Source organism: Exiguobacterium sp. s91, from assembly GCF_018618915.1.
Taxonomy (GTDB): Bacteria; Bacillota; Bacilli; order Exiguobacteriales; family Exiguobacteriaceae; genus Exiguobacterium_A; species Exiguobacterium_A abrahamii.
Genome location: NZ_JACSMZ010000006.1, coordinates 1 through 54,441 on the forward strand (window position 1 = coordinate 1; position 54,441 = coordinate 54,441).

The following is a 54,441-nucleotide window of genomic DNA, read 5'->3' on the forward strand; positions in this document are numbered from 1 at the left end:
TCCTGAGCCAGGATCAAACTCTCCATGAAGTGTTTGACTTGCTCGTTTTTGTGACCGAAGTCACGATTGACGAAGCTTGCGCTTCATTCATTTTTGTATTCCGTAGAATACGATTTTTGCCTCATCGTTCAGTTTTCAAAGTCCAATATGTCATTTGACGACTTTTAAATCTTACAGTAAAGTAATAAGTGATGTCAATTACTTTTTTGAAGTTTTTTTCGTCTGTGACGCTCGCGTTTGGCGTGTGCCTCAGCGACATGTATTAATATATCAACTCTTGTTTTTTTCGTCAACTGTTTTTCTAAAAAAACTTTAGAAAAAAGATAGACCCGCTTGAACCGGTAAAACACTACCCGTTCGCGGGTCTTTTTCGTTACGCCTGTTTTTGCGATTGTCCTTGAGAAGCTGGCTTTTCTTGCAAGCGATGCAGCATTAGAATCTGATACGCATTACAGATTAAAAGTGTCGCAAGCGCCGCCCATAACATCCGCTTATCTTGTGTTGCCTGCAAAGCAGGTACCCATTCGATCAACGTGATCACTGTCATGAGGAACAATGTCGGAATGAACGCTGTAAAGTTCGTTTCCCGTGCTTTCGTCCGCGCGACTAAGAACGCTATTACAAGCAAGACGACCATCTCACCAATATAAAGGCTCGTCTTATCAAAGCCGTATGCTAATCCGCGTAGATAAACACCATCAAATAGTGCAAATGCGATCAAGACGACCTGGACACGATTCCAAAGCTTTGCGCCGCGGAATAAATCGAGTCCGACGCGATGTAAGATCAAGTACGAGAAGAATCCCATCAAACTGATGGCTGTCCACGTACTACTGTAGGAGAGAGCCGTCACATATCCGCTAATCGATTGATTTCGGATATATCCAGGTTCCGCTACCAAGTTAAACACGAAGCCGGCGAGCGTTCCGATTAGGAGCGTCATCCAAAACAGCTTCAAAAATCCTTTAATCTTCATTCTTATCCCTCTACTTTTTCGATGACACGCGTGGCGAGTTCATTATAGTACGTCTCAAATGGATGTTCATCGCGATAGATCGATGGGGCGAAATCCGCATCGTTCGCATATGGTTGTCCAAGTGGAATCTTAGCTAGAATATCGGTTTTTAACGCTTCTGACAACCTCTCTCCGCCACCACTACCGAAGACATATTCTTTTTCGCCTGTCACTTTACTTTCAAAGTACGCCATGTTCTCGACGATTCCGAGGAGACGATGGTTCGTCTTGATCGCCATTGCTCCTGCTCGTGCTGCAACGAAAGCGGCAGTCGCGTGAGGTGTCGTAACGATGACTTCCTGACAGCTCGGGAGCATCGAATGAATGTCGAGTGCGACATCTCCTGTCCCCGGTGGAAGATCAAGCAACAAGTAATCGAGATCGCCCCATTCGACGTCTGCGAAGAAGTTGTTGAGCATCTTCCCGAGCATTGGTCCCCGCCAGATGACTGGTGCATTATCTTCAACGAAGAAGCCCATTGAGATGACTTTGACACCAAAGCGTTCTGGTGGAACGATTCGGTCGTTCACGACAGTCGGACGTGTTTCGATTCCCATCATGTCTGGAACGCTAAAGCCGTAGATATCGGCATCAATCAACCCGACTTTCTTCCCTGCTCGTGCGAGGGCGACTGCTAAGTTAACGGAAACCGTTGATTTCCCAACGCCCCCTTTACCAGAAGCGATCGCGATGAACGTCGTACCAGATTCTGGTTTGAGAATTGATGGTGTCGTAGCTGCTTGAATCCCGTGATCACCAAGTGCTTCAAAACGAAGTCCCACTGTCTTGAATCCTTTTTCTTTCAGTTCCTTGACGATTTGCTGTTGGAGCACGAGTTGCTCCCCAGAACCAGATTGAGCTAAAGCGATTTTCAGACTGACATAATCACCTTTAATCCGGACGTCACGAATGCCGTTCGTATCTGCAAGCGGGCGGTCAATCGTCGGATCGACGAGCGTTCCGACTACCTCGCGAATTTCTTGTTCATTCAACATAGTGCCTTCCCCCTGAAAACGTTCGATTTAATCCTTATTAGTATAACAAAAATAAGAGAGCGCTTGCACATTTCGACACCGGAAAGGATGACTTTTCCATGTCCAGTGTCGGTTTTCATCATTTCACTCGATCATTCACTCGTTTTAGAACATTCGGTTCCATGTACGAGGACCCACGACACCATCGACATCAAGTCCTTGACGTGTTTGATAGGCACGCACCTTCTGAGCCGTCTCTGCATCAAAGCGCCGAGTCACGGTTGCTTTGACTGCACGTTGGATCCGTTCGATATCCCGCGGATTCATATTGGCTGCACCTTGATACAACGGACGACCTGGATACGGAACGATCGCACGAGAGCGATTCGGCGTTTCTTCAGACACTCCTAGTAATTCAAAGTGTGGATAATCCTTAAAGCTCGTCCAGTCCCCACCCCAAGAAAAGCCACGTCGTTTCATCGCAGCAACAATCTTTTGAAAGCTTTGGTCGTTTCGAAACAGCGCTTGTGTACCGTCTTGGGAATATTGAAAGAGGTCGACGGCAATGCCGCGGTTATGATTGGATTGTCCCCCACGTGCATTCGTTACGATTGGTCCCGGTAGTGTCCGTCCCTGTGCGTACAACCGATTCTGTTCTGCAATGGATCGGTACCCTTGTGCGACGCCTACATAAATCCCTTGCGCATGCATCTCCCGAATGACCTCTTGCGTTCGTTTAGCGACTTCTCGTGACAGTCCCGAAGCATTCAACTTCCGATTCGCTCGCTCAAGTAACCAGCTGATCGATAATGCCATCTATGCTCACTCCCTTTGTCTCCTGTTCCCGAAAACAAAATCCGCTATACTTATGGAATGCAGAATGATTTTAACTCATATCAAAAGGAGCATCCTATGAAAAAACGCATCATTTGGACAATTAGCGTCACCTGTCTCTTACATCTTAGCTTCGTCCTGTATCTGACGCTGCAACCGACTGTCGCTACCAAGACGGAGTTACCGGACAATGCAACCGTCTTAAGTGAAGAAACCTCTTTTACGGGACATGTCGGTCAAGCGACGGCACATACACCTACCCAATTCATACAATCTCTCTTTGTTTGGAGCATCCCGCTGACGATCGTCATCCTCTATCTTCTTGTGACGGTATTGCACCGATTACGCTCCACTCCGTCGTCTTGACTTGAATCGCTGTTCTGACACTTCGTCAGGAGAGCGGTTTTTTAGTGCACAAAAAAACCTCCCACCACAAGGGTGAGAGGGATTCGAAAAGAATTAACGTTTCGAGAATTGTGGTGCACGACGAGCTGCTTTAAGACCGTATTTTTTACGCTCTTTCATACGAGCATCACGAGTCAAGAAGCCTTTCGCTTTGAGTGCGCCGCGGAATTCTGGATCCGCTTGAAGAAGAGCACGTGAGATACCGTGACGGATAGCGCCTGCTTGACCAGTGAAGCCGCCGCCTTTGACCGTTACGATTACATCGTACTTGCCTTCTGTTTCTGTGATTACGAGTGGTTCTTTTGCAGTCATGATCAATGTCTCATAACCGAAGTATTCGCTGATATCGCGACCGTTAACTGTGACTTTACCGTCTCCAGCAACGAGGAAAACGCGCGCTGCCGCGTGTTTCCGGCGACCAGTGCCGTAGTAACGTACATCTGCCATCGTGTAGTTCCTCCTAAATTCGTATTAACCGCGAAGTTCGTAAACTTCTGGTTGTTGTGCTTCGTGCTTGTGTGCAGCTCCAGCGTAGACGTGGAGTTTGTTGAACATTTGACGACCGAGGCTACCTTTTGGAAGCATCCCTTTGATCGCGAGTTCAAGCATGCGCTCAGGTTTGTTAGCAAGCATATCGCGTGCAACAGTCTGCTTTAAGCCGCCTGGATGACCAGAGTGACGGTAGTAGACTTTTTTATCGAGTTTGTTACCAGTTAAAACGATTTTCTCAACGTTGATGAGGATAACGTTATCCCCACAGTCAACGTGTGGTGTGAACGTAGGCTTGTGCTTACCACGGAGAAGTGATGAAACTTCGCTCGCAAGGCGACCGAGTGTTTTACCTTCAGCGTCGATAAGGAGCCATTTGCGTTCTACATCAGTAGCTTTCGCCATGAAAGTTGTGCGCATGTAAAATACCTCCTAAGGAATTAAAAGTTCTGTTTTTGATTTTTCATTTATTCACTAGGTGAATCTATCATAATCTTAGGTGTACGGGGCTAAGATTGTGGTTTCATAATAAATGAAATGCCAATAAACATTGTATGTTTTTTAATAGCCAATGTCAATTGCCTTTTTTCACTCCGGATAGAAAACTTCCCATAGATAGAGTCCATGGGGAGGCGCTGTCACGCCTGCGACGTTCCGGTCCTTTGCCAGCAACATTTTTTTTATGTCCTCTGGTGCAAAACGACCGCGTCCGACGTCAAGTAACGTCCCGACCATAATCCGGATTTGATTATAGAGAAACCCACTGCCCTGGAACCGAAAGACGAGTTCGTCACCGACTGTCATCAACTCTGCCTCGTAAATCGTCCGGACTCGGTTATCCGTTTCCGTCTTCGCGACACAGAACGAACTGAAATCGTGCGTGCCGACGAGATGTGCCATCCCTTGACGGATGAGCTCGAGATCGAGCGGATACGGAATATGAACCGATAGATTCCGACGAAACGCATTTTCTTCGCGGCGGACGAAATAGCGGTATTCCTTCCCTACGACATCGTAACGCGCTTCAAAGGTCGGTTCGACCTCCTCGCAGCTCCGGACACGAATATCCGCTGGTAAGAGCGTATTCAGTGCCTTGACGACGTTCTCCGGTGGAATCGCTAGTTCCGTATCAAAATGAATGACTTGCCCGTAGGCATGCACCCTCGCATCCGTCCGTCCCGACCCGATGATCTTGACGGGATGTTTGTGCATCCGCGCAAGTGTCGTTTCAATTACTTCTTGAATCGTCAATCCGTTTGGTTGCACCTGATACCCGGCGTAGCCGGTTCCGTCATACTGAATCGTACATTTTAAACGACGCATTAACCGATCCCTCGCAATCCTACTAAACTGATCGTTAGGAGGACGAGTAGGATGATCAGACCTGTATCCCGCATCGTCCACTTGGACTCCCGTAAGCGTGTCCGTCCCTCTCCTCCACGGTATCCCCGCGCTTCCATTGCTGTCGCAAGATCCTCTGCCCGCTTAAAGGCGGAGATGAACAACGGAATCAATAACGGAATGATCGCCCGTAAACGTTCCTTGATCGGTCCTGCCGATAAATCAACACCACGTGCTTGCTGTGCCTTCATGATTTTCTCCGTCTCCTCCGCTAAGGTTGGTAAGAACCGTAGCGAGATCGATAACATGAGCGCGATCTCATGCGTTGGAACACGGACGACCTTGAACGGCTTTAACAACAACTCAATCGCATCTGTCAATTCGATCGGTGAGGTCGTCAGCGTGACGAGTGTCGTGATCGAGACAAGATAGAAGAAACGTAATGAGACGATGATCGCGAGTCGCAGTCCTTCTTCATAGATCCGAAGCCAGCCGAACTCAAAGAGGACAGCCCCTTCGCGTGTGAAGAACAGCTGGATGACGAACGTAAAGACGATCAGGAAAAGAATCGGTCGCAGTCCCTTTAGAACATACCGAAGTGGTAACCGACTACTCATGAGTGCTAAGAACGTAAAGATGAGTAAAAAGATGTTCGTTGCTGCATTGTTCGCGAGAAAGACGAGCGGAATGAAGCAGAAAGCAAAGATGATCTTCGCAAGTGCCGACGACCGGTGCAAGTACGACTGACCGGGAATATGTTGTCCGACGATCATTCGCTCACCCCTTTCGTCATCAACCACTCGATCAATTCGGTCTCCGTCCGGATCTCCGGTCGTTGCAATCCACGCCGATCAGCGACTTGCCAGGCAAGCGATAGGACGTGCGGGAGATCGAGATGGAATTGCTCGAGCAATGTCTCTTCTTTAAACAGATCAAGCGGTAGCCCGTCAAACGCCACCTGGGCGTCTTCCATGACGATCACACGCTCAGCATACTCAAGCACCTGATCCATGTCGTGCGTGATCAGGAGCAACGTCATACCGGTCTCTGCATGGAGCCGGGCAAATAGACTCAGCATATGCTTGCGCCCTTGCGGATCGAGTCCTGCCGTCGGCTCATCGACGATCAACACGTCTGGTTGACTAGCGAGTACGCCGGCAATTGCAACACGCCTCATTTGCCCACCAGACAGGTCAAACGGCGAACGACTCCAAAAGACTTCATCGAGTCCGACAGTCCGTAATGCCTCTTTCGCTAATTGCTCAGCCTTCGCGGCGTCATGACCGAAGTTCATCGGACCGAACATGACATCCTTTAAGACCGTCTCTTCGAACAATTGATATTCCGGATATTGAAAAACAAGCCCGACGCGACGTCTTAATGGCTTGAGGTCTTGTTTTTTCTTCGGTTCGACGATGATGTCATCGACTTGTACCTTCCCCGCTGTCGGCTTGAGCAACCCATTGATGTGCTGCACGAGCGTCGATTTCCCGGATCCGGTATGCCCTACAAACGCAACAAGCGCCCCTGACGGAATCTCAAGATTCACATCACGTAGCGCGACTCGTTCGAACGGACTATTGAGTTGATACGTATAATTTAATTCCTGGATTAAGATTGGCATAAACGGTTCACCAATTCTCTTTCATCTAGTATCGTCTCCTCGAGTGAGAGACCTTGCGCCCGTAAACGTTCTTGTACCCGAACAACGAATGGAACATCGAGTCCGATGTCTTCTAAGAACGATGCATGACGAAAGACTTCCTGAGGGGATCCTTCTAATACGATTTTCCCGGCATCCATGACGATGACACGACTAGCCCGTAATACTTCGTCTAATTCGTGTGTAATCGCGATGACCGCCATTGGGTGAGTCGCATGGAGTTCCTGAACGGTCGACATGACCTCTTGTCGTGCTAATGGATCAAGCATCGATGTAGCTTCATCGAGCACGAGAACATCAGGGCGCATCGCAAGCGCCGAAGCGATTGCGACACGCTGCTTCTGTCCGCCGGATAGTTGATGGGGTTCCCGATCAACAAAATCCGTAAGGCCAACGCGCGCTAGACTGTCGTCGATACGACGAACCATTTCCTCGCGTGGCACACCCCAGTTTTCTAGAGCAAATGCCACGTCGTCGCGCACGGTCGTGCCAACGAATTGATTATCTGGATTTTGGAAGACGATGCCGATCGCTCGGCGCATCTCCCACAGTTGCTCCGGATTCGCACTTGAAAAGCGCTCAGCAACCGTAACGGTCCCTGTCTCCGGTAACAACAATCCATTAAACAATTTCGTCAGCGTTGATTTTCCAGAGCCGTTGTGACCAACGATGGCGACCCATTCACCTGAACGAATCGTCAGAGAGACCTCGTGTAAGGCTGCTTGCTCCTGTTCCGGATACCGATAGGTGACCTGTTCCAGTTCAATCAGCTTGTCCATGATCTCTCCTCCTTCATCAAATCAATACTTTCATTTTGTAGCAAAAGGGCAGAAGCGGGATACGCACTGCCCTTTTATGGCGAATCATTTAATGAGGATTAAACGAGTTCGATGATGACCATTTCTGCGCCGTCACCACGACGTGGTCCCATTTTCATGATGCGTGTGTAACCACCTTGACGCTCAGCAAAACGTGGAGCCACATCAGCGAATAATTTTTGGATCGCGTCTTGTGCTTTGCCCTCTGCGTTTTGACCAGCAGCTTCACGGCGAACGAACGATGCAACTTGACGACGAGCGTGGAGATCACCGCGTTTACCTAAAGTGATGAGTTTCTCTACGACTGGACGAAGTTCCTTCGCTTTTTGTTCTGTAGTTTGGATACGCTCATTGATGATGAGATCAGTCGCAAGGTCACGCAAAAGTGCCTTACGTTGTGAGCTTGTACGGCCTAATTTCGAGTATGCCATGGATGGATTCCCTCCTTCGTGCAATTAATAGTATTAGTCTTCTTTGCGCAAGCCTAGTCCGAGTTCGTCGAGTTTCGCTTGAACTTCCTCGAGTGATTTACGTCCGAGGTTACGGACTTTCATCATCTCGTCTTCGCTCTTGTTCGCGAGTTCTTGAACCGTGTTGATACCAGCGCGTTTCAAACAGTTGTACGAACGAACTGAGAGATCGAGTTCTTCGATCGTCATTTCGAGTACTTTTTCTTTTTGATCTTCTTCCTTTTCGACCATGATTTCAGCATGGAGCGCTTCGTCCGTAAGACCAACAAAGATGTTTAAGTGTTCTGTCATGATTTTCGCACCGAGTGACACTGCTTCTTCAGGGCGGATTGAACCGTCCGTCCAAACATCTAGCGTCAACTTATCGAAGCTCGCATCTTGACCGACACGTGTTTTTTCAACTTGATAATTTACACGTTGAATTGGCGTGTAAATCGAGTCGATTGGGATTACACCGATTGGCATATCGTCCCGTTTGTTATCTTCAGCCTGAACATACCCACGACCACGGCGTGCTGTCAGACGCATATGAAGTGATGCACCTTCTGCAAGCGTTGCGATGTGAAGTTCTGGGTTGAGGATTTCGACGTCGCTGTCATGCGTAATGTTCGCAGCAGTGACAACACCAGCGCCTTGAATATCGATCTCAAGCGTTTTCTCTTCTTCCGAGTACACTTTGAGGGCGAGTTTCTTAAGGTTCAAGATGATTTGGGTAACGTCTTCTACAACGCCATCAATCGTCGAGAACTCATGAAGAACGCCATCGATTTGGACTGCAGTGACTGCAGCACCCGGAAGTGAAGACAATAGGATACGACGCAATGAGTTACCAAGCGTTGTACCGAATCCACGCTCAAGCGGCTCAACTACGAATTTACCAAACGTAGCGTTCTCGCTTAACTCGATCGTTTCAATCTTCGGTTTTTCGATTTCGATCATCTGAACCCCTCCTTGAATATCGTCATGTTGGCCATCGCGTTCAATCGCCAACCGCCTTGTGTACGTTTCTACTGCCTTGCTTGGTCAAACGATCAACAAAAGTCTACTCGAATCCCCGCTCTGCAGTACAAGACGGGTTACACGCGACGACGTTTTGGAGGGCGGCAACCGTTGTGTGGTACTGGAGTAACGTCACGGATTGCAGTGACTTCGAGACCGATTGCTTGAAGAGCACGGATAGCTGCTTCACGACCTGCACCAGGACCTTTAACGTTAACTTCTACAGTACGCATACCGTTATCCATTGCTGTTTTAGCAGCTGTTTCAGATGCCATTTGTGCAGCGAAAGGAGTCGATTTACGTGAGCCTTTGAAGCCCATGTTACCTGCAGTTGCCCAAGAGATTGCATTCCCTTGCATATCAGTGATCGTAACGATCGTGTTGTTGAATGTTGAACGGATATGCACGATACCAGATTCAATATTCTTTTTGACTTTACGTTTACTACGAACGTTCTGTTTGCGTTTTGCCATCTTAGTTTACCCTCCCTTACTTCTTCTTGTTCGCTACTGTACGGCGTGGGCCTTTACGAGTACGCGAGTTGTTTTTAGTGTTTTGACCACGAACTGGAAGACCACGACGGTGACGAACACCACGGTAGCAACCGATTTCGATCAAACGTTTGATGTTGAGTGAGATTTCACGACGAAGGTCACCCTCAACTTTGATTTTGTCTAAACCATCACGAAGTTGGTTCAATTGTTCCTCAGTCAAGTCGCGAGTACGAGTATCTTCAGAGATACCAGTTTCTTTCAAGACTTTTTGAGCAGTCGTTTTACCAACACCATAGATGTAAGTGAGTGAGATGACGATGCGTTTCTCACGTGGAATATCTACACCAGCAATACGTGCCATGTGTGCACCTCCTTGTTTAATTACCCTTGTTTTTGTTTATGCTTAGGGTTTTCGCAAATAACCATTACTTTGCCTTTACGGCGGATAACTTTACATTTTTCACAGATCGGTTTAACCGAAGGTCTTACTTTCATTGTGAATACCTCCTCCTGAAAAAATCGGAGTTTTTATTTGAAACGGTATGTGATCCGTCCGCGAGTCAAGTCGTATGGTGACAACTCAACCGTTACTTTATCTCCTGGCAAGATCCGAATGAAGTGCATCCGAATTTTTCCTGAGACGTGCGCGAGGACCGTGTGGCCGTTTTCTAACTCCACCTTAAACATCGCGTTTGGAAGCGGCTCGATAACCGTACCTTCCACTTCGATTACATCTTGTTTCGCCATCAATTATACCCCTTTCTCTATAAAGTTGATTGGGAGCCCAGACGATTTGTAGCGCTAGGGGCTTTCTACAAGAGCCATTGAGAGATCATCGGTCACAAACACGAGTGGATACTGGCTTATAGAAAGGTGACACCAATAACGCGCACAGCTCACTCTGCATCGACCGTTAAGATCTCGTAGCCGTCGTCTGTGATGGCGATGGTGTGCTCAAAGTGGGCGCACATGCTACCGTCCACCGTCACTACCGTCCAATTGTCGGATAGTGTGCGAACATAGCGTTTCCCGACGTTGACCATTGGCTCAATTGCCAGTGTCATGCCGGTTTTCAGGCGCGGCCCTTTCCCCGGTGGTCCATAATGTGGAATTTGCGGATCTTCATGCAAATTTTGTCCCACGCCGTGGCCCACATATTCGCGGACTACAGAAAAATTCGCAGCTTCAACATGTGACTGAATCGCATGCGAAATATCTGTCAGGTGCACGCCAGCTTTGGCGCGCTCCAATCCTTTATACAGAGATTCTTCAGTTACGTCAAGTAACCGCTTCGTCTCTTCAGAGATTGTACCTACCGGATATGTCCAGGCTGAATCTCCGTGATACCCATTGTACTCTGCTCCGATGTCAATCGAGATGATGTCACCGTCCTGAAGTACACGATCTCCCGGAATACCATGGACAAGCTCTTCGTTCACGGAAGCACAGATGCTACCCGTGAAACCATTATACCCTTTAAACGATGGTGTTGCCCCTTGACTTCGAATATAGCGTTCAGCGATCGCGTCGAGTTGCCCCGTCGTGATACCTGGGCGAATGTGAGCTTGAAGCTCCTTATGCGTCCGGGCGACGATTTGTCCTGCTTTACGCATGATGTCGATTTCACGCGGCGCTTTCGTGATGATCATTACTGATCACCAAGGAGTGCCTGAACATCGGAATATACATCGTTGATTGGACGATCACCGTCCAAATTACGAAGATACCCTTTTTCTGCGTAAAAGTCAATCAAAGGTTGCGCTTGAGCGACGTTGACTTCCAAGCGACGACGTACTGTCTCCTCTTGGTCATCTTCACGTTGTACAAGTGCTGATCCGTCGATATCACAGATCCCCTCCACTTTTGGTGGGTTGTAGAGAACATGATACGTTGCTCCGCAAGTTGGGCAAATCCGGCGACCTGTCAAACGAGGGACAAGTTTCTCCGGGTCTACACCGATGTGGATGACGTGATCAATTTGTTTGCCCAGATCTTCAAGTAATGCTTCAAGAGCATCTGCTTGTTTCACTGTGCGTGGGAAACCGTCAAGGAGAAAACCATTTGCACAGTCTTCTTTGGCGAGACGCTCACGTACGATGCCGATTGTGACTTCGTCCGGAACGAGTTCCCCTTTATCCATGTATGATTTCGCTTCTTGTCCGAGTGGCGTTGAATCTTTGATCGCCGCGCGGAACATGTCTCCTGTCGAGATGTGGGGGATCGCATAGTCTTCGATGATTTTCGCAGCCTGCGTTCCTTTACCAGCACCCGGCAAACCCATCAATACTAGATTCATGTCGGTAGCCTCCACTTCTATAGCTCTATAGACACAACAGAAAGGAAAGGGATGGTCCCCTTCCTCCCGCCTTATCGGATAAAGCCTTTGTAGTGTCGTTTAACCAATTGACTTTCAATCTGTTTCATCGTCTCTAGTCCTACACCGATGACGATCAACAAGCTCGTTCCACCAATCTGCACCGAGTTCGGTAAGCCAGCAAACTTAATAAAGAATGTCGGCGTCACCGCGATGACAGCGAGGAAGAGTGAACCGAAGAATGTCAGACGGTATAGAATCTTCGTGATGTACTGCTCCGTTTGCTTACCAGGACGAATACCAGGAATGTATCCGCCTTGTTTTTGAAGGTTCTCTGCCATTTGTTCCGGGTTAACCTGAACGAATGTGTAGAAGTACGAGAACGCGATGATCAGTGCCACATAGATCGACATACCGATTGGACTCGTATAGTCGAAAATGTCACGGATCTTCGTTGCCGTCTCCGGACTTGCAAAGAAACTCGCAATCGTTGGTGGCGTCACCATGAACGACACCGCGAAGATGACTGGAATAACACCGGCAGCGTTCAATTTAATCGGCAAGTGTGCCGATTGACCGCCAACTGGTGTCCGGTTCACCGTACGCTTAGCGTACTGAATCGGAATCTTACGTGCAGCTTGCTGAACATAGATGACTCCGACGATGACCGCAATGATGATTAAAAGCAAGAGTACGATATAAAGCACGTTTACAAACAAAGCATCCCCTGCATTTTGGAGCTTCGTTTCGTAAATCTGGCGGAATGCATTCGGGAAGCCCGCGACGATCCCAGCGAAGATGATCATTGATATCCCGTTACCAATGCCCTTCTCCGTGATGAGTTCACCGATGAACATCAAGAATGCTGTTCCCGCTGTCAATACGAGTGCAATCATAACGTATGTCCAGGTGCCGAACTGTTCGTCGACAAGACCTGGGTAGATACGGTTAAATCCAAGCGCGATTCCAAACGCTTGGACTAAGCCGAGTACGATCGTTCCATAGCGCGTTACCGTTGCTAACTTCTTACGGCCCGCCTCTCCTTGTTTTGCCCATTCGGCAAACTTTGGAACAACGTCCATCTGTAAGAGTTGGACAACGATCGAGGCCGTGATATACGGCATGATTCCCATCGCAAAGAGTGAGAAATTCTGCAAAGCATTCCCGCCGAACGAGTTCAAGAAACCAAGAATACCATTCTGGTCAATCTTGAACACTTCCGTGTTTACCATCGGCACCGGGATATGTGCTCCAATCCGGAACACGATAACCAATGCCAAGGTAAAGAGAATGCGCCGACGAATGTCAGCTACGCGCCACATATTGGAGATCGCTTGAAACATTAGATCACCTCAACCGTACCGCCGGCAGCTTCGATTGCTTGCTTCGCAGCGTCGGAGAACTTATGAGCTTTGACTGTTAGTTTCTTTTCGATCTTACCGTTAGAAAGAATTTTCACGCCGTCTTTCATGCCTTTGACTGCACGAGTCTCGACAAGAAGTTCTGGAGTGACTTCAGTTCCTTCTTCAAAACGGTTGAGTGTGTCAAGGTTAATGACCGCGAACTCTTTACGAGTTGGGTTGTTGAAGCCGCGTTTTGGTAAACGACGGTAAAGTGGGTTTTGTCCACCTTCGAAACCTGGACGAACACCACCGCCTGAACGAGCTTTTTGACCTTTGTGACCACGGCCAGAAGTCTTACCGTTACCAGAAGACATACCGCGACCTACACGGTTGCGTTCTGAACGTGAACCAGCAGCTGGTTTCAATTCATGGAGTTTCATAGTGGGGCACCTCCTCATAAAATTATATCGAACTATTACTCTTGAATTTCTTTTACTGTCACTAAGTGTGACACGTGGTTAATCATCCCACGCATAGCAGCGTTGTCAGGTACGACAACAGTCTGGTGCATCTTACGGAGACCAAGCGTACGAGTAGTAACGCGTTGGTTCTCCGGACGACCGATCATGCTGCGTGTGAGGGTAACTGCGAGTTTCGCCATCTGTTTTCCCTCCCTTTCTTAACCGCGAAGTTCTTCGACGGTTTTACCGCGGAGTTTCGCAACTTCTTCAGCACGTTTGAGTGATGTGAGACCTTCGACAGTCGCACGAACCATGTTGATTGGAGTGCTTGATCCAAGTGATTTTGAAAGAATGTCGTTGATTCCCGCTAATTCGAGAACCGCACGAACTGGACCACCAGCGATGACTCCAGTACCTTCAGAAGCAGGCTTCAAGAAGACGTGACCTGCACCGAATACACCGTTGACTTCGTGTGGAATTGTTGTGTTAACGATTGGAACGTTAACCATGTTTTTCTTAGCATCTTCGATTGCTTTACGGATCGCTTCAGGCACTTCCTGAGCTTTACCCGTACCGAAACCTACGTGACCATTCTTGTCACCAACGACGACGAGGGCAGCAAAACGGAAGCGACGGCCACCTTTTACTACTTTCGCGACGCGGTTTACGGTAACAACGCGTTCTTCGAGTTGATCCATGTTAATTTCTAACTGGCGCATGTAGAGGTTCCCTCCTTTTCTATTAGAATTTGAGACCAGCTTCACGAGCTGCTTCAGCTACAGCTTTGATACGTCCATGATAGAGATATCCTCCACGGTCGAAAACGACTGTTTCGATACCTTTTTCAAGAGCGCGCTCAGCTGCGAGCTTACCAACTGCTGCCGCAGCGTCAGTCGTGTTGCCTTTTTCAAGGTCGAGTGATGATGCAGATGCGAGTGTTGCATGTGTTGCATCGTCAATGACTTGTACGTAAATGTTCTTGTTCGAACGGAATACGTTCATACGTGGACGTGTTGCAGTCCCGATGATTGTACGACGGACACGACCATGACGTTTTTTACGCGTAGCGTTTTTATCTGCCTTTGAGATCATTTATGCCACTCCTTTCCGGTCAATTCGCATTCGCGAATTACTTACCTGTTTTACCTTCTTTACGACGAACGACTTCATCACTGTAACGAATACCTTTACCTTTGTACGGCTCAGGTTGACGGTACGAACGGATCAATGCAGCGACGTGACCAACACGTTCTTTGCTGATTCCGCGAACGATGAGTTGCGTATTCGTAGGAACTTCGACTTCGATGCCTTGTTCCGGAGTGTACTCGATTGGGTGTGAGTAACCGAGGTTGAGTACGATTTTGTTACCTTGCTTTTGTGCACGGTAACCAACACCTTGGATATCGAGTGTCTTAGCGAAACCGTTGCTTACACCTTCGACCATGTTCGCGATAAGCGCACGAGTCGTTCCGTGGATCGTACGGCTTGCTTTCTCGTCGTTCGGACGAGTGACAGTCAATTCATTACCTTCTACGTTGATCGCCATAGCTGGGCTGAACTCGCGTGAGAGTTCCCCTTTAGGACCTTTTACCGTAACCGTGTTGTTTTCAACTGTTACTGTAACGCCTGCTGGGATGACGACTGGCTTTTTACCAATACGTGACATTTAAGACACCTCCGTTCTTTTTATGCGTGTATTACCAGATGTATGCGATCACTTCGCCGCCGACTTTTTGTTGGCGAGCTTCTTTATCAGTCATTACACCTTTAGATGTTGAAACGATAGCGATTCCGAGACCACCGAGTACTTTCGGGATTTCATCAGCTTTCGCGTAAACGCGAAGACCTGGTTTCGAGATACGTTTGAGTCCAGTGATGACGCGCTCGTTGCTTGCGCCGTATTTAAGGAATACGCGGAGCGTACCTTGTTTGCTGTCCTCGAGATATTCAACATCGCGGATGAAACCTTCACGTTTGAGGATTTCAGCGACTTCACGTTTGATTGTAGAAGCTGGCATTTCCAACTTCTCATGGCGAACCATGTTTGCATTACGAATGCGTGTAAGCATATCTGCAATCGGATCTGTCATAACCATGCGATGTACCTCCTTTCACAACTTTAATGAATTACCAGCTTGCTTTTTTAACACCAGGGATTTGACCTTTATGAGCAAGATCACGGAACTTAATACGGCTGATACCGAATTTACCAATGTAACCGTGTGGACGGCCAGTGATACTACAACGGTTGTGTAAACGAACCGCTGAAGAGTTACGTGGGAGTTTGCTCAAGCCGATGTAGTCGCCTTGTGCTTTCAATTCTGCGCGTTTTTCAGCGTAGCGCTCAACGAGTGCTTGACGTTTTACTTCACGTGCGATCATTGATTTCTTAGCCATGTTGTCGACCTCCCTTATTTTTGGAATGGCATGCCGAGTGCAGTGAGAAGCTCACGTGACTCTTCATCCGTGTTAGCAGTAGTTACGATAACGATGTCCATACCACGGACTTTCGATACGCGATCGTAGTCGATCTCTGGGAAGATCAATTGTTCCTTCACGCCTAGCGTGTAGTTACCACGGCCATCGAAAGATTTTTTCGATACGCCACGGAAGTCACGTACACGTGGAAGTGACACGTTGATCAACTTGTCGAGGAATTCGTACATGCGCTCGCCACGAAGTGTAACCTTCGCACCGATTGGCATACCTTCACGAAGTTTGAAACCAGCGATTGATTTCTTAGCTTTCGTGATGAGTGGTTTCTGACCAGTGAGGAGCTGAAGCTCTTCAACTGCCATGTCAAGTGCCTTAGAGTTCGTAACAGCGTCACCAACACCCATGTTGATTACGATTTTATCGACTTTCGGCGCTTGCATTACAGAACTGTAATTGAATTTCTCCATCATTACTTTGACGATTTCGTCTTGGTATTTAGCTTTTAAACGGTTCATCAGAAAGTGGACCTCCTTTCTTTAAATCTTCTTATTTATCTAAAGCTTCGCCCGATTTTTTAGCGATACGTACTTTCTTGCCGTCAACCACAGTGAAACCAACGCGTGTTGGGTTACCTGTCTTAGGGTCGATGAGCATAACGTTCGATACGTGAATCGGTGCTTCTTTCTCGACAATTCCGCCTTGCGGGTTGAGTTGAGAAGGTTTTGAGTGTTTTTTGATCATGTTAACGCCTTCGACGATTACGCGATCTTTTTTAGGCATAGCTGTAAGGACAACGCCTTGTTTGCCTTTGTCTTTACCAGTCATAACCTGAACTTTATCACCTTTTTTGACATGCATCGTTAGAGCACCTCCTTGTAGGAATTCTTTGGAATTAAAGTACTTCCGGTGCCAACGAGACGATCTTCATGAAGTCTTTTTCACGAAGTTCGCGTGCGACTGGTCCGAAGATACGTGTGCCACGTGGGCTTTTGTCATCTTTGATGATGACTGCTGCGTTTTCGTCAAAACGGATGTACGAACCGTCTTTACGACGAACGCCACGTTTAGTACGAACGACTACTGCGCGTACAACTTCACCTTTTTTGACAACGCCACCTGGTGTTGCTTGTTTTACTGTACAAACAATAACGTCACCGATGTTAGCAGTTTTACGACCAGAACCACCGAGGACTTTGATCGTCAAGACTTCACGAGCTCCTGAGTTGTCTGCTACTTTTAAGCGAGATTCTTGTTGAATCATACGATTGTACCTCCCTCCGGATGTTTATTCACCCGAACTAATTAGAGTTTAGATGATTACTGCTTCTTCAATGACTTCTACGAGACGGAAACGTTTGTCCTTAGATAATGGACGTGTTTCTTGAATGCGTACAACATCACCGATTTTAGCTGTGTTGTTTTCATCATGCGCTTTGTACTTTTTAGAGTAGTTTACGCGTTTGCCGTAAAGCTTGTGCTTTACTTTTGTTTCAACTGTAACTACGATCGTTTTGTCCATTTTGTCAGAAACGACGCGTCCAGTTAACACTTTGCGGTTGTTAGTGCGTTCCATTGAGTGTTCCTCCTCTCAGAATCCGAGTGAATTATGCGTTGTTGATGCCGAGTTCGCGTTCACGAAGAACGGTTTTCGCGCGTGCAATCGACTTGCGCACTTCACGGATACGAGCAGGGTTCTCAAGCTGACCAGTCGCGAGTTGGAAACGAAGGTTGAACAACTCTTCTTTCCACGAACCGACTTTACCGTTAAGCTCTTCAGTTGTTTGCTGACGGAGATCAGTTGCTTTCATTCGTATCACCACCATTTTCTTCACGTTTTACGAACTTACATTTTACTGGAAGTTTGTGTGATGCAAGACGGAGAGCTTCGCGTGCGATCTCTTCCGATACTCCTGCGATTTCGAACATTACTTTACCCGGTTTGACGACTGCTACCCAGCCCTCCGGAGCACCTTTACCTGAACCCATTCGGACTTCAAGAGGTTTTTTAGTGTATGGCTTGTGTGGGAAGATCTTGATCCACACTTTACCACCACGTTTCATATAACGAGTCATCGCGATACGCGCTGATTCGATTTGACGGCTAGTGATCCAGCTAGCTTCTTGAGCTTGGATACCGAACTCGCCGAAGTGTACTGTAGTACCACGTTTCGCTTTACCACGCATGTTGCCGCGGTGAACACGACGATATTTTACACGTTTTGGTAACAACATGTTGTGTTGCCTCCTTCCCTAGACGGATGTGGATTATTCTTCGTTTGCTGCTGCTTTTTTCGTAGGAAGCACTTCACCGTGGTGGAGCCATACTTTTACGCCAATTTTGCCGTAAGTTGTATCAGCTTCTGCAGTACCGTAATCGATGTCTGCACGGAGTGTATGAAGTGGAACTGTTCCTTCCGAATACTTCTCAGAACGAGCGATATCAGCGCCACCAAGACGACCAGAAACTTCAGTCTTGATTCCTTTGATACCAGAACGCATTGAGCGTTGGATTGATTGCTTCATAGCACGACGGAACGATACGCGACCTTCAAGTTGGCGAGCGATGTTCTCAGCGACGAGCTTAGCAACTGCATCCGGGTTTTTCACTTCAACGACGTTAACGTGAACGCGTTTGCCTTTTGCAAGGTTAGTGATGTCTTTACGAAGTGTTTCGATTTCAGAACCGCCTTTACCGATAACCATACCAGGCTTAGCAGTGTGAAGTGAGATGTTCAAGCGGTTAGCTGCGCGCTCGATTTCTACTTTAGAGACACTAGCGTCTTTAAGACGTTTTTCGATATATTCACGAACTACGTAGTCTTCATGAAGGAGATCAGCATAGTCTTTATCTGCGAACCAACGTGATTCCCAGTCTTTGATGATACCTACGCGAAGACCAGTTGGGTTAATCTTCTGACCCACGGTAATCCCTCCTTATTTTTCAGATACCACGATGTGAACGTGGCTCGTACGTTTGTTGATGCGGCTTGCGCGACCCATTGCACGTGGGCGGAAACGTTTGAGCGTTGGACCTTCGTTTACGTAAGCCTCAGTGACTACGAGGTTTTCGATGTTCATGTCGAAGTTGTGCTCAGCGTTCGCGATTGCCGATTTCAATACTTTCTCAACGATTGGCGTTGCTGCCTTGTTCGTGTAAGCAAGAATCGAAAGTGCTTCGCCGATTTGCTTCCCGCGGATTAAGTCTACTACGAGACGTGCCTTACGAGGAGCAATGCGAACCATATTAGCCGATGCTTTTGATTGCATAATGAGTACCTCCCCTCAGATTAACGTTTCGTTTTCTTATCGTTTCCAGCATGTCCTTTGTAAGAACGTGTTGGAGCGAATTCACCAAGTTTGTGACCGACCATATCTTCTGTCACGTAAACCGGTACGTGTTTACGACCATCGTAGACAGCGATCGTGTGACCGATGAACTCTGGGAAGATTGTCGAGCGGCGTGACCAAGTTTTGATGACATGTTTGTCACCAGCTTCGTTGGCTTTATCAACCTTAGCGAGCAGATGGTGATCTGCGAATGGACCTTTTTTCAAGCTGCGACCCATAGTTGTACCTCCCTTTGGCATGATTCAGGAACGGTTCCTACGAACCGTCCAGAAATCATGTAATTATTTTTTAGAACGACGGACGATATATTTATCGCTCGCTTTGTTTTTCTTACGAGTTTTGTATCCGAGTGCCGGTTTACCCCAAGGAGTAAGTGGGCCCGAACGACCGATTGGAGCACGTCCTTCACCACCACCGTGTGGGTGATCGACTGGGTTCATGACAGAACCACGAACTGTAGGACGTTTTCCGAGCCAGCGTGAACGACCAGCTTTACCGATATTGACGAGCTCGTGCTCTTCATTACCGACAGCGCCGACTGTTGCACGGCAAGTAGCAAGGATCATACGAGTTTCGCCTGATTGAAGACGAACGATCGCGTATTTACCATCTTTACCGAGAAGCTGAGCAGAAGTACCAGCTGCGCGAACGAGCTGACCACCTTTACCTGGCTTAAGTTCGATGTTGTGGATCAACGTACCGACTGGGATGTTTGAAAGTGGAAGAGCATTACCGACTTTAATGTCAGCTTCTGGTCCAGCCATGACTTGCATGTCTACTTTCAAGCCTTTCGGTGCGAGGATGTAGCGTTTTTCACCATCGATGTAGTGGATCAATGCGATGTTAGCAGAGCGGTTTGGATCGTACTCAATTGTAGCGACACGACCAGCGATGCCATCCTTGTTCCGTTTGAAGTCGATGATACGATATTTACGTTTGTGTCCGCCACCTTGGTGACGTACTGTCAAGCGACCTTGGTTGTTACGTCCGCCCTTTTTCGAAAGCTTTTCAGTTAACGATTTTTCAGGACGTGAAGCCGTAATCTCAGCAAAGTCAAGTGCAGTCATATTACGACGACCGTTAGTGGTCGGTTTAAACTTTTTAATTCCCATCGAGAGTTCCCTCCTTTTCTACAGAGTTCCGATTAACCGAGGTAATCGAGTTCTTTGCTATCTGCAGTAAGCGTGACGACCGCTTTTTTGCGGCGTGCTGTGTAACCAGCGTGACGACCTACGCGTTTTGCTTTTGGTTTTGAGATCAATGTGTTGACTTTGTCAACTTTCACTCCGAAGATCGCTTCAACTGCATCTTTGATTTGAGTCTTAGATGCCTTCACGTCTACTTCGAATGTGTACTTTTTCTCAGCCATTTGGTTTACTGAACGTTCAGTAATGACAGGACGTTTGATAATGTCGTGTGTGTGTGCCATTATGCAAGCACCTCCTCTACTCTCGCAACAGCGTCCTTCGTAATGATGACTTTGTCATGAGCGACAAGATCAAGGACGTTTACACCTGCAGCGTCAACGACTGTGACACCTGGGATGTTGCGTGTTGAAAGAACGACTGACTCGTTGTAATCAGCAGTAACGACGAGAACTTTACGTTCGATTGAAAGAGCAGCGAATACTGCGATCATGTCCTTAGTTTTAGGAGCATCGATTGTCAATCCTTCAAGAACGATGAACTCGTTGTTAGCGACTTTCGAAGAAAGTGCTGAACGAAGTGCGAGACGACGAACCTTTTTAGGAAGTTTGTAAGCGTACGAACGTGGTGTTGGACCGAAGACTGTTCCACCGCCAACCCATTGTGGCGAACGGATCGAACCTTGGCGTGCACGACCAGTACCTTTTTGTTTCCATGGTTTACGGCCGCCACCGCGAACTTCCGAGCGACCTTTTGTATCATGTGTACCTTGGCGACGTGAAGCTTGTTGCATGACGATTGCATCGTATACGACTGCTTCATTTGGCTCGATTCCGAAAACGGCATCTGCGAGCTCGATGTCTCCAACTTGTGTACCTGTTTGGTTAAGCAAAGCTACTTTAGGCATTCGTTATTCCTCCTTTCCTTGCAAACGGATTAGTTGCCTTTAACCGCAGTTTTGATGACAACTTGGCTCTTACGTGCGCCTGGGATAGCACCCTTGACGAGGAGTAAGCCGCGTTCTGCATCAACTTTTACGATTTCAAGGTTTTGAACAGTGATTTGCTCTCCACCCATGCGTCCAGGGAGCAATTTCCCTTTGAATACACGGTTAGGAGCAACAGGACCCATTGAACCTGGGCGACGGTGGTAACGCGAACCGTGAGCCATTGGACCACGTGATTGGTTGTGACGCTTGATTGCACCAGCGAAACCTTTACCTTTCGACGTACCTGTTACATCAACCATTTCGCCTGCAGCGAAAGTATCTGCTTTAATCTCTTGACCGATTTCGAAATCTGCTACTGATGTACGGATTTCTTTAATGAAGCGCTTAGGTGTCGCGTTTGCTTTCGCAGCGTGACCTTTTTGCGGTTTGTTTTGACGACCTTCTTTGATATCACCAAAGCCGAGTTGAACTGCTTCGTAACCGTCAACTTCCGTTGTTTTCAATTGAAGAACAACGTTACCTTCGACTGAAACGACAGTAACAGGGACGACTTCGCCTGACTCGTTGAAGATTTGTGTCATACCGAGTTTAGTTCCTAAGATTCCTTTAGCCATGAGATACACCTCCTAATATTGAATGATTTTGATCTTCTGGCTAGTATCAACTATCTATAGAAGAAAAATTAAAGTTTGATTTCGATGTCAACGCCCGATGGAAGTTCGAGACGCATAAGCGCATCAACAGTTTTCGGTGTTGGGTTAACGATGTCGATCAAACGTTTGTGTGTACGCATTTCGAACTGCTCACGAGCATCTTTGTACTTGTGAACGGCACGAAGTACTGTGTAGACCGCTTTCTCCGTTGGGAGTGGGATCGGACCAGATACAGTAGCACCTGAACGTTTTGCTGTGTCGACAATCTTCTCAGCCGATTGATCAAGCACGCGGTGATCGTATGCTTTCAAACGGATCCGAATTTTTTCATTTGCCATGTTATTTCCCTCCTTTTCGCCTATTTCGTAAATAGACATTCTCCGCGGAAATTTCCACACTAGCCATGGCAATGCCGCCTGGTGTGTCATAACCTCCCGCTTCATCGCGTTGTGTTTGTGACCAACATATTCTATCATACTGAATCACCAGCAAGAATGCAAGCACTAATAAAATAGAATATGTATTCAAGTCTCTCACCACTCGCACAAACACTTTCCTCAGTATATAAGATGTCAGACCATGTTGCAAGACTGTTTTCAAAGAAATGAAAAAAGGTCTTCCGCCACGGGAGACGGAAGACCTTTGTCTTAAAAATTACTCAACGATTTCTGTAACTGATCCAGCGCCTACTGTACGGCCACCTTCACGGATTGAGAAACGAGTTTCTTTTTCAAGAGCGATTGGTGCGATGAGTTCAACAGTCATTTCGATGTTGTCCCCAGGCATAACCATTTCAGTACCTTCTGGAAGTTGAACCATACCAGTTACGTCAGTTGTACGGAAGTAGAACTGCGGGCGGTAGTTCGCGAAGAATGGCGTGTGACGGCCACCCTCTTCTTTAGAAAGAACGTAAACTTGCGCTTTGAACTTTTTGTGTGGTGTGATTGTGTTTGGTTTCGCGAGAACTTGTCCACGCTCGATGTCGTCACGTGATACACCACGGAGAAGAGCACCGATGTTGTCGCCAGCTTCAGCATAGTCAAGAAGCTTACGGAACATCTCTACACCAGTACATACTGATTTTTTAGTTTCTTCGTGAAGACCAACGATTTCGATCTCGTCGTTGACTTTAAGAACTCCACGCTCAACGCGGCCAGTAGCAACTGTACCACGACCAGTGATTGAGAAGACATCCTCAACTGGCATCATGAAGTCTTTTTCAGTGTCACGAGTTGGTTCTGGGATGTACTCATCGACAGCTGACATGAGTTCAAGAATTTTTTCTTCCCATTTAGCTTCGCCGTTAAGCGCGCCAAGAGCAGAACCTTGGATAACTGGGAGGTCATCACCTGGGAAGTCGTACTCAGAAAGAAGCTCACGGATTTCCATTTCGACGAGCTCAAGAAGCTCTTCGTCGTCAACCATGTCAACTTTGTTCATGAATACTACGATGAAAGGAACACCTACTTGACGTGAAAGCAAGATGTGCTCACGTGTTTGTGGCATTGGACCATCTGTTGCAGAAACAACGAGGATCGCGCCGTCCATTTGTGCAGCACCAGTGATCATGTTTTTAACATAGTCAGCGTGACCTGGGCAGTCAACGTGTGCATAGTGGCGTTTTTCTGTTTCGTACTCGATGTGAGCTGTTGCGATTGTGATACCGCGCTCGCGCTCTTCTGGAGCACCATCGATTTGGTCAAACTTAGTTGCAGCTTTACCTTGTGCTTTTGCAAGTACAGCTGAGATAGCTGCTGTTAAAGTTGTTTTACCGTGGTCGACGTGGCCGATTGTACCAACGTTAACGTGCGGTTTAGAACGGTCGAATTTTTCCTTACCCATTCTGAATTCCTCCTCTATGTGTCTAATAATTTTTTATAACTAGGAAGGTGAGTCGTAAGATAACGTACACCTTCCTTAGCTTACACTAATCATAAAAGCGTGACAACCTGTGAAGGATTAGCCGTTTGCTTTTTTGATGATTTCTTCCGCAACTGATTTCGGTACTTCTTCGTAGTGATCGAAGTGCATCGAGTACGTTCCGCGACCTTGTGTGCGTGAACGAAGACCAGTAGCGTATCCGAACATTTCAGAAAGTGGAATCATTGAACGGACAACTTGAGCGTTACCGCGTGCTTCCATACCTTCTACGCGACCACGGCGTGATGTAACATCACCCATGATGTCTCCCATGTATTCGTCTGGGATGACGATTTCAACTTTCATCATTGGCTCAAGGATAACAGCGCCGCTCTTATCTTTAAGTTGTTTGACTGCCATTGAAGCCGCAACTTTAAATGCCATCTCGTTTGAGTCGACATCGTGGTACGATCCGAAGACGAGTGAAGCTTTTACGTCAACGACCGGGTAACCAGCAAGGATACCGTTTTGAAGTGCTTCTTCGATTCCGTGCTCAACCGCTGGGATGTATTCACGTGGAACAACACCACCGACGATTTTGTTGTTGAACTCGAAGCCAGCGCCTTCTTCGTTCGGCTCGAATTCTACGACGACGTGACCATACTGACCACGACCACCAGATTGACGAGCGAACTTCGAATCGATCTTCGCCGCTTGGCGGATCGTTTCACGGTAAGCTACTTGTGGAGCACCAACGTTTGCTTCGACTTTGAACTCGCGACGCATACGGTCAACGATGATGTCGAGGTGAAGCTCACCCATACCTGAGATGATCGTTTGACCAGTCTCTGGGTTTGTTTCAGTGCGGAACGTTGGATCCTCTTCAGCAAGCTTAGCGAGGGCTTGACCCATTTTATCTTGGTCAGCTTTCGTTTTTGGTTCGATAGCGACCGAGATAACTGGTTCTGGGAATGTCATTGATTCGAGAACGACGTTGTCTTTCTCTGCACAAAGCGTATCTCCAGTAGTTGTATCTTTCAAACCTACAGCTGCAGCGATGTCACCCGCGTATACCATCGGGATCTCTTCACGGCTGTTTGCGTGCATTTGAAGGATACGTCCAAGACGCTCACGTTTGCCTTTTGTTGAGTTTTTAACGTACGATCCTGCCGAAGCTGTACCAGAGTACACACGGAAGAATGTAAGTTTACCGACGTAAGGGTCAGTCATGACTTTGAACGCGAGTGCAGAGAATGGTGCTTCGTCCGAAGACTCACGCACGATTTCTTCATCCGTATCCATGTCGATACCTGAGATCGCTTTTACGTCGATTGGTGATGGGAGGTAATCGAGAACTGCGTCAAGCATAAGCTGAACACCTTTGTTCTTGAATGCCGAACCTACGAGTACAGGATAGAAGTCAACTGTCAGAGTTGCTTTACGGATAGCCGCTTTCAACTCGTCGATTGTGATTTCTTCACCCTCGAGGTATTTCATCATCAATTCTTCTTCGTAATCCGCAACTGCTTCGATCAATGATCCACGGAGTTCTTCAGCTTGATCAGCGAGATCAGCTGGGAAACCGTCAGTCACTTCGATGTCAGTTCCGAGATCGTTGCCGTACATGTATGTTTTCTGTTCGACGAGGTCGATGATTCCTTTGAATTCATCTTCCGCACCGATTGGAATTTGGATCGCGTGTGCGTTCGCTTGGAGGCGTTCGCGAAGCGTTCCAACCGAGTACAAGAAGTCTGCACCGATTTTATCCATTTTGTTAACGAAAACGATACGTGGTACGCCGTAAGTTGTAGCTTGGCGCCATACTGTCTCAGTTTGTGGCTCAACACCAGACTGAGCGTCAAGTACTGCTACCGCACCATCAAGTACGCGAAGTGAACGTTCAACCTCAACTGTGAAGTCTACGTGTCCAGGTGTATCGATGATGTTTACGCGGTTACCTTTCCATTGAGCAGTTGTTGCTGCCGATGTAATCGTGATCCCACGCTCTTGCTCTTGCTCCATCCAGTCCATTTGTGAAGCACCTTCGTGCGTTTCACCAATCTTGTGGATACGACCCGTGTAATACAGGATACGCTCAGTCGTTGTTGTTTTACCAGCATCGATGTGAGCCATGATCCCGATGTTACGAGTGTTCTTAAGGGAGAATTCTCTTGCCATCTTTAAACATTCTCCTTTCGCATTTTAGTTTAGTGGTCGTGTGTTGCCACACGTCATGACTATACCCGAAAGCCACCTCATAATTCCATTAAAAATGGCATGCATGAGGTGGTGATTTTCGGAATTACCAGCGGTAGTGAGCAAACGCTTTGTTCGCTTCCGCCATTTTGTGCATATCTTCGCGCTTCTTAACAGAAGCACCAGTGTTGTTTGCAGCGTCCATGATTTCGTTAGCAAGGCGCGCATCCATAGTTTTTTCGTTACGGAGACGTGAGTAGTTCACGAGGTAACGAAGTGCGAGTGTCGTACGACGCTCTGGGCGAACTTCGACAGGAACTTGATAGTTAGCTCCACCTACACGGCGTGCTTTAACTTCAAGAACTGGCATGATGTTGTTCATCGCTTCTTCAAAGACTTCCATTGCATCGCGACCTGAACGTTCAGCGATAGTTTCGAAAGCTTTGTATAAGATTTGTTGAGCAGTACCTTTTTTACCATCTAACATAAGACGGTTGATAAGGCGGGTAACGAGTTTAGAGTTGTAGATCGGATCAGCCATTACATCACGACGTTCTGCTTGACCTTTACGTGGCATTCCGAGTCCCTCCTTTCATATAGTGAGGTGATATCTTAAGATATCTAGATTATTTTTTAACTTTAGGACGTTTAGTACCGTATTTCGAACGACCTTGCATACGGCCGTCAACACCAGCTGTATCAAGCGCACCACGAACGATGTGGTAACGTACCCCTGGTAAGTCTTTTACGCGGCCGCCGCGGATAAGAACAACACTGTGCTCTTGAAGGTTGTGGCCGATACCTGGGATGTAAGCTGTTACTTCCATTGTGTTCGTCAAACGTACACGTGCGTATTTACGAAGAGCCGAGTTCGGTTTCTTCGGAGTCATTGTACCTACACGAGTACAAACACCACGTTTTTGTGGTGAGCTGATGTCAGTACGAGCTTTAATGAAGCTGTTGTACCCTTTGTTCAGCGCTGGCGAATCTGATTTCACAACTTTTGATTGACGTCCTTTACGGACTAATTGGTTGATAGTAGGCATCTTTGAGATCCTCCCTTCCTGAATTCATGACAAATTTCAAAACCACCGAGCCGGGTGGTTCATCGAAAGTCATAATGAAACGTTTTGCGTGGCTCAGGCATTCCATCGCCACACAAAACGCATTATCAAACTTTCTTAATGGCAACAGCGGTTGCTGCGACATCGATTCCACAAGCTTTTCCAAGCTCTTGCTTAGAAGGAACATTCACGACTGGAACGTTAGCTTGTTTCGCCGCATCGAGCAATGCTTGTTTTACGTGTTCATCTGCGTCATCCGCAATGATCACTTCCGACGCCTTGCCAGATCGCAATGCTTTGAGCGTTTGCTTTTGACCGACAAACTTCAAATCTGCGCCGACTACTTTTTTGTAAGACATGAAGATATCCTCCAAAATAACACAGCCGGTTGGCAACACTATATCATAGTAGCACCGCCATACCGGCGTGTCAAGGCGTTTTATTCTACCGGAGAATCGGCTTCTACAGGTGCTTCGCCAGCTACTTCGAGATCGATCTGACGGTAACGTGCCATCCCAGTACCAGCTGGAACCAACTTACCGATGATGACGTTCTCTTTCAAGCCGCGAAGGTAGTCGCTCTTCCCTTTAATCGCTGCATCCGTAAGGACACGAGTCGTTTCTTGGAACGACGCAGCCGATAGGAATGAATCTGTTTCAAGTGACGCTTTCGTGATACCGAGAAGAACTGGTTTCGCCGAAGCGAGAGCTTTCCCGTTACGGAGCGCTTCTTTACAAGCTTCCTTGAACGTGCTGATATCGACGAGCGAACCTGGTAAGAGTGAAGTCTCACCAGACTCGATGACACGTACGCGACGGATCATTTGGCGAACCATGACCTCGACGTGTTTGTCACCGATCTCAACCCCTTGCATCCGGTATACTTTTTGAACTTCTTGGAGCAAGTAGTTCTGAACGCCGGATACACCTTTAACGTTCAAGAGTTCTTTCGGATCAATCGAACCTTCCGTGAAGACTTGACCGGCTTTGACCTCGTCCCCGAGCTGAACACGTAGACGCGAACCGAATGGGATCGTGTATGTGCGTGTTTCGCTGAGTCCTTGGACCGTCAATTCACGTTTGTCACGCGATTCCGTGAAGTCGATGACTTGACCATCGATTTCCGAGATGACCGCTTGACCTTTCGGGTTACGCGCTTCGAACAACTCTTGGATACGCGGAAGACCTTGTGTGATATCATCCCCGGCAACCCCACCTGTGTGGAAGGTACGCATCGTAAGCTGCGTTCCTGGCTCACCGATTGATTGTGCCGCGATGATACCGACAGCTTCGCCGACTTCGACGTCGTTGCCTGTTGCCAAGTTGCGTCCGTAACATTTCTTACAGACACCATGGCTTGTGTTACATGTGAAGGCAGTGCGGATCTCAACGTTATCGACACCTGCGTCCGTGATTGCACGAGCGATGTCTTCATCGATGAGTTCGTTCGTTGAAACGAGGACTTCTCCTGTTTCTGGGTGAACGACGTTTTCGAATGCAGTACGGCCGACGAGGCGGTCGTAGAGGCTTTCGATCTCTTCCGTTCCTTCACGGAGTGCTGTGACGCGGATACCACGATCCGTTCCACAATCATCTTCACGGATGATGACGTCTTGAGCGACGTCAACGAGACGACGAGTCAGGTAACCTGAGTCAGCCGTTTTCAAGGCTGTATCGGCAAGACCTTTACGCGCACCGTGTGTTGAGATGAAGTATTCCTGTACCGTTAGACCCTCACGGAACGATGATTTGATCGGGAGCTCGATGATCCGTCCACTTGGAGCGGCCATGAGTCCACGCATACCAGCGAGCTGCGTGAAGTTCGACGCGTTACCACGGGCACCGGAGTCACTCATCATGAAGATCGGGTTGAGACGGTTGAGGGATTTCATCAGACGAGACTGAATTTCATCCTTCGCATCATTCCACGATTTAACGACGCGCTCATAGCGCTCGTCTTCTGTGATGAGACCACGACGGTACGATTTCATGACGCGGTCGACATTGTCCTGCGCTTCAACAAGAATTTCTTGTTTATCCGGAAGAACGATGATGTCCGCGATCCCTACCGTGATACCGGCACGAGTCGAGTGTTTGAATCCGAGGTTTTTCATGCGGTCGAGCATGCGGCTTGTTTCTGTTGTCTCAAACCGTTTGAAGACTTCCGCGATGACATTTCCAAGGAATCCTTTTTTGAACGGGTCGATGATCGGACGGTTCTTCAGTTCTGCCGCGACATCTGTTCCTTTTTCAAGGAAGTACTTGTCTGGCGTCGCTTCTTGAAGGTTCGTCATCGTTGGTTCGTTCAAGTAAGGGAACGTCGTTGGGAGGATCTCGTTGAAGATCAACTTACCGACTGTTGTAATCAATAATTTCTCGTTTTGCTCTTCCGTGAATGTCGGGTTTTTCAGAACGCCGGCTGGAATCGCAACACGTGTATGGAAGTGCGCATAACCATTTTGGTAAGCGATGAGCGCTTCGTTCACTGTCGAGAAGATTTTACCTTCGCCGATCGCGTTTTCGCGTTCGAGCGTGAGGTAGTAGTTACCGAGGACCATATCCTGCGATGGTGTAACGACAGGTTTACCGTCTTTCGGGTTCAAGATGTTTTGTGCAGCGAGCATGAGAAGACGTGCTTCTGCTTGTGCTTCTGCCGAAAGTGGTACGTGAACCGCCATTTGGTCACCATCGAAATCGGCGTTGTATGCCGTACATACGAGTGGGTGAAGGCGAATCGCGCGTCCTTCGACGAGCGTTGGTTCGAATGCCTGGATACCGAGACGGTGAAGTGTCGGTGCACGGTTCAAGAGAACCGGATGCTCACGGATGACTTCTTCGAGGACATCCCAGATTTCAGGTTGAACGCGCTCGATTTTCCGTTTCGCACTCTTAATGTTCGGTGCGATGCCACGAGAGACGAGTTCTTTCATGACGAACGGTTTGAAGAGCTCAAGGGCCATTTCTTTTGGAAGACCACATTGATACATCTTCAGGTTTGGACCAACGACGATAACCGAACGACCAGAGTAGTCGACACGTTTACCGAGCAAGTTTTGACGGAAACGTCCTTGTTTCCCTTTCAACATGTGTGAAAGTGATTTAAGTGGACGGTTACCTGGTCCAGTGACTGGACGACCACGACGACCGTTATCGATCAAAGCATCGACTGCTTCTTGAAGCATCCGTTTTTCATTCTGAACGATGATGTTCGGAGCGCCAAGGTCAAGAAGACGCTTGAGACGGTTGTTACGGTTGATGACGCGGCGGTACAAGTCGTTCAAGTCAGACGTTGCGAAACGTCCGCCATCGAGTTGAACCATCGGACGAAGTTCCGGTGGGATGACTGGAAGTACTTCAAGCACCATCCATTCTGGATTGTTGCCTGAGTTACGGAACGCATCGAGGACTTCAAGGCGTTTGATCGCACGCGTACGACGTTGTCCTTGAATCATACGAAGCTCTTCACGTAATGCAGCGACTTCTTTATCGAGTTCCACGTCACGGAGCAATTTACGAACTGCTTCCGCACCCATTTCAGCAGTGAACGAACGACCGAACTTCTCACGATATGCACGGTATTCTTTCTCTGAAAGGAGTTGTTTCTTCTCAAGTGTCGATTCGCCTGGATCTGTGACGACGTACGATGCGAAGTAGATGATCTCTTCTAACGCACGCGGTGACATGTCGAGGACGAGTCCCATACGGCTAGGAATTCCTTTGAAGTACCAGATGTGCGAAACCGGTGCTGCGAGCTCGATGTGACCCATGCGCTCACGACGGACTTTCGACTTCGTGACTTCAACGCCACAGCGGTCACAAATGATTCCTTTATAGCGGATCCGTTTGTATTTACCACAGTAACATTCCCAGTCTTTTGTTGGACCAAAGATACGTTCACAGAACAAACCGTCTTTCTCCGGTTTGAGTGTACGATAGTTGATCGTCTCCGGCTTTTTCACTTCCCCGAAAGACCATGAACGGATCTTTTCGGGGGAAGCGAGGCCGATTTGCATATATTCAAATCTATTAACATCTACCAAGGGGTGGACCTCCCTTTCGCTTATTCCTCTTCAGTAACAACTGGTGCGACAGGCGCTTGAACTTCTTCGAGTGCTGGAGTCGCGTTCGGGATGTTGTCCTCGTCTTCGTCGCGCATTTCGATTTCTTCATCATCAGCAGACATCATCTTGACGTCCATACCGAGGGATTGAAGCTCTTTAATGAGGACTCGGAACGATTCCGGTACGCCCGGTTGTGGTACATTCTCACCTTTGACGATTGCTTCGTACGCTTTAACACGACCGATCGTGTCATCCGACTTGATTGTAAGGATCTCTTGGAGCGTGTAGGCTGCGCCGTATGCTTCAAGTGCCCATACTTCCATCTCACCGAAACGCTGACCACCGAACTGGGCTTTACCACCGAGCGGTTGTTGTGTGACGAGTGAGTATGGTCCTGTCGAACGTGCGTGAAGTTTATCATCGACCATGTGAGCAAGTTTAATCATATACATGACACCGACAGAGATGCGGTTATCGAACGCTTCACCCGAACGACCATCATAAAGGACAGTCTTCGCGTCGCGATCCATACCTGCTTCTTCAATCGTTGCCCAAACATCTTCCTCACGCGCACCATCGAATACCGGTGATGCGACTTTGATGCCGAGTTGACGTGCTGCCATCCCGAGGTGAAGCTCGAGCAACTGCCCGATGTTCATCCGTGATGGAACCCCAAGTGGGTTCAACATGATGTCAATTGGCGTACCGTCTGGCATGTACGGCATGTCTTCTTCTGGAAGGATACGCGAGATAACACCTTTGTTACCGTGACGACCCGCCATTTTGTCACCCTCGTGAATCTTACGCTTCTGAACGATGTAAGCACGGATCAACTGGTTGACACCAGGTGAGAGCTCGTCCCCATTATCGCGGTCGAAGATTTTGACGTCGAGGATGATTCCATCACCACCGTGTGGTACACGGAGAGATGTATCACGGACTTCACGTGCTTTTTCACCGAAGATTGCATGAAGAAGACGTTCTTCCGCTGTCAATTCCGTCACACCCTTCGGCGTAACTTTACCGACGAGGATATCGCCGTCCTTGACTTCCGCACCGACGCGGATGATTCCGCGATCGTCGAGGTTTTTCAAGGCATCATCACCGACGTTCGGAATATCACGTGTGATTTCTTCCGGTCCGAGTTTCGTATCACGCGACTCACATTCGTATTCTTCGATGTGAATCGATGTGTAGACGTCGTCTTTGACAAGACGCTCACTCATGATGACAGCATCCTCATAGTTGTAACCATCCCATGTCATGAAACCGACGAGTACGTTACGACCAAGCGCAAGTTCCCCACCGTCCATCGATGGACCATCTGCAAGGATCTCGCCTTTATCGACTGGGTCGCCTGCTTTGATGATTGGTTTTTGGTTATAACACGTTCCTTGATTAGAACGGATGAATTTTTGAATCTTGTAACGGTCGAGTTCCCCTTCAACGATGTTGCCATCGACTTCCGTCGTACGACGGACAAGGATTTCACGCGCCGTGACACGCTCAGCGATCCCTGCGTGCTTCGCAACGACAGCGGCTCCTGAGTCTTTCGCAGACACGTACTCCATTCCTGTACCGACAATCGGAGATTCCGGGTTCAGAAGTGGGACGGCCTGACGTTGCATGTTCGCTCCCATGAGGGCACGGTTCGAGTCATCGTTCTCAAGGAACGGGATACAAGCCGTTGCGGCAGATACAACCTGCTTCGGTGAAACGTCCATGTAATCGACACGTGCTGGTTCGACAGACAAGTTTTGTCCACGGAAACGTGAAAGGACGTGTGAATCTTTAAACGTCTTCTCTTCCGTCAACAACATGTTTGCCTGTGCGACGACGTAGAGATCCTCTTCGTCAGCAGTCATGTAGTGGATTTCATCCGTGACAACGCCCGTTTCCGGATCGACACGACGATATGGCGCTTCGATGAAGCCGTACTCATTGACCTTCGCGTACGAAGACAACGAGTTGATCAAACCGATGTTTGGTCCCTCTGGCGTTTCGATCGGACACATACGGGAATAGTGCGAGTAGTGTACGTCACGAACTTCGAAACCAGCGCGCTCACGTGTCAAACCACCAGGTCCGAGTGCTGAAAGACGACGTTTGTGCGTCAATTCCGCAAGCGGGTTCGTTTGGTCCATGAACTGAGACAACTGCGAGCTACCGAAGAACTCTTTAATCGATGCGATAACTGGACGAATGTTGATCAATGCCTGTGGCGTGATCGCATTCTGATCCTGAATCGACATCCGTTCCTTAACGACACGTTCCATCCGTGAGAGACCGATCCGGAATTGGTTCTGGAGCAGCTCACCGACTGAACGAAGACGACGGTTACCGAGGTGGTCGATATCGTCTGTCGTACCGACTTCATGCAATAAGTTGAAGAAGTAGTTGATGGAAGCAATCATGTCAGCAGGCGTGATGTGCTTGATGTCACGATCGATGTTACCGTTACCGATGATATTGATGATGCGTTCACCTTCAGCATCGTCCGGTGCGAACACCTTGATTGACTGTAAGTTGAAAGCCTCACCCTGCGTCACGCCGCCTGTAGGCGTCGCTTCGATGTAACCAACGGATCCTTCGAGGAATGGAAGGACTTTATCGAGCATACGACGATCAAGGACCGTTCCTGCTTCCGCGATGACTTCACCTGTCTCAGGATCAACAAGCGTTTCCGCGAGTTTTTGACCGAAGAGACGGTTCTTAAGATGAAGCTTTTTATTGATTTTATAACGACCAACGTTTGCCAAATCATAACGTTTCGGGTCAAAGAAGCGCGACACGAGCAACGCTTTTGCGTTTTCGACTGTCGGCGGCTCTCCCGGACGTAGACGCTCATAAATCTCGATGAGGGCTTTTTCCGTTGATTCCGTATTATCTTTTTCAAGTGAATTCCGGAGGTACTCATCATCACCGAGAAGATCGATGATTTCCTGATCCGTACCGAAACCAAGAGCACGTAAAAGAACCGTTACTGGAATCTTACGCGTGCGATCAATGCGAACATAAACGATGTCTTTCGCGTCTGTCTCGAGCTCGAGCCATGCACCACGGTTTGGGATGACTGTCGCGGAGAATCCACGCTTACCGTTCTTATCTAACTTATTGTTGTAATAAACACTTGGCGAACGAACAAGCTGCGAAACGATTACGCGCTCCGCTCCATTGATGATGAATGTTCCCGACTCCGTCATAAGCGGGAAGTCACCCATGAAGACTTCTTGTTCTTTCAATTCACCCGTCTCTTTATTTTGAAGACGGACTTTAACGCGTAGTGGTGCCGAATAGGTCACGTCGCGCTCTTTCGATTCATCGATCGAATACTTCGGCTCTCCGAGCGAGTAGTCGATGAATTCTAATACGAGATTCCCTGTGAAATCGGAAATCGGCGAAATGTCATGAAACATCTCACGAAGACCTTCCCGCAGGAACCACTCATACGAATTCGTTTGAATCTCGATTAAGTTTGGAAGTTCCAATACTTCGCTGATACGTGCATAGCTTCTTCTCTGACGGTGACGACCGTACTGAACAAGTTGACCAGTCAACTGATTCACCTCTCAGACCCACTTCTTCTTATAGAGAAGGACGGGTGTAATATCGAACATTGAAGCCATTTTTTGATTGATAAGCGCAAAAAAGCGACGTCTTGTCTACTCAATCATCTGTAGTCGAGAACGCCAGCTGCTTTCAAACATCTTATCCAAAAATCACTCCAATGGCATTTTATAATACTATCATAGACACAACATGCGGTCAACGACAAATCCTTCGATTTGTCAAGACCGAATTGATTTAAATATCGAGTACCCTTTATCGCGGGTAACTGTCTCACACATACCGAATACGTCTTCCATCAATTTCTTCGCTGATGGTCCACCTTGTTTCTTTTGAATGACGACCCAAAGCTCGCCGCCGACGACAAGGTGATCATACGCTTCCCGGAGAATACGATGAACGACCGTTTTTCCCGCCCGAATCGGTGGATTCGTCACGATCGCTGCGAATGTCGATTCGCCTACCCCATCATACCCGTCACTCACACCGGTCGTCACGGAAACACCGTTCGCGCGCGCATTGTCTGCCGCTAGTTCGAGCGCCCGTTCATTGACATCGATCAAGTGCGCCGGACGACCCGTCGACTTCGAGAGCGCGATGCCCATCGGTCCGTATCCGCAACCGACATCCAAGATGTCTCCCGCTACAGCCGGTTCCGTGAATGCCTCAATCAACAGACGGGAACCAAAATCGATTCCGTTCTTCGAAAAGACACCATGGTCCGATGTAAAGCGGAGCGTCTGACCACGCAGGACATATTCCCACGTCTTCGGATCTCGTTTCGATGAAGGGTCATTCGTATAGTAATGATCCGCCATGTTTCCTTCCCCTCTCATGTAAAAGATGAAAACAAAAGAAGCTCGCAATGCGAGCTTCTCTTGTTTCTACGGAAGAAGAAAATTACTTAACTTCTACAGTAGCGCCAGCTTCTTCAAGCTTAGCTTTCATTGCTTCAGCGTCTTCTTTCGAAACGCCTTCTTTAACTGGTGCTGGAGTTCCGTCTACGAGAGCTTTCGCTTCTTTAAGACCGAGACCAGTCAATTCGCGAACTGCTTTGATGACGTTGATTTTACCAGATCCAGCGTTAGTAAGGATAACGTCGAATTCAGTTTGCTCTTCAGCTGCTGCGCCTGCGCCAGCACCTGCAACTGCTACTGGAGCTGCTGCTGATACGCCGAATTCTTCTTCGATTGTTTTTACGAGTTCGTTAAGTTCAAGAACAGTCATGCCCTTGAGGTCTTCGATAAATTGCTCTTTGTTGAAAGCCATTATGGTTTTCCTCCTTTGATTTAGCCCACGTTGGGGTGTGAAAATTGTGTTGGTTGCCTATCCCGCTAAGCAGAAATTAAGCAGATTGTTCTTCTTTTTGCTCTGCGATTGCGTTCGTTGCCACCGCGAGTCCACGGATTGGCGCTTGAAGCACGCTGAGGAGCATCGAAAGGAGACCTTCGCGTGATGGAAGTTCCGCAAGGGCTTTGACATCTTCTACTGAAGTGACTTTGCCTTCGATGATACCACCTTTAAGTTCGAGAGCCTTGTGCGTTTTAGCGAAGTCGTTCAAGATCTTAGCTGGCGCGATAACGTCTTCATTGCTGAAGGCGATCGCACTAGGACCTGTGAAGACTTCATCAAGACCTTCGAGGTTGCTTTGAACTGCCGCGCGGCGGAGGAGACCGTTTTTGTAAACTTTGAATTCAACGCCCGCTTCGCGGAGTTGTTTACGAAGTTCAGTGACTTCTTCTACTGTGAGACCACGGTAGTCGACGACAACTGTTCCTGCGCTCGCTTGGAGTTTCTCAGCGATCTCAGATACGAGATCCGCTTTGACAGCGATAACTTTTTCGTTTGCCATTTCTGTTGCACCTCCTGGTAGATGAAATGTACCGGTGCGAGGGGCTGCTCGATTTCAAATAAAAAGCCTCCGTCTGCAGAGCAGAGGAGGCGTAATCGTCAAAAAGGATACCTGAACAAACAGGCTCTCTGAGCAAGAACACCTCGGAAGGATTTATGCCCATGTGAGCACCTTCTGTCTACGGTATGTCGAAATATATCAACGTTTTATACTGTAACAGCGTTCTTAGAACGTTGTCAAGTTCGTTTTAGACGAAATTATTTCGCGAAGTCAGCTGAAGATACTTTTACACCAGGACCCATTGTAGAAGCGATCGCGATGTTCTTAAGGTATACACCTTTAGCAGTAGCAGGCTTAACTTTTACGAGAGTTTCGATAACTGTGTTGATGTTCTCAACGAGTTTCTCGTTATCGAATGATTTTTTACCGACAGGAACGTGGATGTTACCTGATTTGTCGACACGGTACTCAACTTTACCAGCTTTGATATCGTTGATTGCTTTTGTGACGTCAAATGTAACTGTACCTGTTTTCGGGTTTGGCATGAGGCCTTTTGGTCCGAGAACGCGACCAAGTTTACCAACTTCACCCATCATGTCTGGTGTCGCGACGATAACGTCGAAGTCGAACCATCCTTGTTGGATTTTGTTGATGTACTCAGCATCACCAGCGTAATCTGCTCCAGCAGCTTCCGCTTCTTTTAATTTCTCACCTTTCGCGAAGACGAGAACTTTTTGTGTTTTACCAGTACCGTGTGGCAATACGACTGCTCCACGGATTTGTTGGTCTGCTTTCTTCGGATCTACTCCGAGACGAACAGCCAATTCGATAGTCTCATCGAATTTCGCAGTTGCAGATTTTTTAGTCAAATCTACAGCTTCTGCGAGTTCGTATGAAACCGTACGATCGATAAGCTTAGCAGCTTCTTTGTACTTCTTACCCATTTTAGGTTCCTCCTTTGTGGTTGTGCGGAAAATCCTCCCACATAATGAAAGGGTAGCAGGCTTCAAGAAACTATCCGCCTGCGACCCTCATCGTTGTTCATGGTAATCAAAAAGACATTAGTCTTCGATTACGATACCCATAGAACGTGCAGTACCTTCAACCATCAACATTGCTGTTTCAACAGATGATGCGTTAAGGTCTGGCATTTTTGTTTCAGCGATTTCACGAACTTTGTCACGTTTGACAGTCGCTACTTTCTTACGGTTCGGTTCACCTGAACCACTCTCAATTCCAGCTGCTTTCTTCAAGAGAACTGCTGCTGGAGGAGTTTTAGTGATGAATGTGAATGAACGATCTTCAAAAACCGTGATGACTACAGGGATAATCAAGCCGGCTTGGTCTTGTGTACGAGCGTTGAACTCTTTACAGAAGCCCATGATGTTCACACCTGCTTGACCGAGTGCCGGTCCAACTGGTGGAGCTGGGTTTGCTTTGCCCGCAGGAATTTGAAGTTTTACGAGTTTCATAACCTTCTTCGCCACGAGACACACCTCCTTAATTCTTTAATGTGGTTTAATTGGACGTTGCGCGTCCTCCCACTCATTCTATTCGACGAGTTATTTATCGAAATAAGCACAACATCAAACACGAAAAATTGTATCATTAAAACAAAACATTCGCAATAGGAAACTTAATCGATTTTATCGACCTGTGCGAAATCAAGCTCGACCTTCGTTTCGCGACCGAACATATCAACAGAGACTTTCATTTTCTCAGCATCTGTATCAAGCTCCTCGATCGTACCTTCGAGATTCTCGAAAGCTCCTTCTTTGATTCGGACGATTTGTCCGAGTGAGAAGTCGTAACGGCTCTTCAGATCGACGAGACCCATTGATCCAAGGATGTTTTCTGCTTCTTCCGGAAGGAGTGGTGTCGGTTTTGAACCGCCGCCGACTGATCCGAGGAAGCCCGTGACGTTCGGAGTATTCCGGACGACATACCAAGAATCATCCGTCATGACCATCTCGACGAGGACATACCCCGGGAAGATCTTGACTTCACGTTCCTTGATTTTCGTTTCTCCCTTTTTGTTCGTTACTTCTTCTTGTACCGTTTCAATCGGAACGAGTACACGGAAGATTTTTTCGTCCATGTTCATGGATTCAATCCGACGTTCAAGGTTCGCCTTGACGTTGTTTTCAAATCCGGAATACGTTTGGACGACAAACCATTGTTTCTCCATGGTAGGCCACCTCTTCTTTTTACTTAATCAACCAGCTCATCAATGCGCTAAGCCCTGAATCGACGCCGAAGATGAAGACACCCATGAAGATCACCATACCGATGACCGTCAATGTGTATTTCGTCAGCTCTTTCCGTTTTGGCCAGCTCGTCTTTTTCAATTCATTCCATACGTCACGCAAAAATTTCATCGTACTTTCCCTCCAGGATGTAATAAATCGGGACAGATGAAGCCTTATTTCGCTTCTTTATGAATCGTATGCGCGTTACAACGACGGCAGAATTTCTTCAATTCCAAGCGGACAGTGACGTCCTCTTTTTTCATCGTCGTATAGTCGCGGGCACCGCAATTATCACAAGCAAGGCCTACTTTCTTCGCCATCTCAAAGTCCTCCTTCTTTGCCACTCTTCTCTTCTGTTAAGGTACTTTCCTTCCGAAAAAGAGCGTAAAAAAAAACGCCTATGAGCGGCGTCTCGCTAGTAAGGCGCTAGTTATACAGTAGCATAGGAAGGGATTACGGTCAATCTACCTCTCTGTTAGACCGTCATCTTTCGTGCTTCGAGATAACGCTCAAGCTTACGCTTGACGCGTTGCAAGGCATTGTCGATCGATTTGACATGACGATCGAGGTCGTCAGAGATTTCCTGATACGTCCGTCCGTCGAGATAGAGCGCGAGGACCTTCCGTTCGAGGTCGCTCAGAATCTCATCCATCTTCGATTCGATGTCTGCGTATTCTTCCCGGTTGATGATCAAGATTTGTGGATCAGAAGGTGCTGTCGACGTGATGATATCAAGTAACGTCCGCTCCGATTCATCGTCATAGATCGGTTTATCGAGCGAGATGTACGAGTTCAACGGGATATGTTTCTGACGTGTCGCCGTCTTGATCGCAGTGATCATCTGTCGCGTGATGCATAATTCGGCAAATCCTTTAAACGAGGCGAGCTTATCCGTTCGGTAATCCCGTACAGCCTTATAGAGACCGATCATTCCTTCTTGAATGATGTCTTCCCGGTCTGCCCCGATCAAAAAGTAAGAACGGGCTTTGGCACGTACGAAATTTCGATACCGCTCGATCAAAAATTCGAGCGCATCGCTGTTATCGAACTCTTTCGCTTGTTCTACAAGCGCTTCATCGGTCATGCACTCAAACTGGTCGAACGAAACCAAACTCATCCTATATCCCTCCAAGCATCATTGACGAATAGTTCAATTGTTTTTAATTATACAATAATTACCTGTCGCACGACAATGAAAATTGGCATGACCTCTTTTGTTGTATCCAAAATGTATCTTTTCCACAAAAAAATCCACCGCTCTCGAATGAAGGAGAACGGCGGATTGCTCATACGAATGGTTCATATCATGTATCTGAATTCTTTCGTCGACGAATCGCTTCGAGGCGCGCGACGACGTCTTCCGGTAAATCAATCTTCGAGCGCGGTTGAGCCGTCGTTTTCGCAGACGTCGTTTGTTGCTTGATGACGACAACTGCTGCTTTCCACTCACGCCGGAGTTCCTGCGCTGATATACGGAGTGCTCCAAGCGTGAAGATGACCCATTGCTCCGTGTAGTCGTTCGTCGCTACCGTCAGCTTGACCCGGATATCCTGCAGCCAGTCAGCGGCGGTTTTCTCAATCCACTCGTCCGCCGTCTCGTTTTCTCGTGTATAGACGATATCGATTCCGCTTTTTAGCATCCGAGACTCACGCCCTGGTTGCAGATAGGCATCAAAGACGATCGTAACGCTGATCCCTGTGACGGCTTGGTACTCCGCCATCGCATGAATCAACCGTTCCCGTGCTAATTCAAAGTCTTGCTCCCGCAACGTCCGAAATTCTGGCCATGCGCCAATGATATTGTAGCCATCTACGATGAGGCGATCATATTTCATCGCGCATACGGCTTTCTAGTCCGGTAGACTTCATATAATAATAGCGAAGCCGCAACCGATGCGTTGAGCGACGTGACATGTCCTGCCATCGGGAGGTGGACGAGGAAGTCACATTTCTCACGTACGAGCCGGCTCATTCCTTTTCCTTCACTTCCAATGACGATTCCGAGCGGCATCGTACCATCGAGTGTCCGGTAGTCGTCACTTTCACGTGCATCCGTTCCGACGAACCAGATGCCTTGTTTCTTTAGATCCTCCATCGTCCGAGCGAGGTTCGTCACGCGAACGACCGGGATATGTTCGATTGCGCCTGTTGATGCCTTCGCGACGACTTGCGTCAATCCGACTGAGCGACGCTTCGGAATGATGATCCCGTGTGCTCCGACAGCATCTGCCGTCCGCAAGATCGACCCGAGATTATGTGGATCCTCGAGTTCATCAAGCATGATCAAGAGCGGTGTTTCATCCTTTTGACGTGCAAGCTCGAAGATATCTTCCATCTCGGCGTACTCATACGCAGCAACCGCTGCGACGACACCTTGGTGATTTTCCGTTCCAGCTAAACCGGTTAACCGTGAACGCGGTACGAGCTGGATTTGGATGCCCGCTTCCTGCGCCATCGCATGGATGACGGCAAGCGGTCCTTTTTGTTGTCCTTCCTGCAAGAACAGCTTGTTCATCTCTCGTCCACTCCGCAATGCCTCTAGGACCGGATTACGACCTGACAAGAAATCTTGTCCTTCTTCGAGTGGTTCGATCGCGACGGGCTGTTCCTTGACCGGAGCGGCTTTTCGTTTCTCTTGTGCTGGGCGCTGTGCCTTCGTTTTCGGCTTCATACCGGTAGCCTTAGGATTCGTCTGTTTTTTCGGCTTCGAGTAGTTCGAACGCTTGTCCGATGAGTTCTTCAAGGCGATCCCCTCCTTCTGAAAGATAAATATAACCGAGCAATGCTTCAAATGCTGTCGCGTAGCGATACGTATGGACGTCCGTGCTCTTCGGGACAGAACCGGATTTTGCGTTCTTCCCGCGCCGGACGACCGCTGCCTCTTCTTCCGTCAACGCATCCGTGTTCAACCAGTGCGTCACGACCGTCGCTTGTGCTTGTGCCCGAACGTACCGGACAGCTGCTTTGTGCAACTCGCCCGGCTTCACATAACCTTGTTCGAGCAATCGCTCCCGCACACGAATCTCATAGACGACATCGCCCATGTACGCTAACGCGAGTGCATTCAGTTGTTTGTAGTTCTTCATCCGCGCTTCCACCGCATCCCTTGCGCTGTGTCTTCCAGCAAGATCCCTTGATCACGTAGCTGATCGCGGATTGCGTCCGCTCGTGCGAAGTCACGATTTTGACGGGCTGTGTTCCGCTCTTCGATCAACTGTTCGACTTCTTCATCGAGTAAGCCTTTGTCGACTGTCAACGTGACACCGAGAACATCTGATAATTCCGAGAAGAGTGCGAGGAACTGTTCGAGCACCTGTTTCGACACATGTGCTTCTCCAAGGTACAAGTTGGCTTCTTTCGAGAGATCGAATAAATCCGTCACAGCGTTCGCTGTATTGAAATCATCATCCATCGATGTGATGAAATGTTCCTTGATCGCCGCTAGACGATTCAACCACTTCTCGTCACCTGTTCCGAGATCGGCCGTCATTTCAAGGCGGTGTTCGATGTTTGCGACCGATTCCCGAATCCGTGCGAGACCATTCGCTGCTTGATCGATCAGTTCACGACTGTAGTTGATCGGGTGACGATACTGAACCGATAACATGAAGAAACGTAACACCATCGGATCAACCGCTTGGATCGCTTCATGGACCGTCAAGAAGTTACCGAGCGACTTCGACATCTTCTCGTTTTCGATGTTCAAGAACCCGTTATGCATCCAGTAGTTCGCGAACTTCTGTGAGTTGCATGCTTCTGACTGGGCGATCTCATTCTCATGGTGCGGGAACTTTAAGTCTTGTCCACCAGCATGAATGTCAATCGTCTCTCCAAGGTATTTCTTTGCCATCGCCGAGCACTCGATGTGCCAGCCTGGTCGTCCTTCGCCCCATGGACTCGTCCATGCCGGCTCACCTGGTTTTGCTGCTTTCCAGAGCACGAAATCAAGCGGATCTTCTTTTTTCTCTCCGACTTCGATTCGTGCGCCTGCGCGCAATTCATCGATCGACTGTTGGCTCAATTGACCATAATCCTTGAAACTACGCGTCCGGAAGTAGACATCCCCGCTTGATGCGTAGGCATTGCCTTTTTCGACGAGGACTTCGATGAAGGCGATGATATCGTCCATCGTTTCCGTGACGAGTGGATGGATATCCGCTTTTTGGACATTCAAGGCGCCCGTATCCGCGTGATACGCCTCGATGAAACGTTTCGTCAACGCATGATAGTCTTCTCCGAGTTCGTTCGCTGTCCGGATGATCTTATCATCGACGTCCGTGAAGTTCGAGACATATTTAACTTCGTATCCGCGGTATGTGAAGTAGCGACGGACCGTATCGAAAACGATTGCTGGACGCGCGTTCCCGATATGAATGTAGTTGTAAACCGTCGGGCCACAGACATACATCTTGACCTTTCCTTCTTCTAATGGTTTAAATGGTTCCTTTTTTCCGGTCATGCTGTTGTACAGTTGAATCATGACGTCGCCCTCCTTTAATCCGTTCAATTTCTTGTTTTAATACTTCTAGTTCCATTTCAATCCGCTCTTGGCATTCGCTGACCGGATCCGGGAAACGATGATCAAGTGGTGCTTCGACCTTCATGCCGTCTTGAATGACGACACGTCCCGGAATGCCGACGACAGTCGCATTGGGAGGAACGTGTTTTAAGACGACAGAACTAGCACCGATTTTTGAGTATGCCCCAATCGTGATATCACCAAGGACACGGGCACCGGCAGAGACAAGTACGCCGTCTTCAATCGTCGGATGACGCTTTCCTGTTTCTTTCCCCGTTCCGCCGAGTGTCACGCCTTGAAACAACGTGACGTCATCACCAATGATCGTCGTCTCACCAATGACGACACCCATCCCGTGGTCAATAAAGAACCGGCGTCCGATCGTCGCTCCTGGATGAATCTCGATGCCTGTCAAAAAGCGACTGAACTGCGAAATTAATCGACCGAGTAAGCGGAACTTTGCGTTCCAGAGTCGATGGGCCAGACGATGCATCCAAATCGCATGTAAGCCCGGGTATGTCAAAATGACTTCTAACGTGCTGCGGGCAGCTGGATCTTGCTCAAACACATTGCGGATATCTTCTCGTATCCGTGTCATATACGTTCTCCTCTCCATAAGAAAAAGCGCCTCTATGCATTGCTGCACAGAGACGCTAACGAAGCGCGGTCCCACTCTGTTTGGACGATTGACTCGTCCCTCTCGACGTCCGTTAACGCCGGAGATACGTCTGCGCCTACTCTCACGGATTTCGGGCAGCACTCAGAGGGGCATTTCATGATTCGCTTCTTCAAGCCCTCGCACCATTCGAGCTTGTCTCTGGAGAAGAAGACGCATCGTTACTTTCCTCGTCTACGCTTTCGTTATTCTGCTTCAAGCCGTGCAAGCACACGGTCTTTTCCTAGTAATTGAATCGTGTTCGGGAGTTCTGGACCATGCGTCTGTCCTGTCGTCGCGACACGAATTGGCATGAATAAATTCTTTCCTTTTTGACCAGTCGCTTTTTGCGTCGCTTTGATCGATGCTTTAATTGCTTCTGGTGTCCACTCTTCGAGAGCACGTAACTGGTTCGCGAATTCTGCAAGTACAGTCGGAACCGTCTCGCCACTCAAGACAGTGTTTGCCTCTTCATCATACACCACTTCGTCCTCAAAGAACATCTCTGAAAGCTTGACGATTTCCGCGCCATGCGTCATCTGTTCGCGGTATAACGCGACAAGATCACGTGCCCAAGCGAGCTCTTCTTCTGAAGGTGACGCTTCGACGCGACCTGCTTCTTGTAGGAACGGAAGACTTGCTTCGAATACTTCTTCGAACGATTGATGTTTCATGTACTGGCTGTTGATCCAAGCTAGTTTGTTTTGGTCGAAGACAGCTGGACTCTTCGAGAGACGATCCGCGTCAAAGATCTCGATGAACTCTTCTTTCGTGAAGATCTCTTGTTCGCCGACTGGTGACCAACCGAGAAGCGTGATGAAGTTGAGCAATGCTTCCGGGAGATAACCGAGCTCTTTATACTGCTCGATGTACTGAATGATCGAGTGATCACGTTTCGAGAGCTTCTTGTGTGATTCGTTGACGATCAATGTCATGTGACCGAACGTCGGGTATTCCCAACCGAACGCATCATAGATCATCATCTGTTTCGGTGTGTTCGAAATATGATCATCCCCACGAAGGACATGACTGATCGCCATCAAGTGATCGTCGATGACGACGGCAAAGTTGTACGTCGGAATGCCATCTTTTTTGACGATGACCCAGTCACCGAAGTCTTTTGATTCGAATGAGACGTCGTCTTTGACGATATCATTCCATGTATACGTGACATCTTCCGGTACACGAATCCGAATGGACGGTGTGCGACCTTCTGCGCGGAACGCTTCTTCTTGTTCTGCTGTCAGGTTACGGTGTGCCCCTGAATAACGTGGTGCTTCTCCGCGTGCGATTTGCGCTTCGCGTTCTGCTTCGAGCTCTTCCGATGTCATGTAGCAACGGTAAGCAAGTTCTTTTTCAAGTAACTCGTCCGTGTACTTTTGATAGATATCGAGACGCTCCATTTGTGAATAAGGACCGTACTCGCCACCGCGACCTGGACCTTCGTCCCAATCGACACCGAGCCACTCGAGGTTCTTCATTTGACTCTCGACACCGCCTGCGATGTTCCGCTTTTGGTCCGTATCCTCGATTCGTAATACCATCTTACCGCCTAAGTGGCGCGCAAACAGATAGTTAAATAATGCAGTCCGGGCATTCCCGATATGCAAGTGTCCTGTTGGACTTGGGGCATAACGTACTCGTACTTCTGCCATTGCCAATCACTCCTTCGACTAAAATTCGCTTATCTAGTATACCTTATTCTTCGATTCGTTTCAGTAGAATCACTGCTTGACAAGCGATTCCCTCTTCTCGTCCCGTAAAACCTAACCATTCCGTCGTCGTTGCCTTGACATTGATCTGTTCAATGTCCGCTTCGAGCAATTCCGCGATCCGCGCACGCATCGTGTCGATGTACGGACGAAGCTTTGGTGCCTGTGCGATGACTGTCGCATCTAGGTTGCCAAGCTCATACCCTTGTTGTTTAACGAGCGCGTAGACATGCTGCAGCAATTTTGCTGAATCGGCATCCTTGAATTCCGGATCCGTATCCGGAAAATGTTTTCCGATATCCCCTGCTGCGATTGCACCAAGTGCCGCGTCGGCAATCGTATGTAACAAGACGTCTGCATCCGAGTGACCGAGCAATCCTTTCGTGTGCGGAATCTCGATGCCGCCTAAAATCAATTTCCGATCTTCTGCAAAGGCATGTACATCAAAACCTTGTCCAATTCGAATCATCGTCATTTCCCTCGTTTCATTAGAATCGCTTCACCGAACCACAAATCGTCCGGTGTCGTCATCTTGATATTTTCGTAGTGACCGTGGACGATCGTTACTTTTCCTCCGTCCCATTCTATCAAACTTGCATCGTCGGTTCCTAGGTATTTCGTTGCCGCTTTTTCATGAACCGTGCGAATCGTCGCAAGATCAAACGCTTGTGGTGTCTGCGCTGCCATCAGGTGTTCCCGCGGGACGGTCTCGCTGATGTGGTTCGCTTCGATCCGTTTGACGGTATCTTTGATCGGCACGGCAAGAATCGCCGCCTGATCTAGGACTGCTGCCTGGACGACTGCATGAATCGCTGCTTGTGAAATAAACGGTCGGGCCCCATCATGGATCAGAACGATCCCTTCGCCTTCTAACGCCTCAAGACCACGGAGCACACTTTCCTGACGTTCGGCACCACCCGCGACAAGTCTAATCGATGTCTTATAAGACGCGATAAGACTTGTAAACCATTCCTGTTCTAGTGGATTGATCGCAAGGACGATTTCCGTACATGCCGGATCTGCCTCGAAGACATCCAGTGTCCAAGCGATGATTGGACGTTCTCTTAGTTCAAGCATCAATTTATTACGATCTGCGCCCATCCGCTTACCGGCACCGGCAGCGGGGATGACGACGCGATATGTGGCTGTAGACATCCCATTCCCTCTTTTCTCTCTCACTGATCATCGTGATCCATTCCATCACACCGAAAACGGACTCGATCATGAAATCGAATCCGTTGCGGGGTCTATCCGAATGCCTCTCGATGTCTCTCTAGGCATAGTGTCTCATTTTTCTTGTGGTTTCGCAAAAATCATTCGTCCAGCTGACGTCTGCAAGACACTCGTGACGACAACGCCAATCGTTTTCGAAATGAGGTGTTTGCCTCCTTCAACAACGACCATCGTCCCATCTTCGAGATAGGCGATACCCTGTTTTTGTTCTTTTCCTTCCTTGATGACAAGGACGGTCATCTCTTCTCCTGGAATGACGACTTGTTTGACGGCATTCGCCAGATCATTGATGTTGAGGACAGGAACATGTCGGACTTCACAGACTTTGTTCAAGTTATAGTCGTTCGTGACGACGATCCCTTTGACGAGTTCCGCGAGTTTGATCAGCTTAATATCGACTTCCGGTACATCCTCGAAATCGCCATCATAAATTTCGACCTCGACTCCAGGGATCTCTTGTAACTCTTTTAAGACATCGAGTCCACGACGTCCACGATTTCGTTTCAACGTATCGGAAGAATCGGCGATGTATTGCAACTCACCGATGACGAATTGCGGGACGATCAGTTTTCCTTCGACGAAACCGGTCTTCGTGATATCCGTGATCCGCCCGTCGATGATGACGCTCGTATCGAGTACCTTACTGTTTGATTTAACTGGAACGACGACTTCTGGCGTCGCCTTTTTCTCACTTTGGTTGCTGCGTAAGAAGATTTTCGTCAATTCATGACGTTTACGATACCCGACCGTAAAGCCAAGATATCCGAACAACGCGGTCACGAAGATCGTTAAGACGTTACTGAGGACAGGAATACCTACCAAATCAATCAATGTACTGACGAGGAAGGCAAGTACCAACCCAATCAACAAACCAAATGTTCCAAAAAAGAGATCTGCTACTGGGGCTTTGACGAGTCGTTCTTCTAAAAATCGGAGAAGTCGAATTACCGAATCCGTAATGAATAATCCAATTAATAAGAATATGAGTGCACCAATCGTTCCAGTTACGTATTCGCTCATCAACCATGCAGGGAATGTCGTATTCGTTGCCGTTTCAATTAATTGGAAGAACTGAGGAAGCAACAAGATCCCGAGGGCAAGTCCGAGTAATGCAAAAAATACCCGAATGACGATTTTCAATCTTCTCACCTCCTTTGCTTATTTTAAGTTCATTGTAACATGTACTGATTTGAACTACCTACGCCGGAAGGAGGGGAAACTGTTTACATATCCATTACAGTTCCCCCATTTTTTGCGTCATTCCAGCTTAAAACGGAATCGTTTCACGTAATGCTTCGTCCACACTCTCGACACCGACGACCGTAATCCCGTCCGGATACGTCCAACCACCCAAGTTGTTTTTCGGAATGATCGCCCGCGTGAAACCGAGTTTAGCTGCTTCTGCTACACGTTGTTCAATCCGCGATACACGGCGAACCTCACCTGTCAATCCGACTTCACCAATCACGACATCCGTCGGACGCGTCGGCTTGTCACGGAAACTAGAAGCAATTGCCACACAAACCGCCAAGTCAATCGCCGGTTCATCAAGCTTCACACCACCGGCTGCCTTGAGGTACGCATCTTGTGTCTGAAGGAGAAGACCCGACCGTTTCTCAAGCACAGCCATCAATAAGGCTACCTTGTTTTGATCGATTCCGGTCGCCATCCGTCTTGGATTTCCGAATGACGTCGGTGAAATCAACGCTTGCAGTTCGACAAGGACGGTCCGTGTCCCTTCCATGGAAGCGACGATCGTCGAACCGGATACACCGGACGTCCGCTCCTCGAGGAAAATTTCTGACGGATTCAAGACCTCTTCAAGACCAGACTCCCGCATCTCAAAAATTCCGATCTCATTCGTTGAACCAAATCGGTTTTTGACGGCACGCAGAATCCGGAACGTATGATGACGTTCGCCTTCGAAATACAAGACAGCATCCACCATGTGCTCCAGTAAACGTGGTCCAGCAATCGAACCCTGTTTCGTGACGTGACCGACGATGAAGATCGCAATACCGCGACTCTTCGCAATTTTCATCAGCATCGCCGTACATTCACGTACCTGTGTCACACTCCCGGGTGCAGACTGGATTTCATCGATGTAGACGGTTTGAATCGAGTCAATGATTAAAAAACGTGGCTGTTCTTCATCGACGACACGTTCAATCATATTCATATCCGTCTCACTAAGGACGAACAAATCCTGAGTCGGTAAGCCAAGCCGTTCCGCGCGCAATTTAGTTTGTTTGAGCGATTCTTCTCCTGAGATGTAGAGCACTTTTTCGCCGCGTTGGGCAAGACGTGCGCTCGTCTGAAGTAAGATCGTCGACTTCCCGATTCCCGGATCTCCTCCAACAAGCACCATCGAACCTGGAACGATACCGCCTCCGAGGACACGGTCGAATTCACCACTTCCGGTAAAGACGCGACTCTCTTCTTGCGAGACGATGTTCGCGAGGCGCTCTGGCTTCAATTGTTTTGTTGTCGTATGAACGAAAGCTGCACCGCGCCGCCCTTTTTTCTCTTCGACGACTTCTTCGACCATCGTGTTCCATTCTCCGCACCCGGAACAACGTCCCATCCATTTCGGTGATTCGGTCCCACAGCTTTGACAAACGAATTTTGTTTTTAACTTAGCCAATCGATTCATCCTTTCTGTTTCAAAAAAAGAACCAGCTTCGCTCAGAAAGTGCGAAAGCTGGCCCTGTGCTCAGTTCTTATTCCGTTGCGGCAGAACTCACGTGATTCCGGCGAACGATGAATTCGTTCTCTTCGACATCAAGCGCAACACGTTCTCCTTTTTGGATATCGCCTGCGAGCAATGCTTCTGACAACCGGTCTTCCGCTTCCCGTTGAAGGGCACGACGGATTGGACGTGCGCCGTACTCTGGATCGTATCCGATATCGGCAATCTTCGAGAGGGCAGCTGGTGTCAATTCGAAATGAATTTCCTGTTCAGCCAAACGTTTTTCAAGGGTTTTCGCCATCAACTTCACGATCTCTTCGATGTGTTGTTTCTCGAGTGAGTGGAAGACGATCGTTTCATCAATCCGGTTCAAGAACTCTGGACGGAACGCCCGTTTGAGTTCTTCCATGACTTTATCTTTCATGTCTTTGTATTCGCGATCCGTATCTTCAGAAACAGCGAATCCGACATATTTATTACGTTTAAGGGCACTTGCACCGACGTTCGATGTCATGACGATGATCGTGTTACGGAAATCAACCGTCCGACCTTTCGAGTCTGTTAAGCGTCCATCATCAAGTACTTGCAAGAGAATGTTGAAGACTTCCGGGTGCGCCTTCTCGATTTCATCAAGTAAGATGACCGAGTATGGTTTCCGACGAACTTTTTCCGTCAATTGACCGCCTTCTTCGTAACCGACATATCCCGGAGGTGATCCGACGAGACGGCTCGTTGCATGTTTCTCCATGTACTCTGACATGTCGATCCGGATGATCGCATCCTCATCTCCGAACATCGCTTCGGCAACCGCACGGGCGAGTTCTGTCTTACCAACCCCAGTAGGACCGAGGAAGATGAACGAACCAATCGGACGTTTTGGATCTTTGAGTCCAGCACGTGCGCGACGGATGGCTTTTGAAATTGATTTAACGGCTTCATTTTGTCCGATGACACGATCGTGAAGGATTTCTTCGAGGCGAAGGAGACGATCCGTCTCTTCTTCCGCGATCTTCGTGACCGGTACACCTGTCCAGTTGGCAACGACTTGTGCGATGTCATCTTTTGTGACTTCAAGTTTTTCGTTGCCTTGTTTATTCTGCCATTCCTCTTTCAAACGCTCAAGCTCATCGCGTAATTTTTGTTCCGTATCGCGGAGGCTTGCTGCTTTTTCGAACTCTTGGCTTTGGACCGCTTCGTCCTTGTCCTTGCGGATGCCTTCGAGTTTTGCTTCGACTTCTTTTAAGTTCGGTGGTGCTGTGTATGAACGCAACCGAACTTTCGATGCTGCTTCATCAATCAAATCGATCGCTTTATCCGGAAGGAAACGATCCGAAATGTATCGATCTGACAATGTGACGGCTTCTTGAATCGCTTCGTCTGTGATCGTCACACGGTGGTGTGCTTCATAACGATCGCGAAGACCAAATAGGATTTGTGTTGCTTCATCCGTTGTTGGCTCTGCGACTTGGATAGGTTGGAAACGACGTTCGAGTGCCGCATCTTTCTCGATGTATTTCCGGTACTCATCAAGAGTCGTTGCTCCGATACACTGGAGTTCGCCTCGTGCGAGCGATGGTTTAAGGATGTTCGATGCATCGATCGCACCTTCTGCTCCACCCGCTCCGATCAATGTATGCAACTCATCAATGAAGAGAATGATGTTCCCCGCTTGACGAATCTCATCCATGACCTTTTTCAAACGATCTTCGAATTCACCACGGTATTTCGTACCAGCGACAAGTGTCCCCATGTCGAGTACCATAACACGTTTATTGCGTAACGTCTCCGGTACTTCATTGTTGATGATTTGTTGAGCGAGACCTTCGACGACAGCCGTTTTACCGACCCCTGGTTCCCCGATCAAGACCGGGTTATTTTTCGTCCGGCGGCTCAAGACTTCGATGACACGTTGAATTTCTTTCGCACGACCGATAACTGGATCAAGACGTGTTTCGCGCGCTTGTTGTGTCAAATCACGAGCAAGACCATCAAGTGTTGGTGTTGCGACACCTGAACCTGCTTGCGACGCGTTTGCTGTCGTTTCGCTGTTCCCGAGCAACTGGAGTACTTGCTGACGGGCTTTTGAAAGACTGATACCCAAGTTATTCAAGACACGAGCAGCAACGCCCTCTCCTTCTCGAATCAATCCGAGCAAGAGGTGTTCTGTTCCAACGTAAGAGTGACCTAGTTTACGTGCCTCATCCATTGATAACTCGATGACTTTTTTCGCACGTGGTGTATAGTGAATCGTCGTTGCACCATCTTGTCCGCGACCGATTAATGCTTCGACTTCCATCTGAATTTTATCTGAACTGAGACCGAGTGCTGTTAAGGCTTTCGCAGCGATTCCGTCTCCTTCACGTACAAGTCCGAGTAAAATGTGTTCTGTTCCGATATTGTGGTGCCCCAACCGTACTGCCTCTTCTTGAGCAAGTGCCAATACACGTTGTGCACGTTCTGTGAATCGTCCAAACATCATTATGCAAAACCTCCTTGTGTGTGATCCCTGTTTGTCTGTTCGGTTAACATCGTCCGGATTCGTTTCGCCCGTTCGATGTCCCGTTCTCTAGATGTTAATTGTTTCCCGAAATGCTTTTGTAGAAAACCTGTTTGTAATGAAACGAGCAGTTGATGAAAAAGATTTGGAGGAAGATTGACCTCTAGTCCCAGACTGTCTGCTAAGCGAACATCCGATAGTCGTTCCGTTGCTTCCCGCGCTGTAATCAGTCGAGCTGATGTCAGGATACCGTAGGAACGATATAGTCTGTCCTCTAGTTCTTCTTGATACATCTCCAATAATCCTTTTCGTGCTGCCTGTTCTGCTTCAATTAATGCTTCGACGGCAAATTGATAGTCCGTGATCAGCATATCCTCACTTGCCCCAAGCGTCCGTTGGTTCGAAAGTTGGAACATGCGACCAGAGGCATCGCTTCCCTCGCCGTAACGCCCACGAATCGCGAATCCGAGCTGTCGTAAGTATTTGATATAGCCTTGAATCTGATTCGTCAGGACCAGTCCCGGTAAGTGCAACATCACGGAAGCACGAAGACCTGTTCCGACGTTACTCGGACATGTCGTTAAATAACCAAGCGTATCATCAAAAGCAATTTTAAATCGTTCACTGATCAAACGATCGACTTGTTTTGCGATCCGAAACGCTTCTTCAAGTTGAAGTCCCGGTAATAACGTCTGAATTCGGAAATGATCCTCTTCGTTTACCATGACACTGATCTGTTCATCCTCACTAATGAAGAGTCCTGTCCGTGGATGACTTGCTAACGCTGGACTGATCAGATGCTTTTCTACTAAAGCGGTTCGCGTAAGGACATCTGCTTGATCGACGCGACCAAACCGGAACCCTTTCATCCCGTTTAGTTGGCGTTCTGTCTCTTCAATGAGCGCATTCGCTTGTGTTTCTGACAACATCGTTGAGAACGGATAACGTGTCGTATTACGCGCCAACCGGATCCGTGTCGAAACGACGATGTCGTCAAAGGGAGAAGATTGATTCATCGATTCGCTTAAAGGGTGTTGGAGCAACTCTTCAAACATGACGCAAATCCTCCTCGACACTCTCAATCTGTTGTTTTATGATTTCTGCTTCTTCATAATCTTCTGCTAAGATTTTGCGGTTAAGTTGTTCTTTCAATCGACTGAGTTGCTGGTTCAATCGTTTTTCAACGGATTCCTCATCAGGCCGTGAGCCATAATGTTGCGTATGACCGTGTTGGAACTGACGAACCATGCCGTCGACTTCGTCTTTAAAAAATGAATAACAAGTCGGGCAACCGACTTTACGAAGATGAAGCAATTGTTGACGGGTCATACCACAAGACGGACACGCCGTCCCTTGATATTCACGTGCTAACTCCCGCACACAAACCGAGCATAAGAACTTCTCATCGGTTTCCGATTCTTGTGGAAGTTTGACACGGACGATTGCTTCTCGTTCGCCACATCGTTGACAACGCATCATGCATTCCTCCAATGTCCGACGACTAGAGTCGCTTCATGGTTTGAAGAAGCGTCCGCATCAAGTGGGCACGCATCCGGTGTTGATCTTCGACCGCCATTGGCAAACTCTCTTTTTGCAACAGCGATTGAATCAAAATAGCTTCTCGCCGCGTCAATAATTGTTCGTTCATCAAACGAATCAAATAATCTTCTGCAGCTTGTTCCGTCAAATGATCACCAATCCATGAACTGACTTCGTCTAATAGATCGTGACTATCGAGCACAACGATTTTTTGAATCCGAATGTATCCACCGCCACCCCGTTTACTTTCAACAAAATAACCCTTTTCGACCGTAAAACGAGTATTGATGACGTAGTTGATTTGTGATGGAACACAGTCAAAACGTTGTGCAATTTCTTGACGTTTGATTTCAATCGTCTTTTCGTCGTGTAAAATTTGCTTTAAATAGGCTTCGATGATATCTGTGATGTTTTGCATTGGCACCACCTCTCTGACCATCTTTGACTATTGTTTGATTTAATAGTAATCATCTAAAAAAAGAAATGCAACTGATAAGGCTTTTTAGAAAACACAAAAAGACCGACCTGCAATCTGCAGATCGGTCAAGTGCCTGGCAACGTCCTATCCTCACAGGGGGAAGCCCCCAACTACTTTCGG

General features: G+C 48.1%; 70 protein-coding genes and 2 other annotated features. Of the genes, 1 reads left to right on the plus strand and 69 read right to left on the minus strand.

Going from position 1 to position 54,441, the window contains the following annotated elements; translation table 11 throughout:
- Nucleotides 1-373: 373 nt before the first annotated feature.
- The 3 genes from KNQ06_RS16150 to KNQ06_RS16160 form a co-directional block, all read right to left on the minus strand.
- Entirely contained in the window at nucleotides 374-976 is a 603-nt protein-coding gene (locus KNQ06_RS16150) for a KinB-signaling pathway activation protein (RefSeq protein WP_064300977.1), read from the minus strand.
- 2 nt (nucleotides 977-978) lie between these two features.
- Complete coding sequence (locus KNQ06_RS16155; protein ID WP_023466657.1) at nucleotides 979-2,010, minus strand: Mrp/NBP35 family ATP-binding protein; 1,032 nt, start codon at nucleotides 2,008-2,010, stop codon at nucleotides 979-981.
- A gap of 144 nt (nucleotides 2,011-2,154) precedes the next feature.
- Complete coding sequence (locus KNQ06_RS16160; protein WP_058705165.1) at nucleotides 2,155-2,805, minus strand: M15 family metallopeptidase; 651 nt, start codon at nucleotides 2,803-2,805, stop codon at nucleotides 2,155-2,157.
- Between the two features lie 96 nt (nucleotides 2,806-2,901).
- On the opposite strand from KNQ06_RS16160, the gene KNQ06_RS16165 reads away from it, so the two are divergent.
- Nucleotides 2,902-3,189, plus strand: a complete 288-nt coding sequence (locus KNQ06_RS16165; protein WP_215148935.1) for a hypothetical protein — start codon at nucleotides 2,902-2,904, stop codon at nucleotides 3,187-3,189.
- 93 nt (nucleotides 3,190-3,282) lie between these two features.
- Here the strand turns inward: KNQ06_RS16165 and rpsI are convergent, their stop codons facing one another.
- From rpsI to KNQ06_RS16495, 66 genes are all read right to left on the minus strand, one after another.
- A complete protein-coding gene (rpsI, locus tag KNQ06_RS16170) occupies nucleotides 3,283-3,675 on the minus strand; it encodes a 30S ribosomal protein S9 (protein WP_023466655.1) in 393 nt (130 codons plus the stop codon).
- Between the two features lie 24 nt (nucleotides 3,676-3,699).
- Nucleotides 3,700-4,137: a 50S ribosomal protein L13 gene (gene rplM / locus KNQ06_RS16175; protein ID WP_023466654.1), complete on the minus strand. Its 438-nt coding sequence runs from the start codon at nucleotides 4,135-4,137 to the stop codon at nucleotides 3,700-3,702.
- Between the two features lie 168 nt (nucleotides 4,138-4,305).
- Entirely contained in the window at nucleotides 4,306-5,040 is a 735-nt protein-coding gene (gene truA, locus KNQ06_RS16180) for a tRNA pseudouridine(38-40) synthase TruA (protein WP_149426608.1), read from the minus strand.
- The gene (locus tag KNQ06_RS16185) at nucleotides 5,040-5,831 is read right to left on the minus strand and encodes an energy-coupling factor transporter transmembrane component T family protein (protein ID WP_149426607.1); all 792 of its coding nucleotides are present in this window, start codon (nucleotides 5,829-5,831) and stop codon (nucleotides 5,040-5,042) included. The genes truA and KNQ06_RS16185 overlap by 1 nt, the downstream gene beginning before the upstream one ends.
- Nucleotides 5,828-6,682 (minus strand): energy-coupling factor transporter ATPase, encoded by an 855-nt coding sequence (locus tag KNQ06_RS16190; RefSeq protein ID WP_149426606.1) that lies wholly within the window; start codon nucleotides 6,680-6,682, stop codon nucleotides 5,828-5,830. The genes KNQ06_RS16185 and KNQ06_RS16190 overlap by 4 nt, the downstream gene beginning before the upstream one ends.
- Nucleotides 6,670-7,500: an energy-coupling factor ABC transporter ATP-binding protein gene (locus KNQ06_RS16195; RefSeq protein ID WP_029343095.1), complete on the minus strand. Its 831-nt coding sequence runs from the start codon at nucleotides 7,498-7,500 to the stop codon at nucleotides 6,670-6,672. The genes KNQ06_RS16190 and KNQ06_RS16195 overlap by 13 nt, the downstream gene beginning before the upstream one ends.
- A 98-nt stretch (nucleotides 7,501-7,598) precedes the next feature.
- Nucleotides 7,599-7,970: a 50S ribosomal protein L17 gene (gene rplQ, locus KNQ06_RS16200; RefSeq protein WP_023466649.1), complete on the minus strand. Its 372-nt coding sequence runs from the start codon at nucleotides 7,968-7,970 to the stop codon at nucleotides 7,599-7,601.
- Between the two features lie 33 nt (nucleotides 7,971-8,003).
- A complete protein-coding gene (locus KNQ06_RS16205; protein WP_023466648.1) occupies nucleotides 8,004-8,948 on the minus strand; it encodes a DNA-directed RNA polymerase subunit alpha in 945 nt (314 codons plus the stop codon).
- A 137-nt stretch (nucleotides 8,949-9,085) separates the two neighbouring features.
- The gene (rpsK, locus tag KNQ06_RS16210; protein ID WP_023466647.1) at nucleotides 9,086-9,481 is read right to left on the minus strand and encodes a 30S ribosomal protein S11; all 396 of its coding nucleotides are present in this window, start codon (nucleotides 9,479-9,481) and stop codon (nucleotides 9,086-9,088) included.
- A gap of 16 nt (nucleotides 9,482-9,497) precedes the next feature.
- Nucleotides 9,498-9,863, minus strand: a complete 366-nt coding sequence (gene rpsM, locus KNQ06_RS16215) for a 30S ribosomal protein S13 (protein WP_023466646.1) — start codon at nucleotides 9,861-9,863, stop codon at nucleotides 9,498-9,500.
- Nucleotides 9,864-9,883: 20 nt separating this feature from the next.
- Nucleotides 9,884-9,997, minus strand: a complete 114-nt coding sequence (gene rpmJ / locus KNQ06_RS16220; RefSeq protein ID WP_003156543.1) for a 50S ribosomal protein L36 — start codon at nucleotides 9,995-9,997, stop codon at nucleotides 9,884-9,886.
- 33 nt (nucleotides 9,998-10,030) lie between these two features.
- Nucleotides 10,031-10,249 carry a translation initiation factor IF-1 gene (gene infA, locus KNQ06_RS16225; protein WP_012369032.1) on the minus strand — a complete coding sequence of 73 codons (219 nt, stop codon included), beginning with the start codon at nucleotides 10,247-10,249 and terminating at the stop codon, nucleotides 10,031-10,033.
- A gap of 149 nt (nucleotides 10,250-10,398) precedes the next feature.
- Nucleotides 10,399-11,151: a type I methionyl aminopeptidase gene (map, locus tag KNQ06_RS16230; protein ID WP_023466644.1), complete on the minus strand. Its 753-nt coding sequence runs from the start codon at nucleotides 11,149-11,151 to the stop codon at nucleotides 10,399-10,401.
- A complete protein-coding gene (locus KNQ06_RS16235; protein WP_023466643.1) occupies nucleotides 11,151-11,798 on the minus strand; it encodes an adenylate kinase in 648 nt (215 codons plus the stop codon). The genes map and KNQ06_RS16235 overlap by 1 nt, the downstream gene beginning before the upstream one ends.
- A gap of 71 nt (nucleotides 11,799-11,869) precedes the next feature.
- On the minus strand, nucleotides 11,870-13,159 hold the full coding sequence (secY, locus tag KNQ06_RS16240) for a preprotein translocase subunit SecY (protein ID WP_023466642.1): 1,290 nt from the start codon (nucleotides 13,157-13,159) through the stop codon (nucleotides 11,870-11,872).
- Nucleotides 13,159-13,599 (minus strand): 50S ribosomal protein L15, encoded by a 441-nt coding sequence (gene rplO, locus KNQ06_RS16245; RefSeq protein ID WP_035399353.1) that lies wholly within the window; start codon nucleotides 13,597-13,599, stop codon nucleotides 13,159-13,161. The genes secY and rplO overlap by 1 nt, the downstream gene beginning before the upstream one ends.
- Nucleotides 13,600-13,634: 35 nt before the next feature.
- Complete coding sequence (rpmD, locus tag KNQ06_RS16250) at nucleotides 13,635-13,820, minus strand: 50S ribosomal protein L30 (protein WP_023466640.1); 186 nt, start codon at nucleotides 13,818-13,820, stop codon at nucleotides 13,635-13,637.
- Between the two features lie 18 nt (nucleotides 13,821-13,838).
- The gene (gene rpsE / locus KNQ06_RS16255; RefSeq protein ID WP_023466639.1) at nucleotides 13,839-14,339 is read right to left on the minus strand and encodes a 30S ribosomal protein S5; all 501 of its coding nucleotides are present in this window, start codon (nucleotides 14,337-14,339) and stop codon (nucleotides 13,839-13,841) included.
- Nucleotides 14,340-14,361: 22 nt separating this feature from the next.
- Complete coding sequence (rplR, locus tag KNQ06_RS16260) at nucleotides 14,362-14,712, minus strand: 50S ribosomal protein L18 (protein WP_023466638.1); 351 nt, start codon at nucleotides 14,710-14,712, stop codon at nucleotides 14,362-14,364.
- Between the two features lie 37 nt (nucleotides 14,713-14,749).
- The gene (rplF, locus tag KNQ06_RS16265; RefSeq protein ID WP_023466637.1) at nucleotides 14,750-15,286 is read right to left on the minus strand and encodes a 50S ribosomal protein L6; all 537 of its coding nucleotides are present in this window, start codon (nucleotides 15,284-15,286) and stop codon (nucleotides 14,750-14,752) included.
- Nucleotides 15,287-15,317: 31 nt separating this feature from the next.
- A complete protein-coding gene (rpsH, locus tag KNQ06_RS16270) occupies nucleotides 15,318-15,716 on the minus strand; it encodes a 30S ribosomal protein S8 (RefSeq protein WP_012369023.1) in 399 nt (132 codons plus the stop codon).
- A gap of 31 nt (nucleotides 15,717-15,747) precedes the next feature.
- Nucleotides 15,748-16,017 (minus strand): 30S ribosomal protein S14, encoded by a 270-nt coding sequence (rpsN, locus tag KNQ06_RS16275; protein WP_023466636.1) that lies wholly within the window; start codon nucleotides 16,015-16,017, stop codon nucleotides 15,748-15,750.
- Between the two features lie 14 nt (nucleotides 16,018-16,031).
- On the minus strand, nucleotides 16,032-16,571 hold the full coding sequence (gene rplE, locus KNQ06_RS16280; RefSeq protein WP_023466635.1) for a 50S ribosomal protein L5: 540 nt from the start codon (nucleotides 16,569-16,571) through the stop codon (nucleotides 16,032-16,034).
- A 31-nt stretch (nucleotides 16,572-16,602) separates the two neighbouring features.
- Nucleotides 16,603-16,914: a 50S ribosomal protein L24 gene (rplX, locus tag KNQ06_RS16285; RefSeq protein ID WP_012369020.1), complete on the minus strand. Its 312-nt coding sequence runs from the start codon at nucleotides 16,912-16,914 to the stop codon at nucleotides 16,603-16,605.
- Between the two features lie 34 nt (nucleotides 16,915-16,948).
- Entirely contained in the window at nucleotides 16,949-17,317 is a 369-nt protein-coding gene (gene rplN / locus KNQ06_RS16290; protein ID WP_012369019.1) for a 50S ribosomal protein L14, read from the minus strand.
- Nucleotides 17,318-17,365: 48 nt separating this feature from the next.
- Nucleotides 17,366-17,629, minus strand: coding sequence for a 30S ribosomal protein S17 (rpsQ, locus tag KNQ06_RS16295; RefSeq protein WP_023466634.1), 264 nt, complete (start codon nucleotides 17,627-17,629; stop codon nucleotides 17,366-17,368).
- Nucleotides 17,630-17,660: 31 nt separating this feature from the next.
- On the minus strand, nucleotides 17,661-17,864 hold the full coding sequence (gene rpmC / locus KNQ06_RS16300) for a 50S ribosomal protein L29 (protein ID WP_012369017.1): 204 nt from the start codon (nucleotides 17,862-17,864) through the stop codon (nucleotides 17,661-17,663).
- Entirely contained in the window at nucleotides 17,851-18,288 is a 438-nt protein-coding gene (rplP, locus tag KNQ06_RS16305) for a 50S ribosomal protein L16 (RefSeq protein ID WP_012369016.1), read from the minus strand. The genes rpmC and rplP overlap by 14 nt, the downstream gene beginning before the upstream one ends.
- Before the next feature lie 33 nt (nucleotides 18,289-18,321).
- Complete coding sequence (gene rpsC / locus KNQ06_RS16310) at nucleotides 18,322-18,978, minus strand: 30S ribosomal protein S3 (RefSeq protein WP_023466633.1); 657 nt, start codon at nucleotides 18,976-18,978, stop codon at nucleotides 18,322-18,324.
- 12 nt (nucleotides 18,979-18,990) lie between these two features.
- Nucleotides 18,991-19,323 carry a 50S ribosomal protein L22 gene (gene rplV, locus KNQ06_RS16315; protein WP_012369014.1) on the minus strand — a complete coding sequence of 111 codons (333 nt, stop codon included), beginning with the start codon at nucleotides 19,321-19,323 and terminating at the stop codon, nucleotides 18,991-18,993.
- A 20-nt stretch (nucleotides 19,324-19,343) separates the two neighbouring features.
- The gene (rpsS, locus tag KNQ06_RS16320) at nucleotides 19,344-19,622 is read right to left on the minus strand and encodes a 30S ribosomal protein S19 (protein WP_012369013.1); all 279 of its coding nucleotides are present in this window, start codon (nucleotides 19,620-19,622) and stop codon (nucleotides 19,344-19,346) included.
- A 63-nt stretch (nucleotides 19,623-19,685) separates the two neighbouring features.
- Nucleotides 19,686-20,516, minus strand: coding sequence for a 50S ribosomal protein L2 (gene rplB / locus KNQ06_RS16325; RefSeq protein WP_023466632.1), 831 nt, complete (start codon nucleotides 20,514-20,516; stop codon nucleotides 19,686-19,688).
- A 32-nt stretch (nucleotides 20,517-20,548) separates the two neighbouring features.
- Nucleotides 20,549-20,833: a 50S ribosomal protein L23 gene (gene rplW, locus KNQ06_RS16330; RefSeq protein ID WP_023466631.1), complete on the minus strand. Its 285-nt coding sequence runs from the start codon at nucleotides 20,831-20,833 to the stop codon at nucleotides 20,549-20,551.
- Nucleotides 20,833-21,456 carry a 50S ribosomal protein L4 gene (gene rplD, locus KNQ06_RS16335; protein ID WP_023466630.1) on the minus strand — a complete coding sequence of 208 codons (624 nt, stop codon included), beginning with the start codon at nucleotides 21,454-21,456 and terminating at the stop codon, nucleotides 20,833-20,835. Before rplD ends, rplW begins: the two co-directional genes overlap by 1 nt.
- Nucleotides 21,457-21,485: 29 nt before the next feature.
- The gene (rplC, locus tag KNQ06_RS16340) at nucleotides 21,486-22,112 is read right to left on the minus strand and encodes a 50S ribosomal protein L3 (RefSeq protein WP_023466629.1); all 627 of its coding nucleotides are present in this window, start codon (nucleotides 22,110-22,112) and stop codon (nucleotides 21,486-21,488) included.
- A 68-nt stretch (nucleotides 22,113-22,180) separates the two neighbouring features.
- On the minus strand, nucleotides 22,181-22,489 hold the full coding sequence (rpsJ, locus tag KNQ06_RS16345) for a 30S ribosomal protein S10 (RefSeq protein ID WP_029343090.1): 309 nt from the start codon (nucleotides 22,487-22,489) through the stop codon (nucleotides 22,181-22,183).
- Between the two features lie 316 nt (nucleotides 22,490-22,805).
- On the minus strand, nucleotides 22,806-23,993 hold the full coding sequence (gene tuf / locus KNQ06_RS16350) for an elongation factor Tu (protein WP_058266098.1): 1,188 nt from the start codon (nucleotides 23,991-23,993) through the stop codon (nucleotides 22,806-22,808).
- 117 nt (nucleotides 23,994-24,110) lie between these two features.
- The gene (gene fusA / locus KNQ06_RS16355) at nucleotides 24,111-26,189 is read right to left on the minus strand and encodes an elongation factor G (RefSeq protein WP_050677142.1); all 2,079 of its coding nucleotides are present in this window, start codon (nucleotides 26,187-26,189) and stop codon (nucleotides 24,111-24,113) included.
- Nucleotides 26,190-26,313: 124 nt separating this feature from the next.
- On the minus strand, nucleotides 26,314-26,784 hold the full coding sequence (gene rpsG, locus KNQ06_RS16360; RefSeq protein WP_023466623.1) for a 30S ribosomal protein S7: 471 nt from the start codon (nucleotides 26,782-26,784) through the stop codon (nucleotides 26,314-26,316).
- A gap of 49 nt (nucleotides 26,785-26,833) precedes the next feature.
- Complete coding sequence (gene rpsL / locus KNQ06_RS16365) at nucleotides 26,834-27,253, minus strand: 30S ribosomal protein S12 (protein WP_023466621.1); 420 nt, start codon at nucleotides 27,251-27,253, stop codon at nucleotides 26,834-26,836.
- Between the two features lie 125 nt (nucleotides 27,254-27,378).
- The gene (locus tag KNQ06_RS16370; protein WP_023466620.1) at nucleotides 27,379-27,630 is read right to left on the minus strand and encodes a ribosomal L7Ae/L30e/S12e/Gadd45 family protein; all 252 of its coding nucleotides are present in this window, start codon (nucleotides 27,628-27,630) and stop codon (nucleotides 27,379-27,381) included.
- 80 nt (nucleotides 27,631-27,710) lie between these two features.
- On the minus strand, nucleotides 27,711-31,310 hold the full coding sequence (rpoC, locus tag KNQ06_RS16375) for a DNA-directed RNA polymerase subunit beta' (protein WP_050677143.1): 3,600 nt from the start codon (nucleotides 31,308-31,310) through the stop codon (nucleotides 27,711-27,713).
- 20 nt (nucleotides 31,311-31,330) lie between these two features.
- Nucleotides 31,331-34,888 carry a DNA-directed RNA polymerase subunit beta gene (gene rpoB, locus KNQ06_RS16380; RefSeq protein WP_064300988.1) on the minus strand — a complete coding sequence of 1,186 codons (3,558 nt, stop codon included), beginning with the start codon at nucleotides 34,886-34,888 and terminating at the stop codon, nucleotides 31,331-31,333.
- A gap of 231 nt (nucleotides 34,889-35,119) precedes the next feature.
- Nucleotides 35,120-35,716: a class I SAM-dependent methyltransferase gene (locus tag KNQ06_RS16385; protein WP_023466614.1), complete on the minus strand. Its 597-nt coding sequence runs from the start codon at nucleotides 35,714-35,716 to the stop codon at nucleotides 35,120-35,122.
- Between the two features lie 82 nt (nucleotides 35,717-35,798).
- Entirely contained in the window at nucleotides 35,799-36,167 is a 369-nt protein-coding gene (gene rplL, locus KNQ06_RS16390; RefSeq protein WP_023466613.1) for a 50S ribosomal protein L7/L12, read from the minus strand.
- Between the two features lie 76 nt (nucleotides 36,168-36,243).
- Nucleotides 36,244-36,750: a 50S ribosomal protein L10 gene (gene rplJ, locus KNQ06_RS16395; RefSeq protein ID WP_023466611.1), complete on the minus strand. Its 507-nt coding sequence runs from the start codon at nucleotides 36,748-36,750 to the stop codon at nucleotides 36,244-36,246.
- 50 nt (nucleotides 36,751-36,800) lie between these two features.
- Nucleotides 36,801-36,952: a sequence feature (ribosomal protein L10 leader region), on the minus strand.
- Nucleotides 36,953-37,007: 55 nt separating this feature from the next.
- On the minus strand, nucleotides 37,008-37,694 hold the full coding sequence (gene rplA, locus KNQ06_RS16400; protein ID WP_023466610.1) for a 50S ribosomal protein L1: 687 nt from the start codon (nucleotides 37,692-37,694) through the stop codon (nucleotides 37,008-37,010).
- Between the two features lie 117 nt (nucleotides 37,695-37,811).
- Nucleotides 37,812-38,237, minus strand: coding sequence for a 50S ribosomal protein L11 (rplK, locus tag KNQ06_RS16405; RefSeq protein ID WP_023466609.1), 426 nt, complete (start codon nucleotides 38,235-38,237; stop codon nucleotides 37,812-37,814).
- 149 nt (nucleotides 38,238-38,386) lie between these two features.
- Entirely contained in the window at nucleotides 38,387-38,938 is a 552-nt protein-coding gene (gene nusG, locus KNQ06_RS16410; protein ID WP_023466607.1) for a transcription termination/antitermination protein NusG, read from the minus strand.
- Between the two features lie 19 nt (nucleotides 38,939-38,957).
- A complete protein-coding gene (secE, locus tag KNQ06_RS16415) occupies nucleotides 38,958-39,128 on the minus strand; it encodes a preprotein translocase subunit SecE (protein WP_023466605.1) in 171 nt (56 codons plus the stop codon).
- Between the two features lie 44 nt (nucleotides 39,129-39,172).
- The gene (rpmG, locus tag KNQ06_RS16420) at nucleotides 39,173-39,319 is read right to left on the minus strand and encodes a 50S ribosomal protein L33 (protein WP_023466603.1); all 147 of its coding nucleotides are present in this window, start codon (nucleotides 39,317-39,319) and stop codon (nucleotides 39,173-39,175) included.
- Nucleotides 39,320-39,474: 155 nt separating this feature from the next.
- A complete protein-coding gene (gene sigH, locus KNQ06_RS16425; protein ID WP_029343084.1) occupies nucleotides 39,475-40,116 on the minus strand; it encodes an RNA polymerase sporulation sigma factor SigH in 642 nt (213 codons plus the stop codon).
- Nucleotides 40,117-40,303: 187 nt separating this feature from the next.
- Nucleotides 40,304-40,834 (minus strand): NYN domain-containing protein, encoded by a 531-nt coding sequence (locus tag KNQ06_RS16430; RefSeq protein ID WP_215148937.1) that lies wholly within the window; start codon nucleotides 40,832-40,834, stop codon nucleotides 40,304-40,306.
- On the minus strand, nucleotides 40,831-41,514 hold the full coding sequence (gene rlmB, locus KNQ06_RS16435; RefSeq protein ID WP_412767687.1) for a 23S rRNA (guanosine(2251)-2'-O)-methyltransferase RlmB: 684 nt from the start codon (nucleotides 41,512-41,514) through the stop codon (nucleotides 40,831-40,833). The genes KNQ06_RS16430 and rlmB overlap by 4 nt, the downstream gene beginning before the upstream one ends.
- 166 nt (nucleotides 41,515-41,680) lie before the next feature.
- Entirely contained in the window at nucleotides 41,681-42,085 is a 405-nt protein-coding gene (locus KNQ06_RS16440) for a Mini-ribonuclease 3 (RefSeq protein ID WP_023466600.1), read from the minus strand.
- Entirely contained in the window at nucleotides 42,082-43,479 is a 1,398-nt protein-coding gene (gene cysS / locus KNQ06_RS16445) for a cysteine--tRNA ligase (RefSeq protein ID WP_058705176.1), read from the minus strand. Before cysS ends, KNQ06_RS16440 begins: the two co-directional genes overlap by 4 nt.
- Nucleotides 43,433-44,152: a serine O-acetyltransferase EpsC gene (gene epsC, locus KNQ06_RS16450; protein WP_255343794.1), complete on the minus strand. Its 720-nt coding sequence runs from the start codon at nucleotides 44,150-44,152 to the stop codon at nucleotides 43,433-43,435. Before epsC ends, cysS begins: the two co-directional genes overlap by 47 nt.
- A 9-nt stretch (nucleotides 44,153-44,161) precedes the next feature.
- Nucleotides 44,162-44,380 (minus strand) — a binding site (T-box leader).
- Entirely contained in the window at nucleotides 44,380-45,828 is a 1,449-nt protein-coding gene (gene gltX / locus KNQ06_RS16455; protein WP_215148939.1) for a glutamate--tRNA ligase, read from the minus strand. Its footprint overlaps the feature before it by 1 nt.
- 43 nt (nucleotides 45,829-45,871) lie before the next feature.
- Nucleotides 45,872-46,354: a 2-C-methyl-D-erythritol 2,4-cyclodiphosphate synthase gene (gene ispF / locus KNQ06_RS16460; RefSeq protein ID WP_029343079.1), complete on the minus strand. Its 483-nt coding sequence runs from the start codon at nucleotides 46,352-46,354 to the stop codon at nucleotides 45,872-45,874.
- Nucleotides 46,355-46,356: 2 nt separating this feature from the next.
- The gene (gene ispD, locus KNQ06_RS16465; protein ID WP_214772577.1) at nucleotides 46,357-47,040 is read right to left on the minus strand and encodes a 2-C-methyl-D-erythritol 4-phosphate cytidylyltransferase; all 684 of its coding nucleotides are present in this window, start codon (nucleotides 47,038-47,040) and stop codon (nucleotides 46,357-46,359) included.
- A gap of 132 nt (nucleotides 47,041-47,172) precedes the next feature.
- Complete coding sequence (locus KNQ06_RS16470; RefSeq protein WP_023466590.1) at nucleotides 47,173-48,258, minus strand: PIN/TRAM domain-containing protein; 1,086 nt, start codon at nucleotides 48,256-48,258, stop codon at nucleotides 47,173-47,175.
- Between the two features lie 127 nt (nucleotides 48,259-48,385).
- Nucleotides 48,386-49,762 (minus strand): DNA repair protein RadA, encoded by a 1,377-nt coding sequence (radA, locus tag KNQ06_RS16475; protein ID WP_029343076.1) that lies wholly within the window; start codon nucleotides 49,760-49,762, stop codon nucleotides 48,386-48,388.
- Between the two features lie 76 nt (nucleotides 49,763-49,838).
- Nucleotides 49,839-52,286, minus strand: a complete 2,448-nt coding sequence (gene clpC, locus KNQ06_RS16480; RefSeq protein WP_023466588.1) for an ATP-dependent protease ATP-binding subunit ClpC — start codon at nucleotides 52,284-52,286, stop codon at nucleotides 49,839-49,841.
- Complete coding sequence (locus KNQ06_RS16485) at nucleotides 52,286-53,359, minus strand: protein arginine kinase (protein ID WP_215148941.1); 1,074 nt, start codon at nucleotides 53,357-53,359, stop codon at nucleotides 52,286-52,288. The genes clpC and KNQ06_RS16485 overlap by 1 nt, the downstream gene beginning before the upstream one ends.
- Complete coding sequence (locus KNQ06_RS16490) at nucleotides 53,352-53,780, minus strand: hypothetical protein (protein ID WP_029343073.1); 429 nt, start codon at nucleotides 53,778-53,780, stop codon at nucleotides 53,352-53,354. Before KNQ06_RS16490 ends, KNQ06_RS16485 begins: the two co-directional genes overlap by 8 nt.
- A 25-nt stretch (nucleotides 53,781-53,805) precedes the next feature.
- Nucleotides 53,806-54,261, minus strand: coding sequence for a CtsR family transcriptional regulator (locus KNQ06_RS16495; RefSeq protein ID WP_023466578.1), 456 nt, complete (start codon nucleotides 54,259-54,261; stop codon nucleotides 53,806-53,808).
- Nucleotides 54,262-54,441 lie beyond the last annotated feature (180 nt).

What these genes read in the sequence shown, in the direction of transcription:
- sigH (WP_029343084.1), bottom strand. Translation starts at nt 40,116, where the DNA reads ATGAGTTTGGTTTCGTTCGACCAGTTTGAGTGCATGACCGATGAAGCG.
- KNQ06_RS16370 (WP_023466620.1), bottom strand. Translation starts at nt 27,630, where the DNA reads ATGTCTTACAAAAAAGTAGTCGGCGCAGATTTGAAGTTTGTCGGTCAA.
- rplQ (WP_023466649.1), bottom strand. Translation starts at nt 7,970, where the DNA reads ATGGCATACTCGAAATTAGGCCGTACAAGCTCACAACGTAAGGCACTT.
- KNQ06_RS16485 (WP_215148941.1), bottom strand. Translation starts at nt 53,359, where the DNA reads ATGTTTGAAGAGTTGCTCCAACACCCTTTAAGCGAATCGATGAATCAA.
- gltX (WP_215148939.1), bottom strand. Translation starts at nt 45,828, where the DNA reads ATGGCAGAAGTACGAGTACGTTATGCCCCAAGTCCAACAGGACACTTG.
- tuf (WP_058266098.1), bottom strand. Translation starts at nt 23,993, where the DNA reads ATGGGTAAGGAAAAATTCGACCGTTCTAAACCGCACGTTAACGTTGGT.
- rplJ (WP_023466611.1), bottom strand. Translation starts at nt 36,750, where the DNA reads ATGGCAAACGAAAAAGTTATCGCTGTCAAAGCGGATCTCGTATCTGAG.
- secY (WP_023466642.1), bottom strand. Translation starts at nt 13,159, where the DNA reads ATGTTTCAAGCGATCTCCAATATGTGGCGCGTAGCTGACATTCGTCGG.
- rpsM (WP_023466646.1), bottom strand. Translation starts at nt 9,863, where the DNA reads ATGGCACGTATTGCTGGTGTAGATATTCCACGTGAGAAACGCATCGTC.
- rplD (WP_023466630.1), bottom strand. Translation starts at nt 21,456, where the DNA reads ATGCCTAAAGTAGCTTTGCTTAACCAAACAGGTACACAAGTTGGAGAC.
- KNQ06_RS16205 (WP_023466648.1), bottom strand. Translation starts at nt 8,948, where the DNA reads ATGATCGAAATCGAAAAACCGAAGATTGAAACGATCGAGTTAAGCGAG.
- rlmB (WP_412767687.1), bottom strand. Translation starts at nt 41,514, where the DNA reads ATGAACAAGCTGTTCTTGCAGGAAGGACAACAAAAAGGACCGCTTGCC.
- KNQ06_RS16235 (WP_023466643.1), bottom strand. Translation starts at nt 11,798, where the DNA reads ATGAATCTAGTATTGATGGGTTTGCCGGGTGCTGGTAAAGGAACGCAG.
- KNQ06_RS16160 (WP_058705165.1), bottom strand. Translation starts at nt 2,805, where the DNA reads ATGGCATTATCGATCAGCTGGTTACTTGAGCGAGCGAATCGGAAGTTG.
- rplX (WP_012369020.1), bottom strand. Translation starts at nt 16,914, where the DNA reads ATGCATGTCAAAAAAGGTGATAAAGTTCAGGTTATGACTGGTAAAGAC.
- fusA (WP_050677142.1), bottom strand. Translation starts at nt 26,189, where the DNA reads ATGGCAAGAGAATTCTCCCTTAAGAACACTCGTAACATCGGGATCATG.
- KNQ06_RS16440 (WP_023466600.1), bottom strand. Translation starts at nt 42,085, where the DNA reads ATGAAGAACTACAAACAACTGAATGCACTCGCGTTAGCGTACATGGGC.
- rpmJ (WP_003156543.1), bottom strand. Translation starts at nt 9,997, where the DNA reads ATGAAAGTAAGACCTTCGGTTAAACCGATCTGTGAAAAATGTAAAGTT.
- rpsK (WP_023466647.1), bottom strand. Translation starts at nt 9,481, where the DNA reads ATGGCAAAACGCAAACAGAACGTTCGTAGTAAACGTAAAGTCAAAAAG.
- rpsL (WP_023466621.1), bottom strand. Translation starts at nt 27,253, where the DNA reads ATGCCTACTATCAACCAATTAGTCCGTAAAGGACGTCAATCAAAAGTT.
- nusG (WP_023466607.1), bottom strand. Translation starts at nt 38,938, where the DNA reads ATGGAGAAACAATGGTTTGTCGTCCAAACGTATTCCGGATTTGAAAAC.
- rplW (WP_023466631.1), bottom strand. Translation starts at nt 20,833, where the DNA reads ATGGCACACACACACGACATTATCAAACGTCCTGTCATTACTGAACGT.
- rpsE (WP_023466639.1), bottom strand. Translation starts at nt 14,339, where the DNA reads ATGCGCCAGTTAGAAATTAACATGGATCAACTCGAAGAACGCGTTGTT.
- rplA (WP_023466610.1), bottom strand. Translation starts at nt 37,694, where the DNA reads ATGGGTAAGAAGTACAAAGAAGCTGCTAAGCTTATCGATCGTACGGTT.
- clpC (WP_023466588.1), bottom strand. Translation starts at nt 52,286, where the DNA reads ATGATGTTTGGACGATTCACAGAACGTGCACAACGTGTATTGGCACTT.
- KNQ06_RS16385 (WP_023466614.1), bottom strand. Translation starts at nt 35,716, where the DNA reads ATGGCGGATCATTACTATACGAATGACCCTTCATCGAAACGAGATCCG.
- KNQ06_RS16150 (WP_064300977.1), bottom strand. Translation starts at nt 976, where the DNA reads ATGAAGATTAAAGGATTTTTGAAGCTGTTTTGGATGACGCTCCTAATC.
- rpsH (WP_012369023.1), bottom strand. Translation starts at nt 15,716, where the DNA reads ATGGTTATGACAGATCCGATTGCAGATATGCTTACACGCATTCGTAAT.
- KNQ06_RS16185 (WP_149426607.1), bottom strand. Translation starts at nt 5,831, where the DNA reads ATGATCGTCGGACAACATATTCCCGGTCAGTCGTACTTGCACCGGTCG.
- rpmG (WP_023466603.1), bottom strand. Translation starts at nt 39,319, where the DNA reads ATGGCGAAGAAAGTAGGCCTTGCTTGTGATAATTGCGGTGCCCGCGAC.
- rplF (WP_023466637.1), bottom strand. Translation starts at nt 15,286, where the DNA reads ATGTCACGTATTGGTAAAAAGCCAGTCGTCATCCCAGCAGGCGTTACA.
- rpsG (WP_023466623.1), bottom strand. Translation starts at nt 26,784, where the DNA reads ATGCCACGTAAAGGTCAAGCAGAACGTCGTGATGTAATGGCTGATCCG.
- KNQ06_RS16155 (WP_023466657.1), bottom strand. Translation starts at nt 2,010, where the DNA reads ATGTTGAATGAACAAGAAATTCGCGAGGTAGTCGGAACGCTCGTCGAT.
- cysS (WP_058705176.1), bottom strand. Translation starts at nt 43,479, where the DNA reads ATGATTCAACTGTACAACAGCATGACCGGAAAAAAGGAACCATTTAAA.
- rplR (WP_023466638.1), bottom strand. Translation starts at nt 14,712, where the DNA reads ATGATCTCAAAGGCAGATAAAAACGCTACGCGTAAAAAACGTCATGGT.
- KNQ06_RS16490 (WP_029343073.1), bottom strand. Translation starts at nt 53,780, where the DNA reads ATGCGTTGTCAACGATGTGGCGAACGAGAAGCAATCGTCCGTGTCAAA.
- secE (WP_023466605.1), bottom strand. Translation starts at nt 39,128, where the DNA reads ATGAAATTTTTGCGTGACGTATGGAATGAATTGAAAAAGACGAGCTGG.
- rpsI (WP_023466655.1), bottom strand. Translation starts at nt 3,675, where the DNA reads ATGGCAGATGTACGTTACTACGGCACTGGTCGCCGGAAACACGCGGCA.
- rplO (WP_035399353.1), bottom strand. Translation starts at nt 13,599, where the DNA reads ATGAAACTCCATGAATTGAAACCAGCTGCTGGTTCACGTTCAGAACGC.
- rpsQ (WP_023466634.1), bottom strand. Translation starts at nt 17,629, where the DNA reads ATGGAACGCACTAACAACCGCAAAGTGTTAACTGGACGCGTCGTTTCT.
- rpmD (WP_023466640.1), bottom strand. Translation starts at nt 13,820, where the DNA reads ATGGCGAAACTCGCAGTTACCCTCACACGCAGCATGATCGGTCGTCCG.
- rplP (WP_012369016.1), bottom strand. Translation starts at nt 18,288, where the DNA reads ATGTTGTTACCAAAACGTGTAAAATATCGTCGTGTTCACCGCGGCAAC.
- rplE (WP_023466635.1), bottom strand. Translation starts at nt 16,571, where the DNA reads ATGAACCGTTTAAAAGCTAAATACCAAGACGAAATCGTCAAAGTAATG.
- rplC (WP_023466629.1), bottom strand. Translation starts at nt 22,112, where the DNA reads ATGGCTAAAGGAATCTTAGGAACTAAACTCGGTATGACACAAATCTTC.
- KNQ06_RS16190 (WP_149426606.1), bottom strand. Translation starts at nt 6,682, where the DNA reads ATGCCAATCTTAATCCAGGAATTAAATTATACGTATCAACTCAATAGT.
- ispD (WP_214772577.1), bottom strand. Translation starts at nt 47,040, where the DNA reads ATGTCTACAGCCACATATCGCGTCGTCATCCCCGCTGCCGGTGCCGGT.
- rplN (WP_012369019.1), bottom strand. Translation starts at nt 17,317, where the DNA reads ATGATTCAACAAGAATCTCGCTTAAAAGTAGCAGACAACTCAGGAGCT.
- rpsN (WP_023466636.1), bottom strand. Translation starts at nt 16,017, where the DNA reads ATGGCTAAGAAATCAATGATCGCACGTGAAGTAAAACGTCAAGCACTC.
- rplB (WP_023466632.1), bottom strand. Translation starts at nt 20,516, where the DNA reads ATGGGAATTAAAAAGTTTAAACCGACCACTAACGGTCGTCGTAATATG.
- rpmC (WP_012369017.1), bottom strand. Translation starts at nt 17,864, where the DNA reads ATGAAAGCAACTGATCTCCGTCAGCAAACAACTGAAGAGCTTAACGGT.
- rpsS (WP_012369013.1), bottom strand. Translation starts at nt 19,622, where the DNA reads ATGGGTCGCAGCTTGAAAAAAGGTCCATTCGCAGATCACCATCTGCTC.
- KNQ06_RS16165 (WP_215148935.1), top strand. Translation starts at nt 2,902, where the DNA reads ATGAAAAAACGCATCATTTGGACAATTAGCGTCACCTGTCTCTTACAT.
- infA (WP_012369032.1), bottom strand. Translation starts at nt 10,249, where the DNA reads ATGGCGAAACAAGATGTAATCGAAGTGGAAGGTACGGTTATCGAGCCG.
- rplL (WP_023466613.1), bottom strand. Translation starts at nt 36,167, where the DNA reads ATGGCTTTCAACAAAGAGCAATTTATCGAAGACCTCAAGGGCATGACT.
- KNQ06_RS16495 (WP_023466578.1), bottom strand. Translation starts at nt 54,261, where the DNA reads ATGCAAAACATCACAGATATCATCGAAGCCTATTTAAAGCAAATTTTA.
- KNQ06_RS16430 (WP_215148937.1), bottom strand. Translation starts at nt 40,834, where the DNA reads ATGAAATATGATCGCCTCATCGTAGATGGCTACAATATCATTGGCGCA.
- rplV (WP_012369014.1), bottom strand. Translation starts at nt 19,323, where the DNA reads ATGCAATCAAAAGCATCGGCTAATATGGTTCGCATTGCTCCTCGTAAG.
- rplM (WP_023466654.1), bottom strand. Translation starts at nt 4,137, where the DNA reads ATGCGCACAACTTTCATGGCGAAAGCTACTGATGTAGAACGCAAATGG.
- truA (WP_149426608.1), bottom strand. Translation starts at nt 5,040, where the DNA reads ATGCGTCGTTTAAAATGTACGATTCAGTATGACGGAACCGGCTACGCC.
- KNQ06_RS16195 (WP_029343095.1), bottom strand. Translation starts at nt 7,500, where the DNA reads ATGGACAAGCTGATTGAACTGGAACAGGTCACCTATCGGTATCCGGAA.
- ispF (WP_029343079.1), bottom strand. Translation starts at nt 46,354, where the DNA reads ATGATTCGAATTGGACAAGGTTTTGATGTACATGCCTTTGCAGAAGAT.
- map (WP_023466644.1), bottom strand. Translation starts at nt 11,151, where the DNA reads ATGATCATCACGAAAGCGCCGCGTGAAATCGACATCATGCGTAAAGCA.
- rpsJ (WP_029343090.1), bottom strand. Translation starts at nt 22,489, where the DNA reads ATGGCAAATGAAAAAATTCGGATCCGTTTGAAAGCATACGATCACCGC.